52 protein-coding genes, 1 tRNA gene and 1 pseudogene (2 of these 54 running past the window's edge) are annotated in these 57671 nt (G+C 69.4%); 31 read left to right on the forward strand and 23 right to left on the reverse strand.

Annotated features, from left to right (window positions below):
• The 3 genes from NDW01_RS17330 to NDW01_RS17340 all read right to left on the reverse strand — a co-directional run.
• On the reverse strand, positions 1 to 382 hold the 5' portion of the coding sequence (locus NDW01_RS17330) for a glycosyltransferase family 87 protein (RefSeq protein ID WP_252821750.1). The gene continues 1040 nt to the left of window position 1, outside the view; only the first 382 of its 1422 coding nucleotides appear in the window; its start codon is at positions 380 to 382; its stop codon lies off the left edge, out of view.
• Positions 383 to 391: 9 nt separating this feature from the next.
• Positions 392 to 2938 carry a transglycosylase domain-containing protein gene (locus NDW01_RS17335; protein ID WP_252821752.1) on the reverse strand — a complete coding sequence of 849 codons (2547 nt, stop codon included), beginning with the start codon at positions 2936 to 2938 and terminating at the stop codon, positions 392 to 394.
• A 101-nt stretch (positions 2939 to 3039) separates the two neighbouring features.
• Entirely contained in the window at positions 3040 to 3438 is a 399-nt protein-coding gene (locus NDW01_RS17340; protein ID WP_252781275.1) for a DUF5318 family protein, read from the reverse strand.
• A 212-nt stretch (positions 3439 to 3650) separates the two neighbouring features.
• On the opposite strand from NDW01_RS17340, the gene NDW01_RS17345 reads away from it, so the two are divergent.
• The 8 genes from NDW01_RS17345 to NDW01_RS17380 all read left to right on the forward strand — a co-directional run bounded on the left by NDW01_RS17345 (position 3651) and on the right by NDW01_RS17380 (position 13407).
• Positions 3651 to 4223, forward strand: a complete 573-nt coding sequence (locus NDW01_RS17345) for a PadR family transcriptional regulator (protein ID WP_252821754.1) — start codon at positions 3651 to 3653, stop codon at positions 4221 to 4223.
• Between the two features lie 45 nt (positions 4224 to 4268).
• Positions 4269 to 5348 (forward strand): inositol-3-phosphate synthase, encoded by a 1080-nt coding sequence (locus NDW01_RS17350; RefSeq protein WP_252781277.1) that lies wholly within the window; start codon positions 4269 to 4271, stop codon positions 5346 to 5348.
• A gap of 731 nt (positions 5349 to 6079) precedes the next feature.
• Complete coding sequence (locus NDW01_RS17355) at positions 6080 to 7849, forward strand: ABC transporter substrate-binding protein (RefSeq protein WP_252821756.1); 1770 nt, start codon at positions 6080 to 6082, stop codon at positions 7847 to 7849.
• A gap of 157 nt (positions 7850 to 8006) precedes the next feature.
• On the forward strand, positions 8007 to 9044 hold the full coding sequence (locus tag NDW01_RS17360; protein ID WP_252821758.1) for an ABC transporter ATP-binding protein: 1038 nt from the start codon (positions 8007 to 8009) through the stop codon (positions 9042 to 9044).
• On the forward strand, positions 9041 to 10108 hold the full coding sequence (locus NDW01_RS17365) for an ABC transporter ATP-binding protein (protein ID WP_308206897.1): 1068 nt from the start codon (positions 9041 to 9043) through the stop codon (positions 10106 to 10108). The genes NDW01_RS17360 and NDW01_RS17365 overlap by 4 nt, the downstream gene beginning before the upstream one ends.
• A complete protein-coding gene (locus tag NDW01_RS17370) occupies positions 10105 to 11067 on the forward strand; it encodes an ABC transporter permease (protein ID WP_252781280.1) in 963 nt (320 codons plus the stop codon). The genes NDW01_RS17365 and NDW01_RS17370 overlap by 4 nt, the downstream gene beginning before the upstream one ends.
• 9 nt (positions 11068 to 11076) lie before the next feature.
• Positions 11077 to 12027, forward strand: coding sequence for an ABC transporter permease (locus tag NDW01_RS17375; RefSeq protein WP_252781281.1), 951 nt, complete (start codon positions 11077 to 11079; stop codon positions 12025 to 12027).
• A 75-nt stretch (positions 12028 to 12102) separates the two neighbouring features.
• Complete coding sequence (locus NDW01_RS17380; RefSeq protein WP_252821759.1) at positions 12103 to 13407, forward strand: MFS transporter; 1305 nt, start codon at positions 12103 to 12105, stop codon at positions 13405 to 13407.
• Positions 13408 to 13532: 125 nt separating this feature from the next.
• Here NDW01_RS17380 and NDW01_RS17385 read toward each other — a convergent pair whose 3' ends face one another.
• The gene (locus tag NDW01_RS17385; protein ID WP_252821760.1) at positions 13533 to 14291 is read right to left on the reverse strand and encodes an SDR family NAD(P)-dependent oxidoreductase; all 759 of its coding nucleotides are present in this window, start codon (positions 14289 to 14291) and stop codon (positions 13533 to 13535) included.
• A gap of 54 nt (positions 14292 to 14345) precedes the next feature.
• Between NDW01_RS17385 and NDW01_RS17390 the strand changes: the two genes are divergently transcribed.
• Positions 14346 to 14822 (forward strand): MarR family winged helix-turn-helix transcriptional regulator, encoded by a 477-nt coding sequence (locus tag NDW01_RS17390; RefSeq protein ID WP_252821762.1) that lies wholly within the window; start codon positions 14346 to 14348, stop codon positions 14820 to 14822.
• Between the two features lie 7 nt (positions 14823 to 14829).
• Here the strand turns inward: NDW01_RS17390 and NDW01_RS17395 are convergent, their stop codons facing one another.
• The 5 genes and pseudogenes from NDW01_RS17395 to NDW01_RS17415 all read right to left on the reverse strand — a co-directional run bounded on the left by NDW01_RS17395 (position 14830) and on the right by NDW01_RS17415 (position 19435).
• Complete coding sequence (locus NDW01_RS17395) at positions 14830 to 15996, reverse strand: hypothetical protein (RefSeq protein ID WP_252821764.1); 1167 nt, start codon at positions 15994 to 15996, stop codon at positions 14830 to 14832.
• Positions 15993 to 16226, reverse strand: a pseudogene (locus NDW01_RS17400) (sigma-70 family RNA polymerase sigma factor); the annotation flags it as partial. The gene NDW01_RS17395 and the pseudogene NDW01_RS17400, both read right to left, overlap by 4 nt.
• Before the next feature lie 164 nt (positions 16227 to 16390).
• Complete coding sequence (locus NDW01_RS17405; protein ID WP_252821767.1) at positions 16391 to 16588, reverse strand: hypothetical protein; 198 nt, start codon at positions 16586 to 16588, stop codon at positions 16391 to 16393.
• 77 nt (positions 16589 to 16665) lie between these two features.
• The gene (locus NDW01_RS17410; RefSeq protein ID WP_252821769.1) at positions 16666 to 17952 is read right to left on the reverse strand and encodes an adenosylmethionine--8-amino-7-oxononanoate transaminase; all 1287 of its coding nucleotides are present in this window, start codon (positions 17950 to 17952) and stop codon (positions 16666 to 16668) included.
• Positions 17953 to 18004: 52 nt separating this feature from the next.
• Positions 18005 to 19435 (reverse strand): CCA tRNA nucleotidyltransferase, encoded by a 1431-nt coding sequence (locus tag NDW01_RS17415; RefSeq protein WP_252821772.1) that lies wholly within the window; start codon positions 19433 to 19435, stop codon positions 18005 to 18007.
• 113 nt (positions 19436 to 19548) lie between these two features.
• Between NDW01_RS17415 and NDW01_RS17420 the strand changes: the two genes are divergently transcribed.
• From NDW01_RS17420 to trxB, 8 genes are all read left to right on the forward strand, one after another.
• On the forward strand, positions 19549 to 20079 hold the full coding sequence (locus tag NDW01_RS17420; protein ID WP_252821773.1) for an aminoacyl-tRNA deacylase: 531 nt from the start codon (positions 19549 to 19551) through the stop codon (positions 20077 to 20079).
• A 35-nt stretch (positions 20080 to 20114) separates the two neighbouring features.
• Positions 20115 to 20591 (forward strand): NUDIX domain-containing protein, encoded by a 477-nt coding sequence (locus NDW01_RS17425; RefSeq protein WP_252821775.1) that lies wholly within the window; start codon positions 20115 to 20117, stop codon positions 20589 to 20591.
• Positions 20588 to 22711, forward strand: coding sequence for a DUF6049 family protein (locus NDW01_RS17430; RefSeq protein ID WP_252821777.1), 2124 nt, complete (start codon positions 20588 to 20590; stop codon positions 22709 to 22711). The genes NDW01_RS17425 and NDW01_RS17430 overlap by 4 nt, the downstream gene beginning before the upstream one ends.
• The gene (gene murJ / locus NDW01_RS17435) at positions 22704 to 24437 is read left to right on the forward strand and encodes a murein biosynthesis integral membrane protein MurJ (protein WP_252821779.1); all 1734 of its coding nucleotides are present in this window, start codon (positions 22704 to 22706) and stop codon (positions 24435 to 24437) included. The genes NDW01_RS17430 and murJ overlap by 8 nt, the downstream gene beginning before the upstream one ends.
• Before the next feature lie 166 nt (positions 24438 to 24603).
• Positions 24604 to 26211, forward strand: a complete 1608-nt coding sequence (locus NDW01_RS17440) for a protein kinase family protein (RefSeq protein ID WP_252821781.1) — start codon at positions 24604 to 24606, stop codon at positions 26209 to 26211.
• A 290-nt stretch (positions 26212 to 26501) separates the two neighbouring features.
• Positions 26502 to 27131, forward strand: a complete 630-nt coding sequence (gene sigM / locus NDW01_RS17445; protein ID WP_252781295.1) for an RNA polymerase sigma factor SigM — start codon at positions 26502 to 26504, stop codon at positions 27129 to 27131.
• Positions 27128 to 27889 carry an anti-sigma factor gene (locus tag NDW01_RS17450; RefSeq protein WP_252821783.1) on the forward strand — a complete coding sequence of 254 codons (762 nt, stop codon included), beginning with the start codon at positions 27128 to 27130 and terminating at the stop codon, positions 27887 to 27889. Before sigM ends, NDW01_RS17450 begins: the two co-directional genes overlap by 4 nt.
• 381 nt (positions 27890 to 28270) lie before the next feature.
• Positions 28271 to 29254 (forward strand): thioredoxin-disulfide reductase, encoded by a 984-nt coding sequence (trxB, locus tag NDW01_RS17455; protein WP_252821785.1) that lies wholly within the window; start codon positions 28271 to 28273, stop codon positions 29252 to 29254.
• Between the two features lie 515 nt (positions 29255 to 29769).
• Here trxB and NDW01_RS17460 read toward each other — a convergent pair.
• The 5 genes from NDW01_RS17460 to rsmG all read right to left on the reverse strand — a co-directional run bounded on the left by NDW01_RS17460 (position 29770) and on the right by rsmG (position 34913).
• Positions 29770 to 30309: a DUF1062 domain-containing protein gene (locus NDW01_RS17460; protein ID WP_252821787.1), complete on the reverse strand. Its 540-nt coding sequence runs from the start codon at positions 30307 to 30309 to the stop codon at positions 29770 to 29772.
• Between the two features lie 825 nt (positions 30310 to 31134).
• Positions 31135 to 31752 (reverse strand): GNAT family N-acetyltransferase, encoded by a 618-nt coding sequence (locus tag NDW01_RS17465; protein ID WP_252821789.1) that lies wholly within the window; start codon positions 31750 to 31752, stop codon positions 31135 to 31137.
• A 142-nt stretch (positions 31753 to 31894) separates the two neighbouring features.
• Positions 31895 to 32839 carry a ParB/RepB/Spo0J family partition protein gene (locus NDW01_RS17470; RefSeq protein ID WP_252821791.1) on the reverse strand — a complete coding sequence of 315 codons (945 nt, stop codon included), beginning with the start codon at positions 32837 to 32839 and terminating at the stop codon, positions 31895 to 31897.
• Positions 32840 to 32924: 85 nt separating this feature from the next.
• Positions 32925 to 33779, reverse strand: a complete 855-nt coding sequence (locus NDW01_RS17475) for a ParA family protein (RefSeq protein WP_406567733.1) — start codon at positions 33777 to 33779, stop codon at positions 32925 to 32927.
• A gap of 435 nt (positions 33780 to 34214) precedes the next feature.
• On the reverse strand, positions 34215 to 34913 hold the full coding sequence (gene rsmG / locus NDW01_RS17480) for a 16S rRNA (guanine(527)-N(7))-methyltransferase RsmG (protein ID WP_252821793.1): 699 nt from the start codon (positions 34911 to 34913) through the stop codon (positions 34215 to 34217).
• 648 nt (positions 34914 to 35561) lie between these two features.
• On the opposite strand from rsmG, the gene NDW01_RS17485 reads away from it, so the two are divergent.
• Positions 35562 to 35891, forward strand: coding sequence for a DUF6458 family protein (locus tag NDW01_RS17485; protein ID WP_252781302.1), 330 nt, complete (start codon positions 35562 to 35564; stop codon positions 35889 to 35891).
• Positions 35892 to 36074: 183 nt separating this feature from the next.
• On the opposite strand, the gene NDW01_RS17490 is transcribed toward NDW01_RS17485, so the two are convergent.
• From NDW01_RS17490 to rpmH, 5 genes are read right to left on the reverse strand one after another with little or no spacing between them, the layout of a single operon-like run.
• Positions 36075 to 36575: a Jag family protein gene (locus tag NDW01_RS17490; RefSeq protein ID WP_252781303.1), complete on the reverse strand. Its 501-nt coding sequence runs from the start codon at positions 36573 to 36575 to the stop codon at positions 36075 to 36077.
• A gap of 43 nt (positions 36576 to 36618) precedes the next feature.
• Complete coding sequence (gene yidC, locus NDW01_RS17495; protein ID WP_252821795.1) at positions 36619 to 37665, reverse strand: membrane protein insertase YidC; 1047 nt, start codon at positions 37663 to 37665, stop codon at positions 36619 to 36621.
• A gap of 10 nt (positions 37666 to 37675) precedes the next feature.
• Positions 37676 to 37972 (reverse strand): membrane protein insertion efficiency factor YidD, encoded by a 297-nt coding sequence (gene yidD, locus NDW01_RS17500; RefSeq protein WP_252781305.1) that lies wholly within the window; start codon positions 37970 to 37972, stop codon positions 37676 to 37678.
• Positions 37969 to 38307 carry a ribonuclease P protein component gene (gene rnpA / locus NDW01_RS17505; protein ID WP_252821797.1) on the reverse strand — a complete coding sequence of 113 codons (339 nt, stop codon included), beginning with the start codon at positions 38305 to 38307 and terminating at the stop codon, positions 37969 to 37971. The genes yidD and rnpA overlap by 4 nt, the downstream gene beginning before the upstream one ends.
• A 33-nt stretch (positions 38308 to 38340) precedes the next feature.
• A complete protein-coding gene (gene rpmH / locus NDW01_RS17510) occupies positions 38341 to 38478 on the reverse strand; it encodes a 50S ribosomal protein L34 (RefSeq protein WP_252781307.1) in 138 nt (45 codons plus the stop codon).
• 304 nt (positions 38479 to 38782) lie between these two features.
• Between rpmH and dnaA the strand changes: the two genes are divergently transcribed.
• The 9 genes from dnaA to NDW01_RS17555 all read left to right on the forward strand — a co-directional run bounded on the left by dnaA (position 38783) and on the right by NDW01_RS17555 (position 51397).
• On the forward strand, positions 38783 to 40771 hold the full coding sequence (gene dnaA, locus NDW01_RS17515) for a chromosomal replication initiator protein DnaA (protein WP_252821798.1): 1989 nt from the start codon (positions 38783 to 38785) through the stop codon (positions 40769 to 40771).
• Between the two features lie 492 nt (positions 40772 to 41263).
• A complete protein-coding gene (gene dnaN, locus NDW01_RS17520; RefSeq protein ID WP_252781309.1) occupies positions 41264 to 42385 on the forward strand; it encodes a DNA polymerase III subunit beta in 1122 nt (373 codons plus the stop codon).
• 55 nt (positions 42386 to 42440) lie between these two features.
• Positions 42441 to 43361 carry a phosphogluconate dehydrogenase (NAD(+)-dependent, decarboxylating) gene (gnd, locus tag NDW01_RS17525; RefSeq protein ID WP_252821800.1) on the forward strand — a complete coding sequence of 307 codons (921 nt, stop codon included), beginning with the start codon at positions 42441 to 42443 and terminating at the stop codon, positions 43359 to 43361.
• A 391-nt stretch (positions 43362 to 43752) separates the two neighbouring features.
• Positions 43753 to 44877 (forward strand): DNA replication/repair protein RecF, encoded by a 1125-nt coding sequence (gene recF, locus NDW01_RS17530; protein WP_252821802.1) that lies wholly within the window; start codon positions 43753 to 43755, stop codon positions 44875 to 44877.
• Positions 44867 to 45379 (forward strand): DUF721 domain-containing protein, encoded by a 513-nt coding sequence (locus NDW01_RS17535; protein WP_252821804.1) that lies wholly within the window; start codon positions 44867 to 44869, stop codon positions 45377 to 45379. The genes recF and NDW01_RS17535 overlap by 11 nt, the downstream gene beginning before the upstream one ends.
• Before the next feature lie 324 nt (positions 45380 to 45703).
• Positions 45704 to 47644: a DNA topoisomerase (ATP-hydrolyzing) subunit B gene (gene gyrB, locus NDW01_RS17540; RefSeq protein ID WP_256512187.1), complete on the forward strand. Its 1941-nt coding sequence runs from the start codon at positions 45704 to 45706 to the stop codon at positions 47642 to 47644.
• Positions 47645 to 47715: 71 nt separating this feature from the next.
• The gene (gene gyrA, locus NDW01_RS17545; protein ID WP_308211722.1) at positions 47716 to 50232 is read left to right on the forward strand and encodes a DNA gyrase subunit A; all 2517 of its coding nucleotides are present in this window, start codon (positions 47716 to 47718) and stop codon (positions 50230 to 50232) included.
• 49 nt (positions 50233 to 50281) lie between these two features.
• Positions 50282 to 51214, forward strand: a complete 933-nt coding sequence (locus tag NDW01_RS17550) for a DUF3566 domain-containing protein (RefSeq protein ID WP_252821806.1) — start codon at positions 50282 to 50284, stop codon at positions 51212 to 51214.
• 109 nt (positions 51215 to 51323) lie between these two features.
• Positions 51324 to 51397, forward strand: a tRNA-Ile gene (locus NDW01_RS17555).
• Between the two features lie 65 nt (positions 51398 to 51462).
• Here NDW01_RS17555 and NDW01_RS17560 read toward each other — a convergent pair.
• The gene (locus NDW01_RS17560; RefSeq protein WP_308211723.1) at positions 51463 to 52488 is read right to left on the reverse strand and encodes a site-specific integrase; all 1026 of its coding nucleotides are present in this window, start codon (positions 52486 to 52488) and stop codon (positions 51463 to 51465) included.
• Between the two features lie 476 nt (positions 52489 to 52964).
• On the opposite strand from NDW01_RS17560, the gene NDW01_RS17565 reads away from it, so the two are divergent.
• The 3 genes from NDW01_RS17565 (at position 52965) to NDW01_RS17575 (ending at position 54919) form a co-directional block, all read left to right on the forward strand.
• The gene (locus tag NDW01_RS17565; RefSeq protein WP_252821810.1) at positions 52965 to 53372 is read left to right on the forward strand and encodes a pyridoxamine 5'-phosphate oxidase family protein; all 408 of its coding nucleotides are present in this window, start codon (positions 52965 to 52967) and stop codon (positions 53370 to 53372) included.
• Between the two features lie 51 nt (positions 53373 to 53423).
• A complete protein-coding gene (locus NDW01_RS17570; RefSeq protein WP_252821812.1) occupies positions 53424 to 53762 on the forward strand; it encodes a cyclic-phosphate processing receiver domain-containing protein in 339 nt (112 codons plus the stop codon).
• Between the two features lie 290 nt (positions 53763 to 54052).
• Entirely contained in the window at positions 54053 to 54919 is an 867-nt protein-coding gene (locus tag NDW01_RS17575; RefSeq protein ID WP_252821814.1) for an aldo/keto reductase, read from the forward strand.
• A 264-nt stretch (positions 54920 to 55183) separates the two neighbouring features.
• On the opposite strand, the gene NDW01_RS17580 is transcribed toward NDW01_RS17575, so the two are convergent.
• Positions 55184 to 55357: a hydrophobic protein gene (locus NDW01_RS17580; protein ID WP_252785267.1), complete on the reverse strand. Its 174-nt coding sequence runs from the start codon at positions 55355 to 55357 to the stop codon at positions 55184 to 55186.
• Positions 55358 to 55508: 151 nt separating this feature from the next.
• On the reverse strand, positions 55509 to 56036 hold the full coding sequence (locus tag NDW01_RS17585; RefSeq protein WP_252821816.1) for an XdhC family protein: 528 nt from the start codon (positions 56034 to 56036) through the stop codon (positions 55509 to 55511).
• A 93-nt stretch (positions 56037 to 56129) separates the two neighbouring features.
• Between NDW01_RS17585 and NDW01_RS17590 the strand changes: the two genes are divergently transcribed.
• A complete protein-coding gene (locus NDW01_RS17590) occupies positions 56130 to 57110 on the forward strand; it encodes a zinc-binding dehydrogenase (RefSeq protein WP_252821818.1) in 981 nt (326 codons plus the stop codon).
• Positions 57111 to 57129: 19 nt separating this feature from the next.
• Here NDW01_RS17590 and NDW01_RS17595 read toward each other — a convergent pair whose 3' ends face one another.
• On the reverse strand, positions 57130 to 57671 hold the 3' portion of the coding sequence (locus NDW01_RS17595; protein WP_252821820.1) for an HNH endonuclease family protein. 88 nt of this gene lie beyond the right edge of the window; only the last 542 of its 630 coding nucleotides appear in the window; the start codon falls outside the window, past its right edge; its stop codon occupies positions 57130 to 57132.

A 57671-nucleotide genomic window follows, 5' to 3' on the forward strand; every position in this document is an offset into this window, starting at 1 on the left:
TGAAGAACCACATGCCGCGCGAGATGGCGTCATTACCGCCGAACCAGCGCGCCGCCGTCGCGGCGACCTGCATGAAGCCACCGGTGAGCACGGGGTACTCGACCGGTTCGGGAATCTTGTCGAGGTACGGGACCTTGCCGTCGGCCAGGCCCCGCCCGAAGTACAGCGGATAGATGTCGGTGTAACAGGCGTTGCGCACGGTGGGGATGAAGTCGAACCCCACCTGCTTGCACGGGACCTTCTCCAGGTAGCCCAGGACCGAGACCGCCGCGGTCGTGGACACGAGCAGCGGCAGCAGCTGCCGGAGGCCCATGAGGGCACCGGCGGGGCCGGGGGAGTCCGCGACTCCCCCGGCCCCATCGATCATCTGTGACTCCGGCATGTCGGCAGGCTATTCCTTCAGCGGCCGTGCGGCCTGATCCTGCACGCCCGGGCCGGTGTTGCCGTTGCCGTGCTTACCGGGAGGACCGCCCGGGTCCGTCGACGGCGAATCGCAGTTGAAGGTGATCGGCGGCCTGCACGAGGTGGTCGGATTCGAGCTGGGCGAATGGTTGTGACAGTGCGGGAGGCCCGGCTGGCACTGCCCCGTGTTGCCCGGGTTCGGCGTCTTGCCCGGCTTGCAGTGGTCGATCGCCGGGATCTCGCCCTCCTGGCACGTCGGCGTCGGCGATGCCGACGGCGTCGTCATGGTCGGGCTCGGCGTCGCGAACTTCTGAGTGTTGCCCCCGTAGACCGGCCCTTCGAAGTGCGTGACCGGCTTGTTCGCGAGGGCCGTGCTCATGAAGTCGTGCCAGATCTCGGCCGGGAAGTCACCACCGTTGACGTGCCCCAGGCCGCCGATGTTCTGCAGCGGGAGGAACTTGTGCTGCTTGTCGCGGTACCGCCACATGGCGACCGACGTGACGTACTGCTTCGGGGTGAACCCGACGAACCAGGCCGCCATGTTCTTGCTGGTCGTACCGGTCTTGCCGGCGACCTCCCGGCCCGGCAGCGCCGCGCGGTAGCCCGTACCCGGGTACTTCACGACCGACTGCATGGCGTACTGCGTGTCCCGGGCGACGTCCTTGGAGAACGCCTCGTGCTTGGTGACGTAGTGCTCCCACTTCTCCGGCTTGTAGGGAGCGTTCTTTGAATCGAGCACCTTCTTGATGATGTGCGGCCGGATGTACTCGCCGTCGTTGGCGATCGTCGCGTAGCCGCCGGCTTGGGCCAGCGGGCTCATGTCGGCCTGGCCGAGGAAGAAACCACCCTGGCCGAGCTGTTGTTTCATGCTGTCGCCGGGGAGCCCGGCCTTCTCCGCGAGGTCGAACACCTTCTGCGAACCCGCCTTGAAACCGAGGGGCACGTACACGGTGTTGTACGACATCTGCGTCGCCTTGATGAGGTCGACGACCTCGTTGGTGTTGCCCTCGTCGTTCACGACGGTCATCGCGCCCGATGTGCCCTTGGGGACGCTCTCACCGTCGGTCGTGAAGTACTGCGGCGCCCGGGCGTCGAACATGCTCTTCAGCCCGATGCCGTTGTCGAGGGCGGTCGCGAGAACGTACGGCTTGAAGGAGGAGCCCACCTGGACGGTCGAGTAGAACGCGTCGTCCTGCTGCCGTTTCAGGTAGTCCTTGCCGCCGTACGCCGCCAGGACCTCCCCGTTGTTCGGATCGATGGTCACCAGGCCGACGCGTGTGTCACTGGGCAGGCCCTTGAGCTTGGGCTCGACGGCCGCCACGGCCTTGTCCTGTAGATCCTTGCGCCAGGTGGTGTAGATCTTCAGGCCCTTGGTGTTGAGCTCCGTGTCGGTGAAGCCCATGGAGTTCCGCAGGACGTTGGTGATCCGCTGCAGGAGGTAGCCGTTCTGACCGCGGTAGGAACTGCTCTTGGATTTCTTCACCTTGGGCAGGTGGTTCTGGTACTTGGCCAGGTCGGCGTCGGACAGGTTGCCCATCGTGTGCATGCCCTGGAGCACCCAGTTGTAGCGCTCCATGGTGTCGGTCCGCTCCTGCCCCTTGCTCGCGGGCGTGTAGTACCCGGGCTGCTTGATGTTGGAGGCGAGGATCGCGGCCTCGGGGACGGTGAGCTCTGCCGCGCTGTGGCCGAACCAGATGCGCGCCGCCGTCTCGACGCTGTACGCGCCGGTCATGTCCTTCGTCGGCGCGCCGAAGTAGATGGTGTTCAGGTAGTTCAGCAGGATCTCGTCCTTGCTGGTCTGCTTGTTGACCTTGACCGCAATGAAGATCTCTTTGAACTTCCTGGTGAACGTGCGGTTCTGCGACAGGTAGGCGTTCTTGACGTACTGCTGAGTGATCGTCGAGCCGCCCTGCGTGTCGCCGCCCTTCACGTCGTTGTAGAACGCGCGGGCGATGCCCGTCGGAGAGATCGCCGCCTCGTGGTAGAACTTGCGGTCCTCGGCGGCCAGCACGGCCGCCTGCATCGGCTTGCTCACCTTCGACAGGCTGGGCAGGATCTGACGCGATGCGCCGATCCGGCCGAGGACCTCGGGGTTCTTCGCGCTCCCACCCCAGTAGATCGTGGTGCCCTGCTCCTGAACGTCCGAGTTGATCTTCGGCACCTTGACCATCGCGTACGCGACGCCGACCCCGCAGATGGTCGCGAGCGTGCCGATGCCGAAGACGCCGACCCACAGCTTCCACGACAGGAGACGCCGCCAGCCCTTCCGCTTCGCCTTCTTGCCGGAGCCGCGCCGCGTGCCGTCACCGTCGCCGGGCCGTCGGCGACCCGGTCCGCCACCGCCACCCGAGCCTCCGGGGCCACCGGGACCTCCTGGGCCGCCCGGACGACCGGGACCACCGGGGCCACCGGGATGGGGCCGGGTGGGGAGCGCAGGGAGGTGAGACCCGTCGACCTGCGGCTGCGGCCGGGTCGGGGCAGGTCCGGCAGACCCCGATCGACCGTACTCTGGCCCGTAATCGCTGCTGTAACTCACGCGACCTCGTTCACTCGGGTACGGCTTTTCAATCCGTCCGACAGTACTGTGTAGGCAAGTGAGCGGGGACCGCCTGCCGGGTACACCGTGCTCGCGCGCGGCTACTCTCGGACGCTACGGCCCTGGTCAGGAGCTGTTTCTCCGTAGCCAAGGACGTAGGACAGCGTCAGGTAGTTCCAGGAACAACCTTGACACACTTCCACCACATAGACCCGGAATTCACCGAATTCCCGGGCCATCTCCTGGAGTTCGTCCGTCGCCTTGACCCGTCCGGCGTACCGGCCCAGCTCGTCGCCGTACACGTACGTGACATGCGTGAGCCGCTCCTTCCGGCAGACGGGGCAGGGCTGGTCGGTGGGCTCGCCATGATACTTCGCGGCTCGCAGCAGGTACGGGTGTGCGTCGCAGGCGTCCGCGACGGTCAGGCCGCCGGATGACAGCTCGGCCAACGTGGCCCGCCGGGCGAGCCCGTAGTCGACGACCAGTCGCTGGGACCACATGTCTGCAGACTACGACGACCCGCAATCCTCGATTCGTGACATTCCAGGCACCCTGCGTGCGCCCTTCCTGAACACGGCCTGAACCCGGCCGTCTTTTCACGGTCCTTTCACGCCCCGGCTTGCCATGCGGGGAGGGAGGACCGTATCTTCCTGATGTATCGAGTCGATACATTCGAGCGATACATCGAGTCGAGCGGTCGAGGGGAGGGACCATGAGGAGCAAGGCCGGCGTGCTGGAGCTCGCCGTACTCGGGCTGCTCCACGAGTCCCCCATGCACGGGTACGAGCTGCGCAAGCGGCTGAACGCCCTGCTCGGCATGTTCCGCGCGTTCTCCTACGGATCGCTCTACCCCTGCCTCAAGGACCTCCTCGAGCATGGGTTGATCACGGAGGACGACCAGGAGCCCGTCGCGGCACGCCCGGCGGGCACCCGGCGCTCGAAGATCGTCTACAAGCTCACGGCCGAGGGGAAGGAGCGCCTCCAGGAGCTCCTCTCCGAGGCCGGACCCGCGTCCTGGGAGGACGAAGGGTTCGGAGTACATTTCGCCTTCTTCGCCCACACCCGCGCCGACGTACGGCTGCGGATCCTCGAAGGCCGGCGCAGCCGGCTCGAGGAGCGGCTGGAGGGCGTGCGCGCCGCACTGGCCCGCACGCGCGAGCGTGTCGACAACTACACGCTCGAGCTCCAGCAGCACGGGTTGGAGTCGGTCGAGCGCGAGGTCCGGTGGCTCAACGAGCTCATCGGGCGCGAACGCGCGCAGCAAGCAGATGAGAACAACGGCTGAGGGCGCAAGGCGTCCCCCCGCACAACACGGCAAAGGAGCATCCGGATGGGTTCAGTGCGCGTAGCCATCGTCGGAGTCGGCAACTGCGCGAGCTCGCTCGTCCAGGGAGTCGAGTACTACAAGGACGCCTCGCCCGAAACTCGTGTCCCTGGTCTCATGCACGTTCAGTTCGGCGAATACCACGTCGGTGACCTCGAGTTCGTGGCCGCCTTCGACGTCGACGCCAAGAAGGTCGGCCGCGACCTGTCCGAGGCGATCGTCGCCAGCGAGAACAACACCATCAAGATCTGCGACGTGCCGCCGTCCGGCGTCACCGTGCAGCGCGGCCACACCTTCGACGGTCTCGGCGAGTACTACCGGGAGATCATCGAGGAGTCGGACGAGCAGCCGGTCGACGTCGTCCAGGTGCTCAAGGACACCCAGGCCGACGTCCTCGTCTCCTACCTGCCGGTGGGCTCGGAGGAGGCGGACCGCTTCTACGCCCAGTGCGCCATCGACGCCGGCGTGGCCTTCGTGAACGCCCTGCCGGTCTTCATCGCCAGCGACCCGGAGTGGGCGCAGAAGTTCACCGACGCCGGTGTCCCGATCGTCGGTGACGACATCAAGTCCCAGGTCGGCGCCACCATCACCCACCGCGTGATGGCCAAGCTGTTCGAGGACCGCGGGGTCGAGCTGCTGCGCACGTACCAGCTCAACTTCGGCGGCAACATGGACTTCATGAACATGCTGGAGCGCAAGCGCCTCCAGTCGAAGAAGATCTCCAAGACGCAGTCGGTCACCTCGCAGATCCCGCACGAGATGGCGAAGGCCGACGTCCACATCGGCCCGTCCGACCACGTGCCGTGGCTCGACGACCGCAAGTGGGCCTACGTCCGCCTGGAGGGCCGTTCCTTCGGCGACACCCCGCTGAACCTCGAGTACAAGCTCGAGGTCTGGGACTCCCCGAACTCCGCCGGCGTCATCATCGACGCGGTCCGCGCCGCCAAGATCGCCAAGGACCGCGGCATCGGCGGCCCGATCCTGTCGGCGAGCTCCTACTTCATGAAGTCCCCGCCGGTGCAGTACAGCGACGACCAGGCCCGCGAGGCCGTGGAGTCCTTCATCCGCGGTGACGTGGAGCGCTGAGCTGAGGAGTGAGCGGAGTGGCGGGTGAGGAACGAGCCCGCTGCGGAGCGAACGACGAGGCTGACGCGACCATCGAGCAGGAGCGCTGAGCTGAGGAGTGAGCGGAGTGGCGGGTGAGGAACGAGCCCGCTGCGGAGCGAACGACGAGGCTGACGCGACCATCGAGCAGGAGCGCTGAGCCAGACGCACCGTAAAGCTCACGTGATGCGGTGAGCCAACGGGTGTCAGGTGAGGGGTCCGTGCGCTGCGGCGCGCGGACCCCTCACCTTTTGGCCTGCTCAGAGCGAGGCCCCGGATTTCGTCGTGGTTACGGTAAGCACATACTGTTACGTCGGCTCGGTCATGTGCCGCGGGGACTCCCCGGTGCGAGGCTGGGTTGCAGGCGGACGAAAGGCCCCCGCCCAGGGCCGGTCGGGTCGCCTCCGGCGAGGGAAAAGGAAGAGATCACGAGTGGCGGGAAGGTGACGCCGGCTGGGCTTCCCGGGATACGTGCCGCGATGCCCGTATCACACCTAGTGAGGGTCTCATCACGAGGTTGTCTCACCTACTGCACAGTTAAGTAACTCGTCCGAATCTTTACCGATCTGAGCTGGACAGCGACCAGGACGCGAAGGTGTTCTCCCACGGGGACGTGTCGAGAACCCGACACGCCTGCGAACAAACGCATCACAACTAGCGCAACACGGCCGTGAGGCCGGATGGAGGGCGTTCATGTCAGTCGAGAAGACGGGTTGAAGGCAGCGGCCGCCATCGGCACGCTCGCCGTCGCCCTCGCCGCCTGCGGCGGTGGAGGCAAGGGCGGTAGCTCCGATGAGGGAACGCCCCAAAAGGGCGGGACCCTGAAGATCGCGGGTTCGTCGGTGCCGGACCACATCGACCCCGCGAGCGCCTACAGCACGGTCAACCAGGGCTTCTCCCGGAACTGGGCGCTCACGCTCTTCACGAACAAGGCCTCGAACAACTTCAACGAGACCATCCCGAACTACCCGGACGCCGCGGCCGAGCTCCCCACCAAGGAGAACGGCGGCATCAGCGCGGACGGCAAGACCTACACGATCAAGCTGCGTGACGGTCTGAAGTGGAACACGAACCCGGCCCGCCCGGTCACGGCGGCCGACTTCGTGCGCGGTCTGAAGCGGACGTGCAACCCGGCGAGCCCCGCCGGCGCGCCGTACTACACGGACCTCATCGTCGGCATGGCCGACTTCTGCAAGGGCTACGGCAAGGTCGATGCCAAGTCCGCCAGCGCGATGGGGAACTACCAGGAGAGCCACGACATCCCCGGCTACACGGCCAAGGATGACAAGACCCTGGTCGTCAAGCTGAAGCAGCCGGCCGGTGACTTCCTGAACATCATCGGCATGTCCTTCGCGTCCGCCGCGCCGAAGGAGTACGACAACTACATCCCGGACAGCCCGGAGTTCCGTTCGCACACGGTCTCCGACGGTCCGTACCAGATGACGTCGTACAGCGACAAGAAGTTCATCCTGGACCGCAACCCGAACTGGGACGCCGCCTCGGACAAGCTTCGCAAGGCGTACGTCGACCGCATCGAGGTCGACCTCGGTCAGGACTCCCCGGACCAGGTCGAGCAGCAGCTGGAGCAGGGCACGGCGGACCTCGCGTGGGACCAGCCGGTGCCGACCTCCGCGATCCCGCGCCTCGCGCAGTCCAAGGACAAGCGGTTCCGTCTGCAGGACAACCCGGGCGTCAACCCGTACATCGTCTTCAACACCCTGAGCCCCAACAACAAGGGCGCGCTGGGTAAGAAGGCCGTCCGGCAGGCGATCGAGTACGCGATCGACAAGGTCGCGATCGCCAAGAACTACGGCGGCGTCAACGTGGCCCAGCCGGTGCGTTCCGCGGTCGCCCCGGGCAACGTCGGCTACGACCCGAACTACAACCCGTACCCGACCAACAACGACTCGGGTGACCCGGCCAAGTGCAAGCAGATGCTCTCGGCCGCCGGCTACTCGAACGGGCTCACGCTGAAGTTCCCGTACCGGACCAACAGCAACCACCCGCGCAACGCGCAGTCGATCCAGGCGAACCTGCAGGCCTGCGGGATCACCGTCCAGATGTCGCCGGACACCAACGGCAACTTCTACGGCACCACCCTGGTCACGCCGGCGGACGCCAAGGCCGGTAAGTGGGACATCGCCGCTCCGGGCTGGGGTCCGGACTGGTACGGCAACAACGGCCGTTCCGGCCTGCAGCCGCTGTTCGACGGCCGCCAGTACGGCCCGAACTCCCCGGACTACGGCGGTTACAACAACGACCAGGTCAACAAGCTGATCGACCAGGCCAACCAGGCGCAGACCCAGGCCGACGCGCAGACCGCGTGGGCGCAGGTCAACAAGCTGGTCATGGACGACGCCGCCATCGTTCCGCTGATCACGCAGAAGTACTCGACCTACCAGTCGGCGCGGGTCCGCAACACGCTGTTCCTGCCCGCCTTCCAGACCTACGACTACAGCCTGGTCTGGCTGGCCAAGAAGTAACCCAAACCCCAATGAGACGGCCGGGTGCGCCCCGCACGAGGCGTGCCCGGCCGTCATCATGCCGGGACGATGTCCCTATCACACACTCACCCTGGGTAATCTTCGATGGAACTCGCCCTGGCGCGTAACCCCTAACTCAGTTCTCGAAGGGGAGGACATGAGCCTTCTCGAGGTCACAGACCTAAAGGTCTCCTTCAACACCTCGGACGGCGTCGTACAAGCGGTTCGCGGAATGACCTTCAGCATCGACCGCGGCAAGACGCTCGGCATCGTCGGCGAATCCGGCTCCGGCAAGAGCGTCAGCACCCAGACCCTCATGGGCCTCACTCCGGGTGCGAAGGTCAGCGGCCAGGCCCTCTTCGAAGGCCAGGACCTGCTCACGATGAACCCCGACCAGCTCCGCCGGATCCGCGGCCCGCAGATCTCCATGATCTTCCAGGACCCGCTGTCCAGCCTGCACCCCCTGTACAAGGTGGGCTGGCAGATCGTCGAGATGATCCGCGCGCACGAGCCGAACGTCTCCAAGGCCGACGCGCGCAAGCGCGCGGTCGAACTCCTCGGCATGGTCGGCATCCCGCAGCCGGACCGGCGGGTGGACGACTACCCCCACCAGTTCTCCGGCGGCATGCGCCAGCGCGCGATGATCGCCATGGCGCTCGCGCTGAACCCGAAGCTCATCATCGCCGACGAGCCGACCACCGCCCTCGACGCGACCGTGCAGGCCCAGATCCTGGACCTCATGCTGCGCCTGCAGCGCGAGTTCGACACCGCTCTCATCATGATCACGCACGACCTCGGGGTCATCGCCGACCTGGCCGACGACGTCCTCGTGATGTACGCCGGCAAGCCGGTCGAGCACACCGACCGCCGGTCGCTGTACTACGGGTCGCACCACCCGTACAGCGCCGGTCTGCTCCGCTCGATCCCGAGCGGCGCCGGTGGCCGCGGCGGCCGGCTGATCCCCATCGCCGGGCAGCCGCCGAGCCTCATCAGTCCGCCACCGGGGTGTTCGTTCCATCCTCGTTGCCCGTACGCCATGGACACGTGCCGGGTGAACGAGCCACCGTTGCGAGAGGTGGCCGCGGGCCACGGGTCCGCCTGCTGGCTTCCCAAGGAGGCGCGCGGCCTCGGCCCCGAGGCCGAGCAGCTGCGCGAGAACGCCGTGGCAGAGGGCCGTACGGAGGTGGGCGCGTGAGCGACGTCAGTGGAGACGTCCTCGTCAAGGTCGAGGACGCCTACAAGCACTTCCCCATCAAGCAGGGGATCATCTTCAAGCACGAGGTGGCGCGGGTCCACGCCGTCGACGGCGTCAACCTCGAGGTACGCCGCGGCGAGACCCTCGGCATCGTCGGGGAGAGCGGCTGCGGCAAGTCGACGCTGGCCCGCTGCATCACCGGTCTGCACCCGCTGACGAAGGGGCGCATCCTCTTCGAGGGCAAGGAGATCGGCTCGTCGCCGGACAAGGCGTTCCGGCGTGACGTGCAGATGATCTTCCAGGACCCGTACGGCTCGCTGAACCCGCGCCGCCGGGTCGGGGCGATCATCGGCGACCCGTTCGACATCCACGGCATTGCGGACGGCGCCGAGCGCAAGCGGCGCGTCCAGGAGCTGATGGAGCTCGTCGGCCTCAACCCCGAGCACTACAACCGGTTCCCGGCGGAGTTCTCCGGCGGTCAGCGGCAGCGCATCGGCGTCGCACGTGCCCTCGCGCTCAAGCCGAAGCTGATCGTCTGCGACGAGCCCGTCTCGGCGCTGGACGTGTCCATCCAGGCGCAGGTGATCAACCTGCTGAAGGACCTGCAGGACGAGCTCGGGCTCACCTACATCTTCATCGCGCACGACCTGTCGGTGGTGGAGTACGTCTCCGACCGGGTCGCGGTCATGTACCTCGGCAAGATCACCGAGAACGCCGAGTCCGAGGAGCTGTACGCCAAGCCCCGCCACCCGTACACCAACGCCCTGCTGTCGGCGGCCTCCGTCGCCGACCCGGACGAGGCGGCGAAGCGCGAACGGATCATCCTGACCGGTGACGTCCCGTCGCCGATCAAGCCGCCGTCCGCGTGCCGGTTCCACCCGCGCTGCCCGAAGGCGCAGCCGATCTGCTCCACCGAGGAGCCGGAGCTGATCGTGCGTGAGGGCGACGACGCCGACCATCTGACCGCGTGCCACTTCCCCGTGCAGCTCGGTGAGCACCTCGCCAGGGCGCGGGCCGGCATCGCCCAGGAGTCCACCGAGCCCACTCTGGGGGTGTCCGAATGAGTCTCACGGAGCTCGCCGCCGACGCCATTCCGGCCGACGAGGAGCCCAGCGGCCGGAAGATCCAGGGGCGCAGCCCGTTCCGGCTCGCCATGGCGCGGCTGATGCACGACAAGATGGCGGTCGCGTCCGTCGTCGTGCTCGTCCTGATCATCCTCTTCGCGATCGGCGCGCCGCTGTTCGCCTCGTGGACGGGCCACCCGTACGGAGCGCAGTACCCCGACCTCGCCCGCGACTCCTGGGGCCTGCCCAAGGGGCCGAGCAAGGACTTCTGGCTCGGCGCCGACCCGCTCGGCCGTGACGTGCTCGTCCGGGCGGCGTACGGCGCGCGGATCTCGCTGTTCGTCGGGATCGCGGCGTCCATCCTCGCCACCGTCATCGGGGTGACGGTCGGCGTCCTCGCCGGCTACATCGGCGGAGCCGTGGACGCCATCCTGGCGCGGTTCATGGACGTCGTGCTGTCCTTCCCGTACCTGCTGGTCGCGATCGTCATCGCCACGACGTTCCGACCGCACTCCACCTGGCTCAGCCTGCTGCTGACCATCACCGTGATCGCGATCTTCTCGTTCGCCGCGATGGCCCGCATCGTCCGCGGCCAGGTCATCTCGCTGAAGGAGAAGGAGTTCATCGAGGCGGCCCGGTCCCTGGGCGCCGGCCGAGTGCGGATCATGTTCGTGGACATCCTGCCGAACCTCGTCGCGCCGGTCACGGTGCTCGCCTCGCTGCTCGTTCCGACCTCCATCGTGTTCGAGGCGACGCTGTCCTTCCTCGGGGTCGGCATCCAGCCGCCGATGCCCAGCTGGGGGAGCATGCTCAACGACGCCGACTACCGGAGCTCGCTGTGGCTCCTGTTCGTGCCCGGTGGCCTGTTGCTCCTGACGACCCTGGCGTTCAACCTGCTCGGCGACGGCATCCGCGACGCGTTCGATCCGCGCAGCGAGCGACTCATCACCCGAAAGTAGGACCTGACGATGTTTCGATTCATCATCCGGCGGCTGCTCTTCGGGATCCTCGTCCTGTGGCTGGTGACGACGTCCGTCTTCTGCCTGCTGCACATCTCCCCGACCCCGGTCGAGAAGATGATCGCAGGACCGCGGGCGTCCGCCGCCACGGTCGCCCTGATCCGGCACAACCTCGGTCTGGACCGGCCGTTCCTCGTCCAGTACTGGAGCTTCCTGAAGGACACCTTCACCGGTGACCTGGGCTACTCCTACGTCACCCAGGCGAAGGTCTCCTCGATCATCGCGGATCGGCTGCCCGCCACCCTCTGGCTGGTCGGCGGCGCGGCGGTCCTCTGGTTCGTCGGAGGCGTCACGACCGGCGTGCTCAGCGCCACCAGGGCCCGCAGCCTGCTGGACCGCTCCTCGACGGGGTTCGTCCTGCTGGGCCTGTCCATCCCGCCGTTCCTGATGGCGCTGCTCCTGCCGTTCCTGTTCATCCACGAGATCGGCATCACCTGGTTCCAGACGGGACAGTACGTCTCGCCGTTCGACGACCCGAACCTGTTCCTGCAGCGAATGATCCTGCCGTGGCTCGGGCTCGCGTTCATGCTGGTGGCGACGTACACGCGGCTCACCCGCGGCTCGATGATGGACGTCCTCGGTGAGGACTACATCCGCACCGCGCGGGCCAAGGGCCTGTCCGAGCGGCGGGTCATCTACCGCCACGGCCTGCGGGCGGCGCTGACGCCGATCGTCACCCAGTTCGGCGTCGACATCGGCGCGCTGATCGGGTCCACGATCGTCACCGAGAAGGTGTTCGGTCTGCAGGGCATCGGGCAGCTCGTCTACAACTCGATCGTCAAGGGCGACACCCCGGTCATCCTGGGCGTGACGCTGCTGACGGCGCTGTTCGTGGTCGTCGCGAACCTGATCGTCGACATCGGCTACTCCTTCCTCGACCCGCGCGTCCGGGTCGACTGACGGAGCTCCGGCGGTCCGAACGGCCGGTCGTCCCCCGGGGGCGGCCGGCCGTTTTCGCTGTCCTACGCTTGGGCGGTGTCCTACGCCGCCGACCTCCGCCTGGTCATCCGGGGTCAGGACTTCCGGCGCCTGTTCGCGACACGGGTCGTCTCGGCCCTGTCCGACGGCGTGTTCCAGGTCGGCCTCGCGGGCTACGTCCTGTTCTCCCCCGAGCAGCAGGCCACCGCCACGGAGGCCGCCGCCACGGCCGCGGTGCTGCTGCTGCCGTACTCCGTGCTCGGCCCGTTCGCCGGCGTCTTCATCGACCGGTGGCGGCGCCGGCAGATCCTCGTCCACGCCCCGCTGATCCGGGCCGTCGCCGTCGCCGTGACCGCGCTGCTGCTGGCCCGCGGGAACGACGGCATCCCGTTCTTCCTCGCCGCGCTCGCCGTGTTCGCGGTGAACCGCTTCTTCCTGTCCGCGCTGTCGGCGGCGCTGCCCCGTGTGGTCGGGGCGGAGGAGCTCATCACCGCGAACGCCGTGTCGGTCACCTCCGGGACGATGATGACCTTCGCCGGCGCCGGCGTCGGGTACGTCCTGCGGGTCCTGTTCGGCGCGGGCCACTCCGGCACCGCCGCCGTCCTGTCCGCCTCCGCCGTCCTCTACGTCGCCACCGCGCTCATCGCCACGCGCATGGGCCGCGACCTGCTCGGCCCGGACCGCGGCGAGGTGCGGGCCGACACCCGCGAGGCGCTCGGGCAGGTGCTGCACGGCCTGCTCGACGGCGCCCGGCACATCCGGGACCGGCGGCCGGCCGCGGCGGCGCTCGGCGCGATCGGCGCCCACCGGTTCCTGTACGGCATCACCACGATCATGACGGTGCTGCTGTTCCGCAACTACTTCGCCGGCAGCGCGGAGGCCGGCCTCGGCGGCTTCGCGGTCGTCCTCGTCGTGTCCGGGATCGGGTACTTCCTGGCGGCCGTGACCACCCCGCTCGTCACCGAGCGGATCCGCAAGGAGGCGTGGATCACGATCCAGCTGGCGTTCGCCGCCGTCGCCGAGGTGGTCCTCGCAGCACCGTTCTCGCCGGTGCCGTTCATCCTGGGCGCCTTCGTGCTCGGCCTCGTCGCACAGGGCGTGAAGCTCTGCGTGGACACGATCGTCCAGACCACCGTGGCCGACGCCTTCCGTGGCAGGGTCTTCGCCCTCTACGACATGATCTTCAACGGGATGTACGTGGCCGGATTCGCCGTCGCCGCCGCCCTCCTCCCCGCCGACGGCAAGTCCTACGGCGTCCTCGCCCTCATCGGCATCGGCTACGCCCTGTCGGCCCTGTGCTATCGCCTGTCGGCGGGCACCCCTTCGAGCGTCACCGACCCCGTCAGGGGTTCCAGCGCGTGAGACGGCGGCAGTGCGGTGCCGTGGCGTGAGTCCCCCGTAGAGCTTGATCGCTGGCGGATGCCGCACCCTATCGACAGTGCTCGCCAGGGATCAACGCGCTCGGTGCGGATACCGCCGGCCGTCTCCTAGCGCGTGAGGTGGCGGCCGCCGGCGACGGAGAGCACCTCGCCGTTGATGTGGCCGTTCGCGGCCGAGCCGAGGTAGGCGACCGCTGAGGCGACATCCTCCGGTGTGCAGATGCGGCCGGTGGGCGTCTTGGCGGCCTCGGCGTCGACCACCTCCTGTCCGAAGCCGGGGTAGGTCAAGGCCCGCTCGGTCAGCGTGAACCCGGGTCGTACGACGTTCGTCAGGATGCCGTGCCGGGCCTCACGGGCGGCGAACACGGTGGCGGCCGTCTCCAGCCCGCCCTTGGCTGCGGGGTAGGTCACCGCGGCGGGCATGGGCTGGTCGACGACGTCCGAGGAGATCAGGACCAGTCGGCCCCAGCCGCCGCTCCGCATGGCGGGCAGCACGGCGTCGATCAGCGCGACGGCGCCGATGACGTTCGCGGTGAATCCGTCCGTCATCGTCTCCCAGGTGTCCGGGGTCCTCGACGGCCAGGCGACGGCGTTCGCGACCAGGACGGCGATGTCGCCGAGTTCCTGCTGGACCGCGCGCACCGCCGCGTCGATCGAGGCGGGGTCGCGCTGATCGATGCGCACCGTCATGCCCCGGCCGCCCATCTCCGCGACCGAGTCGACGAGGTCGTGTGCCCGCTTCTCGTTTCCGTGCCAGGCGGCGGCGACCAGGGCGCCCTCGGCCGCGTACGCCCGGGTGATCGCGCCGCCGATGTCGCCGGACGCTCCCGTGACCAGGACGACGCGGCCGGTGAGTCCGAGATCCATCAGTACCCCTAGTTACTTAGTCGGCTATCTATTAGCCGACTATACATTCGTAGGATGGTCCTCGTGGAATCCGGCGAGGCGATGCGCGTCAACCGCGCGCTGAACAAGCTCAGCAAGCTGTACCGCGCTGCCAAGGCCCACAAGCTCGCGGCGCTCGGCCTGCATCCCGGCCAGGACGTCCTGCTGTGGATCCTGGCGCAGGAGCGCGACGGCATCACCGTTTCCCAGCTCGCCGCCCGGCTCGGCATCGAGCCGCCCACCGTCACCCGTAGCCTCGCCCGGCTCGAGGGCGGCGGCTGGTTCAGGCGAGAGCCCGTACCCGCCGACCGCCGGCAGGTCCGCATCGTAGTGACGGACGCCGGTCACCGGCTCGTACCGGCGATCGAGCGAGCCTGGGCCGAGCTCGCCGAGGAGACACTGGGCCCGGTGGACGATGAGGAGCGTGACATCCTGCTCACCGCGCTCGAACGGGCCAGTGATCGGCTCCGCGGCCTCGTCGAGGACTCCGAGAGGGTCCTGGCCGAGGAGTGACGGTCGGTCAGCGGGGCGTGAAGACCGGGGTCCAGGAGCCGGACCGGTCCGAGTGCTGATAGCCGGTGAGGGGCGTGATCTTCTTGCCGTCGACGGTCACGAGGACCAGCCGGCTGTGGAACTCGCCCTTGCCCATGCATCCCTTCGGCTCGCAGGCCAGCGCGATCAGGTGGCCGTCGTCGGCCCAGGCGCGCAGCTGCTCGACGGGCTGGAGGCCGGCCGTACGCCCGGTCGTGACGTCCTTCACGGTGGTGAGGGGGCCGGGGCCGGAGCCGGGGTTGCCCATGGCGATGTACCGGCCGTCCGGCGACAGCCCGGCCTCCTCGTTGCTGTCCGCCTCGTGCGGCGGTGCCGTCTGCGGCCTCCCCTGCAGGTCGTAGAAGGTCCTGGTGGGCACCATGCCGGTCGGCGACCAGATCAGCGCGCCCGTCCGGCTCCAGCCGAGATCCTGCCGGGTGTTGAAGTTGTCCGCGTCCGGCGGCAGAGGGCGGAAGGGGCCCGGACGGCCGGTCTTCGCGTCGACGACGTAGAAGCCGGTCCGTGTGCTGGTCCTCGGGCCGGTGGGCAGGTCGGGGTTCTGGACGTAGGCCGTCACGAGGAGCCGCCGCCCGTCCGCTGACCAGGACAGGCCGCCGGCCCGGCGGTCGAGCGGGATCCAGCGGGTCACCTTCCGCGTACGCGTGTCCAGCAGCCCGACCCGCGCGGCCGGCAGCGGGCCTTCGAGCACGGCCGCCTGCCGCAGGCCCGGTGCGACGGCCAGGTACGCCCACGGTGTCACCCGGTACCCGCCGGACGCCGGGTCGTACAGGTACCACCTGCGTTGCGGCGCGGCCCCCAGGCCGGTCCGGTGCGTCACATAGTAGGCGGACATCGCGATCCGGCCGGCGGCGACGAGCCGTACGGGCGGGGAGTGCGCCGGGTCGGCGTGCAGGCCGGTGTCCGCCGGCGTCGGCCGGGTCGCCGGTCGCGGCGCCGACGGTGACGCGGGGTTCCGTTCGAGGTCGGCCGTCACCGCGACCGCCGCGACCAGTGCCGCCGCGCCGGTCGCGAGCGCGACCGTGCGGACGCGCCGCCGGATGCGGCGGCGCAGCGCCCGCTCGGCCAGCCCGGCCGGCACCGTGGCCTCGGCCGACCATTCGGTCAGGGACCGCCGGATCAGCGTCTCGAGTTTCACTGGTTGACCTCCGTCATGGTGTCGGCCGTGGCCAGTTCGGGGGCGAGCCGGCGCAGGCGGGCCAGGGACCGGTGCGTCGTACTGCGCACGGTGCCGACGCTGCAGTCGAGGATCCGGGCCACCTCGGACTCGGACAGGTCCTCGAAGAAGCGGAGGATGAGGACCGCGCGCTGCCGGGCGGTGAGCCGCGCCATCGCCCGCCGTACGGTGAGCCTCAGGTCGATGGCGGCGGTGTCGTCGTCCCGTGCGGTCTCGCGCCACCACGAACTCGTGGAAACGTCGCTCCGCTGCGGCGTCCATCGTCACCTCCGAAGTGCGTCGATCTCCTTAGACGCCTCTGGGGGGCGGCGGCTATGTCCCGCCGGGCGAAATCGGCATCGGAGAAGATCGGCGCTCAGAGGCCGTCGGGTTCGTCCTCCTCGTCGAGGGCGTGCCCGTCGTCGCCGGAGTGCAGGTCGGGCTCGCGGCCGAGGCCCACCGTGATCAGGTCGAGGAGACCACGAAGGATCCCGGGCCGGTCGGGCTCCGCCCCGGTGGGGTTCGATGCGTCTGGGCGCGGCCCGTCCTGGGCAGCGGGGGTCACGGCGACCATGTCCACCTCCGAAGTGCGTCGTCCTCGTAAGACGCCTCCGGGCGTTCGCGGCTATGCCACCGCGGCGCCGTTGATGATCAACGGGTGGCCGCGCGCGCTCCGGCGAGCATGGCGCGGGTGATCCGGTCGACGTCGTCGGGCGCGCAGACGTACGGCGGCATCGTGTAGATCAGGTTGCGGAACGGCCGGAGCCACACGCCCTCCGCCATGACGGCGTCCTGCACGGTGCCGATGTCGACGGGGTCGGCCAGCTCGATCACGCCGATCGCGCCGAGCACCCGGACGTCGACGACTCCGGGCAGGTCCCAGGCCGGCTGCAGACCGGCCGTGAGCAGTTTTTGAATCCCGGCCACCTCGGCCCGCCAGTCGCGCTCCCGCAGCAGTTCGATGGAGGCGATGGCGACGGCACACGCGAGCGGGTTGGCCATGTACGTCGGGCCGTGCATCAGCACGCCGGCCTCGCCGTCACTGATGCCGCGGGCCACCCGGTCGGTGCACAGAGTGGCGGCCATGGTCAGGTAGCCGCCGGTGAGCGCCTTGCCCACGCACATGATGTCCGGGCTGATCCCGGCCCGCTCGCAGGCGAACAGCGTGCCGGTGCGGCCGAACCCGGTGGCGATCTCATCGAGGATCAGCAGCACGTCGTGCCGGTCGGCGAGCTCGCGCAGCAGGCGGACGTACGCCGGGTCGTAGAACCGCATGCCGCCCGCCCCCTGGACGACCGGTTCGACGATGATGGCGGCCAGTTCGTGGGCGTGGGCGGCGACGAGGCCCTCCAGCTCCGCGGCGTACGTGGCCGTGTACGCGGTCTCGTACGGGGCCGGGGGCATGGGCGCGAAGACGTGCGCGGGCAGCAGGTCCGTGAACAGGTGGTGCATGCCGCCGACCGGGTCGCAGACGGCCATCGCGCCGAAGGTGTCGCCGTGGTACCCGCCGCGCACGGTGCACAGCCGGGTCTTGCCCGTACGGCCCCGCGACCGCTGGTACTGCAGGGCCATCTTGATCGCGACCTCGACGGACACCGAGCCGGAGTCCGCGAAGAACACCTTCGTCAGCGGGTCCGGCGTGCAGTCGACCAGCAGCTCCGCGAGGCGTACGGCCGGAGGGTGGGTGAGGCCGCCGAACATCACGTGGGCCATCGCACCGAGCTGCCGGGTGAGGGCCGCGTCGAGGACGGGGTGGGCGTACCCGTGGATCGCCGCCCACCACGACGACATCCCGTCGACCAGCTCGCGGCCGTCCGCGAGGGTCAGCCGGACGCCCTTCGCCGCGACGACCGGATGCACCGGCGTGGTCGCCGGCATCGGGGCGTACGGATGCCAGATGTGCTCCCGGTCGTACGCGAGCAGCTCCTCAGGGCCCATGCGACCCCATGATGGCAGCCGGACCGGCCCGGCGCGGGGAACCGCGGGGAACTCAGCCCTGCTCGCGGGCCCACGCGCGGAGCGCCTCGGCGGCGGCCTCCTTGCCGATCGGGCCCCGGTCGAGCCGCAGGTCGAGCAGGAACTTGTACGCCTTGCCGACGGCCGGGCCGGGTCCGATGCCGAGGATCTCCTGGATCTCGTTGCCGTCCAGCTCGGGCCGGATCTTGGAGAGCTCCTCCTCCTGCTGCAGCCGGGCGATCCGTTCTTCGAGCTGGTCGTACGTGCGGGCCAGCGCGGCGGCCTTGCGCCGGTTGCGGGTCGTGCAGTCGGCGCGGGTGAGCTTGTGCAGCCGCGGCAGCAGGTGCCCGGCGTCGCGTACGTAGCGGCGCACCGCCGAGTCGGTCCACTCGCCGGTGCCGTACCCGTGGAAGCGCAGGTGCAGCTCGACGAGGCGGGAGACGTCGGCGACGACGTCCTTGGGGTAGCGCAGCGCGGTGAGGCGGCTCTTGGCCATCGCCGCGCCCACGACCTCGTGGTGGTGGAAGGTCACGCGGCCGCCGTCGACGAAGGAGCGCGTCTTCGGCTTGCCGATGTCGTGCAGCACCGCGGCGAGCCGCAGCACGAGGTCCGGGCCGTCCTCCTCCTGGGCGATCGCCTGTTCGAGCACGATCAGGGAGTGCTCGTAGACGTCCTTGTGCCGGTGGTGCTCGTCGATCTCCAGCCGGAGCTTGGGGAGCTCGGGCAGCACCCGCTCGGCCAGCCCGGTGTCGACCAGGAGCGTGAGGCCGGCGCGCGGGTGGGCGCCGAGCAGCAGCTTGGACAGCTCGTCGCGGACGCGCTCGGCCGAGACGATCTCGATGCGGTCGGCCATCGCCTTCATCGCGGCGACGGTCTCGGGCGCGACGGTGAAGCCGAGCTGGGCGGCGAACCGCGCGGCGCGCATCATCCGCAGCGGGTCGTCGTCGAAGGAGTCCTCGGGGCGCCCGGGGGTCTGGATGACCTTCTGCCGCAGGTCGCGCAGGCCGCCGAAGAGGTCCACGAACTCGTGTCCCGGCAGCCGGGCGGCCATGGCGTTCACCGCGAAGTCGCGGCGGGCGAGGTCGCCTTCGAGGGAGGTGCCGTACGTCACCTCGGGCTTGCGCGAGTCGTGGTCGTAGGACTCGCTGCGGTAGGTGGTGATCTCGAGTTGGAGGTCGCCCTTGCGCAGGCCGATCGTGCCGTACTCGATGCCGATGGTCCAGACGGCGTCCGCCCAGCCCTCGACGATCCGCAGGACCTTGTCGGGGTGGGCGTCCGTGGCGAAGTCGAGGTCGTTGACCGGGCGCCCGAGCAGGGCGTCGCGCACGGGACCACCGACGAGGGCGAGTTGGTGGCCCGCGTCCGCGAAGCGCCGGCCGAGGGCGTCGGCGAGAGGCGTCACGCGCCGCAGCAGCTCGCTGACTGCCGCGTGCTGGTCGGAGGTCACGTCATGGTCGTTCGGCACGGCAATCGAGCCTAGGTCCTCGCAGGTGCCGGGCAAAACGCGAATCACCGCGCGGGTGATCCGCTAAGAGCCCGAAATGGGGGTAAATCACCTGAACGAGCACGGAGACCACGATGAAGGACGCACTCTCCATCCATCGGCTCCTGCTGGAGCACCAGACGGAACACGAGATCGTACGCCTGCCGAGACACATCAGCTGCGCGGACGATCTCCCCGAGGTGCTCGGACTCCCGGCGTTCCGCTGCCTGTCCACCCGGATCTACCTGCCGTACGAACCCGGCCGGCTGTACACCGAGCACCATCCCCTCATCGCGGTGATCGTCCCCGCGGGGATCCGGCCCGCGCCGTCCGCCGTCGCCGACCTCGTCGGAGTTCCGGAGATACGCCCGGCGCCCGTCGACCTGGTGAACGAGATCACCGACTACGCGGCGGACCTGGTGGCGCCGCTCCTGCTGCCCGCCGAGGTCACCATGCTCGTGGACCAGCGGACGACGTACGGCGACGAGGTCGTCTACACGCCCACGGGAGAGGCGTGGACGGCTCTGGGGATCCACACGCTCGACCTGTTCGCGCTCTGCGACGCGAAACCGACGCCGATCCCCTGCACGGGCGTCCGGGACGCCCCCCGTCCTACCGATCATTGACCGAGGACGCACGTACGGCTACTACGATTGCGGCCGTGTCCCGCCCGCGCAGACCCAGACGCCGGCCCGCCGCCCCATCGGGCCGTCACCGCGAGGAGACGTCGGCGGGTGGGCTGGTCGTCGACACGGCAGGCACCCCGCGCGCCGCGTTGATCGCCAGGTACGACCGAGACGGCAGGCTCCTGTGGTCGCTGCCGAAAGGGCATCTCGAGGCCGACGAGACGATCGAGGAGGCGGCCGTGCGCGAGGTCGAGGAGGAGACCGGCATCCGTGGCCGGATCCTCGCCCCACTCGGCAGCGTGGACTACTGGTTCTCCGCCGACCGGAGACGGGTGCACAAGACCGTGCACCATCATCTGCTGATCGCCGTGGGAGGCGTCCTCTCCGACGGCGACGCGGAGGTCGCCGAGGTCGCCTGGGTGCCGCTGGACGAGGTCCGCGACCGTCTCGCCTACGCCGACGAGCGAGCCCTCGTCGCCAAGGTGCCCGAGCTCCTCGCGGGCACCGCATGAAGCGGCTGCTCGCCCTCGTCGTCCCGCTGGTGCTGACCGGAGGCCCGGCACTCGCCGCCACCACGCCTCCCCGCCCCGGCACCACCCACACCACGCACAGCGGCCGCGCCACCACCCGCGCCACCACCCGCGCCGCGACCCCCGAGCGGGCCTCCCGCGAGACGCAGCCCGCGACCAAGTCGCCGGTCAGCGTCATCATCGACGCGGTGTCCCCGAGCTATCTGACGCAGCCCTCCCAGACCCTGAGGCTGAGAGGGCAGGTGCAGAACCAGTCCGACAACGCCTACCAGCGGCTCACCGTGCGCCTCGTCTACTCCACGCAGCCCGAGCGGACCCGTGGGGCGCTCCAGGCGTACGCCGACGGGAAGGGCAGCGATCCGTTCACGGCCGGGCCCTCCCAGCCGCTGACGGCGGCCACGCAGCCGGGCGGCAAGCAGCCGTGGGCCCTCAAGCTGCCCGTCAGCCGGATGCACCTGCCCGGGTTCGGCGTCTATCCGCTCGCCGTCGAGGTGCTGAACTCCGTCGACCAGGTCGTCGCCCGGCAGCGCACGTTCGTCACCTACTTCCCGAAGACCACGTTCGCCATGAAGACCAAGGTCTCGTGGGTCTGGCCGGTGATCGACCAGCCGCACCGCGCCGACGACTCGACGTTCACGGACGACCGTCTGGAGCGCGCGCTGGGCACCGGAGGACGGCTGAACGACCTCGTCGCGGCCGCGGCCCCGTACAAGTGGGTCAGCTGGCTCCTCGACCCCGCGCTGGCGGACGACGCCGCGAAGATGACGGACAAGGACGGCTACAGCGTCAAGGGCGCGCACAAGCCGAAGAACGCCACCGCCGCCGCCTGGCTGAACACCCTGCGCACCGCCCTCGCCGGCAAGACCGCCATCGCGACGCCGTACGCCGACCCGGACGTCATGGCGCTGTCGCGCGCCGGCCTGGGACAGGACGTCAAGACGGCCGTGGGCGCGGTGGGGACCGCCCTCGGCCGGGCCAACCTGCCCCTGGAGAACACCTCGGTGGCGGTGCCGCCGGACGGCCCCGCCGACCAGCGGACCCTCACCGACCTCGTGAAGGCCGGAGCGAGCACCATCCTGCTCAACAGCACCGTCCTGCCGAACCTCCAGGCGCAGAGTTACACCGCCGACCCCACGACGCAAAAAGAGATCAGCGGGAAGAACGTCCGGCTCATCGCGTACGACGACACGCTCAGCAAGGTCCTCGCCGCGGAGGCCGACGAGCCGGGGGGAGCGGCGCTCACCGAGCAGCGGTTCCTCGCCGAGACCGCCATGATCACCAATGAGCAGCCGGCCAACCCGCGGAGCGTGGTCATCGTGCCGCCGCGCCGCTGGAACCCGGGGCCGGCCCTCGCCAGGGACCTGCTGAAGTTCACCGCGCACGCGCCCTGGATGCGGCCGACACAGCTCGGCACCGTCGCGAAGCAGCGCAAGCCGGAGCCGCGCACCTTCCTGCCGCAGAAGGGCTCGACCGGCCTGTCGAAGCACTACCTCAAGCCGGTGAAGGACCTCAGGCGTGAGGCCTGGCGGTTCGACATGATCTTCCAGCCCCCGGCGAGCGGGTTCAGCCTCGGCGTCCTGCGGGTCGAGTCATCGGCCTGGGGCGACCAGACCCGGACCGGGCTGACGCTGAGACAGACGCTGGAGAACCGGCTCCGCGCCGACCAGGGCGAGATCAAGGTGCTCAACGACCACTTCGACCTCGCGGGCAAGTCCGGCCAGGTGCCGATCACGGTCTTCAACCACCTCGAGCACGGCACCGTCAAGGTCAAACTGCGCGCCGTCTCGCAGAACAACACGCGGCTCCACGTCGAGGGCCCCGGAGCGAAGCAGAGCGAGATCACTCTCGAGCCCGGCCACAAGGAGACGGTCAACCTCTACATGAAGGCCGTGGCCAACGGCCCCGCCTACGTCTACCTCCAACTGCTCGGCCCGGACGGGCAGCCGTTCACGACGACCAGGGTGCTGCAGGTGCGCGCGACGGCGTACGGGCGAACCGCGCTGCTCATCACGGGCATCTCACTTGCCGTACTCTTCGTCGGCGTCGGATATCGCGTGATACGGCGCCGAGGTGACGAAGCGGAGGGCACGACCGGTGACTGAGGCACAACCAGGCCCCGAGGCCGCGGTGACCCGGGTCGATCTCCCGGCGATCTCCCCCGAGGAGCCCGGCGAGGAGCCGGGGCGCCGCGGCGGCGTCAGCGGACTGCTCAAGTCCAGCGCCGTCATGGCCCTGGGCACGATCGCGTCCCGGCTCACCGGCTTCGTCCGCACGGCCGTGCTCGTCATCGCGATCGGCACCGGGCCGCTCGGCGACGTCTACAACACGGCGAACACCTTCCCCAACCAGATCTACGACCTGCTCCTCGGCGGCGTGCTCACGGCCGTGCACGTCCCCATGCTGGTGCGCGCGCTGGAGAAGGACCGCAAGTACGGCGAGGAGTACGAGTCGCGACTGCTGACGCTCGTGCTCGGCGCCCTCTTGGTGCTGACCGTCCTGGCGATGGTGTGCGCTCCGCTCCTGGTCGACATGTCGGCGAGCGCGTACCACAAGCAGCAGCACGACCTCGCCGTGCTGTTCGCGCTGTTCTTCCTGCCGCAGATCTTCTTCTACGGTGTCGGCGCGCTGGCCGGTGCATCGCTCAACGCCCGCGGCAGCTTCGGCGCGCCCATGTGGACGCCGGTGCTGAACAACATCGTCGTGATCGCGGTCGGCGGGGCCTTCGTCTTCGTGGCCGGCCGGGGTGTCGGGCCGGGGAACATCACGCACACCGACACCGTGCTCCTGGCCGGCGGCACCACGCTCGGCATCGTGATCCAGACCATCGCCATGTGGCCCTCCCTGCGCAAGGTCGGGTTCCGGTACCGGCCGCGGTTCGACTTCCGCCGTGAGGAGCTCGCGCCGGTCGGCGGCATGGCGCTGTGGACACTGCTCTACGTCGCGATCCAGCAGGTCGGCTTCGTCGTCAACACGAACATCGCCAACGGCGCCGGGGTCCGGGCCCAGCGTGAAGGCATCACGTACGGCGTCGGGCTCACGCCGTGGAGCAACGCATACCTGCTGTTCCAGCTGCCGTACGCGATCGTCGGCGTCTCGGTGGTCACGGCGCTGCTGCCGCAGATGAGCCGACACGCCTCCGAGAAGCGGTACGACCTCCTCCGGGAGAGCATGTCCTCCGCGTTGAACCTGTCGTCGGTGGTCATCGTGCCGGCCGCCGCGCTGCTGTTCGCGCTGGCGCCGGAGATGACCACGCTGTTCTTCGCCCACGGCTCCACGAAGATCTCTGACGCGCTGATGATCGCGAACGTGCTGCAGGCGTTCACGCTCGCGCTCGTGCCGTTCGCGATCTACCAGATGCTGCTGCGCGTGTTCTACGCGCTCGCCGACACGCGTACGCCCGCGATCATGGCGATCTTCAACGTCGCGATCAGCATCACGCTCGGGCTCATCGGCTACAAGACGCTGCCCACGGACAAGATCGTCATGGGCATCTCGATCGCCCTGGGCGTGTCCTGGACGTTCGGCTGTGTCGTGGCCGCCCTCATCCTGCGCCGCCGGCTGAACGGACTCGGAACCCGGCACATCGTCACGTCGCACGTGAAGATCGCGATCGCGAGCGCTCCGGCGCTGGGGTTCGCATTCGCCGTGCACCTGCTCGGTTACAAGATGTTCTACTACCACGTCATCTCGTCGCTCGGCGTTCTGGTGGTCGGCGGGGGCGGGGCCATGGTGCTGTACTTCCTGGTCGCCCGCCTTCTGCGTATTCCGGAGTTGGAATCGCTACAACGAACCGTGATGGCCAGATTGCCCGGTCGTGGGGCGAGTTAGGAGGCGCTGCCCGTAAGGTGGGAGAGCGCGACTCGCGCCGGGTAGTAATCCAGCGACGCTCCTCGAGCGTCCTACGATCGGGCGGGATTGTGATGAAGTCTTCCTCCGTCCATAAGGGAACGAGGGAGGGTCGAAGGCGTAAGGGAGCCACGGCACTGATGATGGGATGCGACCACCTACGCCGGACGCCGCGTTGAGCACGTCCGTCATCGAACCTGGAACCCGCCTGGCCGGTCGGTACCGTCTGGACGACCGCGTCAGCGAAGCGGGCGGCTCCACATTCTGGAAGGCGACGGACGAGATCCTCGCCCGCGCGGTGGCGGTGCTCACCTTCGCCCCGGGCTTTCCCCGGGTGAACGACGTGGTGACCGCGGCCCGCGCCGCGAGCCGCCTCACCGACCCGCGGCTCACCCAGGTCTTCGACGCCGACGACAGCGGCGAGCGCGCCTACGTCGTCAGCGAGTGGGTCACCGGTGAGACCCTCGAGGACCTCCTCGCCCAGGGCCCCATGGAGGCCGACCGGGCCGCCGCCTTCCTGCTCGAGGCCGCCGAGGCGCTGACCTCCGCGCACGCCGCCGGCCTCGCCCACCTCTGCCTGACGCCGCACAACCTCGTCTGGACCAGCGGCGGCACCGTCAAGATCACCGGTCTGGGCGTCGAGGCCGTCCTGTCCGGGGCGGAGTCCGACACGCCCGCGCTGGACGACGTGCAGGGCCTCGGCGCCATGCTGTACGCCGCGCTCACCGGCCACTGGCCGGGCGGAGAGGGCACCGTCCTGCCGCCCGCGCCGACCGGGGCCGACGGGCGGCCGCTCCTGCCGAGCCAGGTCCGCGCGGGCATCCCGCACAACCTCGACGCGATCGTCGGCCGGGCGCTGGGCATCGCCGTCCGGGGCGCTCCGGAGCGGTTCGACTCCCCCGGAGCCTTCGCCGACGCGCTCGCCAAGGTCCCCCGGTCACCGCTGCCGTTCGTGCCCCTCGTCGGCTCGACGCCTCCGGCGGTCGTGCAGCGGCCCGACAGCACCGACCGTACGGCGAACATGTCCGCCGCGGCGTCCCAGCCGATCCCTCCGGTGCAGACCATCCCCGACAGCGCGCGCATGCGCCCTCCGCAGCCGCCACAGCCGCCGCAGCACGCCACCGTCGGTATGCGCTCCTCGGGCGGCGGAAACGGCCGGGGCTCCTCCAACAGGCCCCTCCTGGTCGCCGTGGTCGTCGTCGTGCTCGTCGTGGTCGCCGTCGGCGGCTGGGCCCTGTCCCAGATGGGCGGCGACGACGGCACCAAGAACGCCAAGGGCGGGACCCAGTCGAGCACCAGCGCGTCCCCGACGCCGAAGGTCGGCGAGCTCAAGGTGGACCGCGCCCTCCTGGACAACGACCCCCCGCACGCGGACACGACCGCCCCGAAGGACCTCGGCAACGCCATCGACAAGAGCAAGTCGACTTACTGGACGACGCAGCACTACTACGGCGCCGACTTCGGGGGGCAGCGCAAGGGCATCGGCCTCGTCCTCGACATGGGCAGGACCGTGACGGTCGACCGGGTCGCCGTGAGCATGCCGGACGGGACGCCCGGCCGGGTCGAGCTCCGGGTCGGCGACTCCCAGAAGTCCTCCGCATCCCAGACGCAGGACACCGGTGACGCGGTCGGCAACTTCGAGCTCAAGGGGAAGCAGGCCAAGGGCCAGTACATCACCCTGTGGTTCAGCAAACTGCCGTCCATCGGAAGTTTCCAGATCAAGGTCAAAGACGTCACCGTGTACGGAACGGCCTGATTACCGCTGCTTCGATTCGGCGGCCCGACACGCTGCCGGAGCGGAGTGGCCGTCGCCGGGTATCGCCGTCTGAGCACCTCCGAATGGAACGGACGGGGATAATTCCCTCAGAGGGGACGTGACAGTACTCAGACGGCTACCATCGTGAGCGTGTTGAGGCCCCCCTGCACCGCGGGAAACCCTGTACGCCGGCCACGGTGGCAGGATCGGGAGGGGGACTCGGGGGGACACGGTGAGCGAGGGCGATACACCATCGGCGGGGTCGCCGGTTACGGAGCGGGCTGACGAAAATGGCGGTCATACGCGGGGGACATTCGATCGAGGCCGTCCCGGACAAAGAGCTGCTGTCGCGGCACGCGAATGGCGATCCGTACGCGTTCTCCGAACTCGTACAGAGGCACCGCGACCGCATGTGGGCCGTGGCGCTCCGCACGCTCGGCGACCATGAGGAGGCCGCAGACGCCCTCCAGGACGCATTCCTGTCCGCGTACCGCGCGGCCGGCCGGTTCCGCGGCGACGCCGCCGTCACCACCTGGCTGCACCGCATCGTCGTCAACGCCTGCCTCGACCGGATCCGCCGGCGCACCATCCGGCCGGTCGTGCCGATGGGCGACGACGCCACGCTCGACTCCGTCGCGCCGAAGAACCCCGACCCCACCTCCAGCCACGAGCTGTCCCTCGACGTGAACGAGGCGCTGCAACGCATACCCTTCGAACAGCGGGCGGCGCTCGTACTCGTCGACATGATGGGGTACGCCGTCGATGAGGCAGCGAGGGTCCTGGAGGTCCCACCGGGGACCATCAAGAGCCGCTGCGCGCGTGGCCGCGCCCGTCTCGCACCCCTTCTCGGGCACCTACGGAACCAGGGACGCGGCTCGGGCGTCGAATCTGCGGAGGAAGGAGGTGGCACATCCGCGTGACTGCCGCACACCTTGACTACGATGCGCTGGCCGACCTCGCCGAGGGGATTCTCGACGATGCCACGGCCACATCCGCAGAGCAACACCTGGCCGAGTGCGCCCAATGTCGTGATCGGGCCACTGAGGTCGCGGACGTGTCCCGCGTTCTCGCGGAGGCACCCACACCGCCGATGCCCGCTCACCTCGTCGAACGCCTCGACGCGGTGATCGCGGCCGAAGCGGCGTCCCACGTGCCGGGGCACCGGCACGCCCGTCGATTTCAGCTCCTCGCAGCGGCGGCGGCCGCGGTGGTGGTCGTCGGCGGCGGGGGCGTCATCGCCCGCACCGTCCTGGAGAACGGCGACTCGAACAGCGCCACCGTCTCCCAGCGACCGGTGGAGGATCCCTCTCGCCCGCGTGCGGGGGCTCCCCGAGCGCAGCCGCGGCCCGTGCGATCCGTTCCGTTCACCGCCGTACGGAGCGGGACCCGCTACACCTCGGCGGCTCTGGAGTCTCAGGTCGCCTCGGCACTGTCCTCGGCGACCGCCGCCGACCACGCGCTGAGCGCGGTGGCGCCCGGATCGCTGGCGGACTGTGTCGGCCGGGTGAGCGGCGGGAAGGCCCCGCTGCTCGTCGACTCGGCCACCTACGACGACCGTCCCGCGACGGTCATCGCGCTACCGGGTGCCGACGCCGGGCACGCCGACGTCTGGATCGTCGGAGCGAAGTGCTCCGCCGATGACCCGGACCTGATCGCCCACCGGCAGATCGCCCGCTGATCAGCGAGCGTCGTACGGCCGGACCGCCCTCTTCACCCGGGCGCTCCGGCCGTACGCGGCACCACCCCGGCCGGAGGACCCAGGCCCCTGGGCCGTACGACGCAGGTTCCCCGGTCGTCGGGCGCAGCGCCCGGCCGTTGGACGGCAGTGCCCACGGTCGTACGATGCGATGCGCTCCCGTCGTCACGTACAGGCCTCCGGCCCACGATGCGCGCTTCCCGGCCGTCGGGCGCGGGTGGTCCGGCGGGTACGTCGCGCGCGTGTGCGTGAGCGGGAATGCCCGCGCCCTAGGATCGGTTTAAGGGCACTGCGAGCGGAGGTGACCGGGCCACCCAGGACCGGGCACGTGCTCCGCGGACGCGATCAGAGAGAGGCACTGTGGTGAGCGACGTCCGGAACGTGATCATCATCGGTTCGGGGCCGGCGGGATACTCCGCAGCGATCTACGCGGCACGGGGAGACCTCCGGCCGCTGGTCTTCGAGGGCTCCGTGACCGCCGGTGGCGCTCTGATGAACACCACCGACGTGGAGAACTTCCCGGGCTTCCCCGACGGCATCATCGGTCCCGACCTGATGGACAACCTGCGCAAGCAGGCCGAGCGCTTCGGCGCCGACCTCGTCGCCGACGACGTGACCGAGGTCGACCTGAACGCCTCGCCGAAGGTCGTCAAGGTCGGCGACGACACCTACTACGCCAAGGCGGTCGTGATCGCCACCGGGTCGAAGTACCGCGAGCTCGGGCTGCCGAAGGAGAAGCAGCTCTCTGGACGCGGCGTCTCCTGGTGTGCCACCTGTGACGGATTCTTCTTCCGCGACAAGGACATCGCGGTCGTCGGCGGCGGTGACTCCGCCATGGAAGAGGCGATCTTCCTCACCCGGTTCGCTCGGTCGGTCACCATCATCCACCGGCGCGACAAGCTCCGCGCCAGCCGGATCATGCAGGACCGGGCGTTCGCCAACGAGAAGATCAAGTTCGCCTGGAACAGCGAGGTCGCCGAGATCCTCGGTGAGGAGAAGCTGACCGGCGTCCGGCTCCGCGACCTCACCACCGGCGAGGAGCGCGACCTCGAGCTGTCGGGTCTGTTCATCGCGATCGGCCACGAGCCGCGCACCGAGCTGTTCGCCGACCAGCTGGAGCTGGACGAGGAGGGGTATCTCCGCGTCTCGGCGCCGACGACCCACACCAACATCGCCGGCGTCTTCGGCGCCGGTGACGTCGTCGACCACCGCTACCGCCAGGCGATCACCGCGGCCGGCACCGGTGCCGCGGCGGCGCTCGACGCCGAGCACTGGCTGCAGGAAGAGGGGCTCGCGGAGCTGACCCCGCAGCAGTTCTCCTCCTCCGTGCCTCTCCTCGGCGCCTGATTCCCGCAAGTTTCCCGGCCTCCCGCGGCCAGGTCGGCGGTGGCCCCGTGTTCTCGCACGGGGCCACCGCCATTTCATGCCCCCTGGCCTGCGGAAACTCACCAGAGCTCCGCTGGCGGGTGAACGTGACCGTGCTGGTGTGATCGGCTCAATCCCGGGGTCGGAGCGCTTCAGTAGCCTCTCGGAGCCCAGGGGGCTCATCGGGCCCTCCGAGCTCTCTCCGAACGCCTTGACGGGCACTCCATGGGCACGATGATCCCTGAATGCGCGGCGTGTCGCCTTGCACAGCGCCTCCCTGCCGCCTCTCGCCCGCCGATGTTCGCGGGCCTCCCGGACGTGCCTCGTTCCGTGATCCTTCCGTGAGTCGCCGTCCGCGGATCATGGCGGTGCCGGCGGAATGTCGCGACACCCTGCTGCGGGATTCCGAAGGCCGAGAGGGAGTGAGCAGGCTACTGACACTCTCGTGTCGCTGGGCAGCCGGGCGGGCCGGGTGGCCCGCCGCGGCTACATCCCCGCTACTCTCCGGCCATCACGGTAAAGGTGAATCCGGTGCTCGTCGGACGGCGCAGCGGAATGTCGCACTTGATCCGGCGCAGTACCTCGTTCCTGCTGAGGCCGAGCCCTTGCGCGATGAGCCGTTCCGGGCGCACCGGGACCGGATCCTCGAAGACGACCTCCACCTGGACCGGCAGCGCCTCGTCGAGCCGTGCCGACGGGGCGTCCAGCCGCCAGGCCCCCGTCCAGTCCAGGGTGAAGCGGTTACGCCGGGCGATCAGCGGATCCAACAGCCTGGCCGCCACCAGTTCCGGATCGTTGACGCGGTAGCCGTGGAGCTCGGCCGGATCGAAGGAGCTGACCGGCGCTCGCTCGTGCCCGGTGAGTTTGCTCGTCCGATCGCAGGATACGCAGCGGACCAGCAGCCACACGCCCAGCCATTTGGCGTTGGCGTTGACGCGGAACCTGCCCTCGCCGGTGGTGGCCGACTCCGACCGGCAGTCCACGCACCGCAACGACAGCAGAGGCAGCCTGGTCCGGCGAACGACCCAGGGCAGCACGGTATGAGGTTGTGAAGACAATGAGCCCTCTAGATCTGACACGAGGCCGATTGCGCGCGGTCTCGAACGCTGTATGACCGGGCGCACCAGAGCAGCCCGGCAGGACCGACAGGAGCGTCGGCTACAGGCGAGTGGAAGAAGGTGTCAGGTCTGAAGAGCAGGCGGGGTCACGCGGTCTTGTCCTCTGTTCTCACTGCGACGGGGCCGCAGGCAACCTACGGGAACGCGGGAGGAAGGCTCAAACGGTTTTCCGACGATGCGTTCCGTCCTCGCGTCATGGCAGCGGGAGTACGCACCTGACGGGCACCGTCACCCCCGCGCAGTAGGGCCGGCGTCGTCGTCCGGCGCGCGGTCGCCCCGCGCGCCGTAGGGCCGCGCAGCGGGTGCCGAACTCCGAGCGGTCGACGCCTATGCGCGGGTGGTGCGTAAGGGGACCGGCCGGCGCCGGGCGGTCGGCCCGGAGGGATCGGCAACGGCCGTCGACCCCGCGGGCCGATGGCGGGTCGGCAGCGCGTGGACCGACGGCGGGGAGGTCGACGACGGCCGGTCAGCGGTGGGTGGTGCGTCGTGAGTGGGCCGACGGCAGTTAGGTCGACGGCAGGTGGTCAGGCCGGAGGGGCCGACGGCGCCGCCACCCTGGATGAATCGACGGCGGGTGAGCCGACGGCGGGTGAGCAGTGGGGTGGTGTGTGGCGGGCGGGCGGGTGCCGGGCGGGCGGCCCGGAGGAACCAGTGGCGGGCCGCCGGCTCGGGTGGGCCCACAGCGGATAGGCCGGCAGTGGGTCGATCGGCGGAGGTGAGGGCGGCAGCGGGCGTGAGAGGCCGTCAGACGGGCCGGAGGGCGCCTTCCGGGGACATGGAGCCGAGAAGTCGTTCCAGCGCGACCTCGACGTCCTCACGCCAGGAAATGGCGGACTTCAGCTCGAGCCGCAGGCGCGGGTACCGGTGGTGCGGCCGTACGGTCTTGAAACCGACCGCCAGCATGTACTCGGCCGGCAGGACGCAGCCGGGCTTCTCCCACTTGAGATCGCCGAAGGCCTCGATCGCCCGGATCCCTCGGCGGGTCAGATCCTTGGCGACTCCCTGCACGAGCATCCGCCCGAGTCCGCCGCCCTGGAACTCCGGCACGATGTGCGCGGTCATCAGGAGAGCGGCGTCGGCACTCGCTGGGCTCGTCGGAAAGGCCACGGAGCGCGGAACGTACAGCGGTGGTGCGAACAGGACGTACCCCGCGGGCACGCCGTCGACGTACACGATCTTGCCGCAGCTCCCCCATTCGAGGAGCGTGGCGGAGATCCACGCCTCCTTCTCCAGCTCCGTGTTACCGCAGTCCTCGGCCCGCTGCATGCTCACCGGATCGAGCTCCCAGAACACGCAGCTGCGACACCGCGATGGCAGATCGTCAAGATTGTCGAGCGTGATGTTCACCAGACGACGCGACACCGGCCAGGCCCCCTTCGTGGGCGGAGCGCCTTCATTCCCCGAGACCTATTCCCGCTCAGCGGGAGCTTAGAGCTTTAGTTCAACCCACCACTTCGTGAACGGATGGTCGATGTTTCACGTGAAACCAGCCGTCCGGACGGAGCTAGGCGCGCGGACGACTGTCCGGCGTCATCGCGTCGACGATCCGCTCGAGGTCCTCGAGCGTGGCGAACTCGACCACGATCTTGCCCTTGCGCTGGCCCAGGTCGACCCGCACCTTGGTCTCGTAGAGCTCCGACAGCTCGGAGGCCAGCTCCCGGATGCGAGGATTCTCCGGCCGGTTCGGCGCCTTCTGCCGGGCCGCCTTCTTCGTCTCGCCGACCTCGCCGAGAGTGATCAGCTCTTCGACGGCCCGGACCGAGAGCCCTTCCTCGACGATCCGCTTCGCCAGGTACTCCTGCTGTTCGGCGCTCTCCAGGCTGAGGAGCGCCCGCGCGTGCCCGGCGCTGAGGACCCCGGCGGCGACGCGCCGCTGGACGACGGGGGGCAGGTTCAGCAGCCGCAGCGTGTTGGTGATGTGCGGCCGGGAGCGCCCGATCCGGACGGCCAGCTCTTCGTGCGTCGCACCGAAGTCGTCGAGCAGCTGCCGGTACGCGGCGGCCTCCTCCAGCGCGTTGAGCTGCTGCCGGTGGAGGTTCTCCATGAGGGCGTCGCGCAGCATGTCGTCGTCGCCGGTGTCCCGGACGATCGCCGGGATCTTCTCCAGCTCCGCCATCTTGGAAGCGCGCAGCCGCCGCTCGCCCATGATGAGCTCGTAGCGGTTTGGACCGAGCTCGCGGACGACGACCGGCTGGAGGAGGCCGACGATTCTGATCGAGGCGGCGAGCTCCTCGAGCGCGGCCTCGTCGAAGGTCTCCCGTGGCTGCCGTCGGTTCGGGGTGATCTCCGAGATCGGCACCTCGGCGAAGTGCGCGCCCGCCACCGGTTGCGGCTGCGGCGCACCATCGAACCGGCCTGAGTCGGCGGCCGGCGGCGACGCCGGCTGTGCGGGCGCCGTCGGGATCAACGAGCCCAGTCCCTTACCCAGACCCCGGCGTGGCTGGCTCACTTCGTACCTTCCCTAGCACTACGTCGCTGTGAAGCGTCAACCGTCGCGACCGAAGCCCTGACGCGCCCCGGCGTCCTGCTGCTCATCATGCACCGGTCTCCGCGCCCCGGTAGGCCATCTCGCGGGCCGCCTCCGTGTAGGCGAGCGCACCGCTGGAACTCGGATCATAGGTCAGCACCGACTCGCCGTAGCTGGGCGCTTCGGAGACCCGGACGCTCCGGGGGATGACCGTGCTGAGCACGAGGTCGCCGAAGTGGCTCCGCACCTCGTCCGCGACCTGCGCCGCCAGGCGGGTCCGCGCGTCGTACATCGTCAGGAGGATCGTCGACACGGCGAGGCTCGGGTTCAGGTGCTGCCTGACGAGATCCACCGTGTGCAGCAGCTGCGTGAGACCCTCGAGCGCGTAGTACTCCGTCTGGATGGGGATGAGCAGCTCGTCGGCGCCCGTCAGGGCATTGACGGTGAGCAGACCCAGCGACGGCGGGCAGTCGATGAGCACGTAGTCGAACTTGCCGGTGTCGTACGCCTCCAGCGCGCGACGCAACCGGCCTTCTCGCGCCACCATCGGCACGAGGTCGACCTCCGCACCCGCCAGGTGCAGCGTGGCCGGCGCGCAGTAGAGATTGGGCAGCCCCTCGGCCGGAACAACGATGTCCTCGAACGGTCCGCCCTCGAGGATGACGTGATACACGGACGGGATGTCGGCGTGGTGCTCGACGCCCAAGGCGGTCGACGCGTTCCCCTGCGGGTCGAGGTCGATCACGAGCACTCGTGAGCCGTGCATGGCCAGAGCGGCCGCCAGGTTCACCGTGCTCGTCGTCTTCCCGACGCCGCCCTTCTGGTTGGCGATCGTGATGATGCGGCACTTAGGCGGCCTCGGCCATTCCTTCTCATCCCGCTTCGCGACCGCCTTGAACGCGGCCGCCGTCGCCCGCACTATCGGCTGCGCTGTTTCACGTGAAACATCGGCCGACTTGAGTGCCTCACTTACCAACTTCGACTCCCCATGGACCGGGACACGTTGCGACGTCTCATTGACAGGATCGACAGCGGGCGGGGTCGTCGCGGTGGCGGTCTCGACCGCCTGCTCCTCAACTACGGAGGCGGCGATCTGCTCCGACGGCGAGACGGGTGCTCCCGTGGGCTCGGCGGCCGGGGATGCCACCGACTCCGGAGGCGTCACCGGCTCTGGGGGTGCCACCGCCTCTGGAGACACCGTCGCGGGCGGGACCGCCGACCGCGCCACGCCTGCCGCCGCCCTCGCGGACGGAGGTGCGGCCGCCGACGCACCCGGCCAGCCGAGTCCGGAGGATTGCCGTGAAGACGCTCCCGCGCGGTCCGGCCAGCCCAAACCCTCTGCTGTCGTCAAGGCTCGTCACCTCTTTCGTTCGCCGCGCCGGCGCCCGCCGCGACGAGAACTCGTCCGTTTCCCCGAAGGTCGCGGAGCCTTGCCGGCGACGACACGGACGATCGTCGCCGGAGGCTCGACTTTACCGTGACCCACCTGGAGGACCTCCGCGTCGCGAACGCCGAATTCACTCAGAATCGCGCCCGCCTGCTCGAGTTCGTCCACCGCGCGCTCGCCCTTCAGCGCCAGGAGCTCGCCGCCCGGCCGCAGCAGGGGGAGTGCCCACCCCACCAGCCGCTCCAGCGGCGCCACCGCCCGGGCCGTGACGACGTCGACGGCGAACTCCTCGGCGACCTCTTCCGCCCGGGCCCGGCGGACCTCCACGTTGGGCAGCCCGAGGAGGTCGACGCACTCCTGCAGGAACACGGTCCGGCGAAGGAGGGGTTCGAGAAGCGTCATCGACAGATCCGTACGGGCGATGGCCAGCACGAGTCCCGGGAGTCCCGCGCCCGAGCCGATGTCGACGACGGTCGCGTCGGCCGGGATCACCTCCGCCATCACGGCGCAGTTGAGCAGGTGCCGCTCCCACAGGCGATCGACCTCCCGCGGCCCGATGAGTCCGCGTTCGACTCCGGGACCGGCGAGGAACTCGGCGTATCTCTCGGCGGAAGGCAGCGCGTCGGCGAAGATCTCGCGGGCGATCGACGGCGCAGGAAGTAGTGCCATGGCTCAGCGGCTCAGAAACGTCGTATGGGTCCCCACAGTGATGGAATGCTTCCACATCGCATGGCCTCCCGGAAACGCCGACCCGCGCGGCCGGCGACACCTCGGCCACGATCGCCGCATCGAGAGGTGCGCAGAACCCGAGGAGCGCGGCGCGGCGAAGCACGGATTCAACCGGTTGCAGCCCTGACACGTCCCCGGATCGCGGAATGTCCCGCTAATCAAGCAGAAAGGACACGGACGACCGCGAAGCCGGTACGGGGCAGGTACCCCGTACCGGATTTGCGTCAGGCGCCCACGCCCGCTCGCACGGGTTCCCGGCCGATGTCCTCCGCCTGTCTGCACCGAACTCCCGGACCAGGTCCCCGGCCGCGCCTACCGGATTCCCGGCGGACGCCCCCGGCCGGTGGTGCCGAGTCCCGGCGGTCGTCCCCTGCCGCTCGTGTCGATTCCCGGCCGGCGCGGACTCGGGCCGTACCGTTCGAATGAATGCTCGGAGCCTGGTCCGCCCGGCTCGATCCGCTCAGAAGAATCGAGGTCGTCGCAGGTCGGCTCGCCTTCCTCATAAGGAAACTGCGGCCCTGTGCATATCTCGCGTGGACCGGGTACGTCTCCCGCTGGCCGATCCATCCCCGGAAGGAGCCGTCTCAGATGGGCATCGGAACGGGCCTGGCGTTCATCGCGATCGGAGCGATCCTCGCCTTCGCCTTCAATTTCCACGTCAGCGGGATCGACATCCAGATGATCGGATGGATCCTGATGTTCGTCGGCGCCGCGTGGCTGGCCATCACCTTCGCCTACACGCGTCCGCGCCGCCGCCGCCAGGTCGCGCAGATCGTCGAGGACGACCCGGTGTTCGTCACCCAGGAGGAGAGCCCCACGGTCGTCGTCCGAGAGCCCGCCCAGCGCGCGGAGTCCCCTGTCCGCCCACGGCCCATTTCGGGAGGCCGCCGCGACGTCACGAGGTATGAGCCGGAATAAGCCGACACGACCCGCCGTGGGCTGACCGGCCGCATCCCAGTCAGAACAGACAGAGGCCCCGCCACTCCGTCAGTGGCGGGGCCTCTCGGCTTGCGGCCGGCTGCGCGGGCCGGTCTGTTCGTCCAGCCGGGTGCGGCGTTCGCTCGGCCCGGTGTGTCGCCGGGCTCGGCGGCGGCCAACGGGTTATTCGGCGTAGACCACGACGTACCGGTTGGGCTCCTCGCCCTCCGACTCGCTGCGCAGGCCCATGGCGGCGATCGCGTCGTGGACGACCTTGCGCTCGAACGGCGTCATCGGCGACAGGGCCTTGGGCTCCCCGGTGCGCTTGACCTCTTCACCGACCTCGGTGCCGAGCTTGGACAGCTCCGACCGGCGGCGCTCGCGGAAGCCGCCGACGTCGAGCATGAGCCGGCTCCGCTCCCCCGTCTGGCGGTGCACCGCGAGACGGGTCAGCTCCTGGAGCGCCTCCAGCACCTCGCCCTTGCGGCCGACGAGCTCGTCCAGCGTGGCGCCGACGACGGACACCAGCGCCCGCTCGCCCTCGACGTCCATGTCGATGTCGCCGTCGAGGTCGGCGATGTCCAGCAGGCCCTCGATGTAATCCGCCGCGATCTCGCCTTCCTGCTCGAGCGCCTTGATGTCGACCTTCGCGGTCTCCTCGGTCTCGGCTTCGGCTTGGCTCACTCCGGGCTCCTCTTGCGTGCTGCGGCTGGACTGGGAAGTCACGCTATCGCTTCCTCTTGCTCCGCGACTGGCGTGACGGCTGGTGCCGTACCGCCTTCGGCGTGTCGTCCACCGGCTCCACCGGCTCCTCCGCCTCGGGCTCCTTCTTCTTCGCCTTACCCACGAGCGCGTTGCCCGTCGCGGGCTTCGCGGCGCCGTTCTTGACCGCGGTCCGGGTGGTCTTCGCGGTGCCCGCCTTGGCGGTGGTGGTTTTGGCGGTCCCGGTCTTGGTCCCGGCGGCCGGCTTGGCGGCCGCGGCGCCGTTGCCCTCAGCACCGGGCTTCGGCATCGGGTACTTCTTGTACACGTAGTGCGACTGGGCCAGGGTCCAGGAGTTGGTGGTGACCCAGTAGATCAGGACGCCCAGCGGCAGCGTGAGGCCGAAGAGGCCGAACAGCGGCGAGAGGTACACCAGGTACTTCTGCGACTGCATCATCGGGTTGTCGGCCGTCATGCTCTGCATCGACCGGCCGACGCTCGACTTCATCGTGAAGAACGTGGTCGTCGAGCTGATCACGACGGCGGCACCGGTGACGATCATCGCGCCGACGTGGCCGCTGGAGAAGGCGTCCTTGAACGTCGAGGGGATGTGGGCGCCGAAGATGTGGGCGTGCTGGGCGCTGTAGATCAGCTTGGCCGAGACGCCGTACTTCGACTCACCGGGCTTCGCCGTGGAGATCGCGCGCAGCACGTTGTACAGCGAGATGAAGATGGGGAACTGCACCACGAGCGGAAGGCACCCGGACAGCGGGTTGGCGCCCGCCTCCTGGTAGAGCTTCATCATCTCCTGGTTGAGGCGCTGCTTGTCCTTCTTGTACTTCTTGCGCAGCGCCTGCACCTGCGGCTGCAGTTCCTGCATCTTGCGGGACGCGTGGATCTGCTTGACGAACAGCGGGAAGATGATGATCCGCATGAGGACGGTCAGCAGGAAGATCGACAGGCCCCACGCCCATCCGCTGTCCGCCGGGAAGATCAGGCTCAGGCCGGCGTGGATCTGTACGATCACCCACGCTACGGCCTCGAACAGCGGACTGAGGAAGCTGAGACTCACCGGCTGGCTCCTATGTGCTCTCCGAAACAGTGCCGCTCTCGCGCGGCGTGAGGTCTTGTGGTGCTCGGCCCTTCCGCGGCGGGACGGGGTCGTATCCGCCGGCGTGGAAGGGGTGGCAGCGGGCGATGCGACGCACCGCCAGCCAGCATCCGCGGAGGGCGCCGTGGGTGCGAAGCGCCTCCAGTGCGTAGGCGCTGCAGGTCGGCTGGTAGCGGCAGACCGGGCCGAGGAGCGGGCTGATGAACCGACGATAGAAGACGATGGGCACCATCAGGGCCCGAGCCGCGAGCGTCGGCTTGTCCGTCATGTCCGCCTCTTGACCTGTCGCCGCAGGAGCCGGTCGAGTGCCGCGTCGAGATCCGCGGCGAGTTCCTCGTGGCGTGCGGTCGCCGCCTTCGCGTTGGCCCGCACGACAAGCAGGCTACCCGGTGCGAGGCGATGCAGGTGTTCGCGCACGATATGCCGGAGCCTGCGACGAACCCGGTTGCGGACGACGGCCACGCCGACCTGGCGGCCGACGGTGAAACCGACACGGGCGGGCTCGTCGACGTCATCCCGGAACTGCAGGTGAAGAACGAGAGTAGGCCGTCCGGCACGATCGCCGCGCCGAACGGCCGAGGTGAACTCTTCTCGCCGCCGCATCCGGTGTCCGGACGGCAGCACAGCCGCCGCTACTCAGACCGCGACTTGAGCGCGGCCCTTGCGGCGGCGCGACGACAGGATCGCCCGCCCCGCACGGGTGCGCATACGAAGCCGGAAGCCGTGCTTCTTGTGCCGGCGGCGGTTGTTCGGCTGGTACGTACGCTTGCTCACTCGAGACTCCAGTGGGGTGCTGCGGTCAACGTGCGGATGTCGCATCGGGCGCCGTGACCCGGCAAAGGGACCGGACGACCTGCGGGCGCGCAGCACCGCCGTCGATGCGACTCGACCGTCGTACGTTACGGTCTGCGCCGCCCTCCGGTCAAACCGAACACACATATCCCCAATAACGCCGGGGCTTGTGCACAAGTTGTGGACAACCCTGTGGATGACGCGTGAGAGAGTGTTCGTCTGACGTTTCGCGGGAGGACAACGCCCGCTGCCGGGCGCCGGCCGCTTCGAGGGAGGGAACCAGGATATGGACGGGCTGGATCTTGCGCTCGTGTGGACGAGAGCCCTGGAGGCCCTGCCCACCGACCTGCCCCCGCAGCACCGCGCCTGGCTCTCCATGACCCGGCCGCTGGCCCTGGTCGAGGACACCGCGCTGCTCGCGACGCCGAACGAGTTCGCCAAGGAGGTCCTGGAGAACCGCCTGCACCCGTTCATCACCGAGGTGCTGTCCGCCCAGCTCGGCCGGGACATCCGCGTGGTGGTCACCGTGCAGCCGGACCCGTCGCCGTCCGCCGAGCGCCAGGTTCCCGCGGAGCCGGAGACCGATCACGAGCAGCCGTCCCACGGCCCCGGCGGGTACCGCCTCGACGGCCCGCGGTTCACGACGCGCGGGCCGGCCGGCGACCCGGGCGGATACGGCGACCCGGGCCCGGCCTCGTACGGCGACCCGGGCCCCACGCCGTACGGCGACCCCGGCGTCGCTCCGTACGGTGACCCGGGCGGCGCCGCGTACGGTGACGCGCAGCCCCCCGGCGGCCCGAGCCCCGCAGGCCCGAACCCCGGCGGCCCGAACCCCGGCGGATACGGCGACCCGGGCAGCGCCGGCGGGCCGGGTGCCGGCGGGTACGGGGAGCGGGGGACCGCCCCGTACGGCAATGACCAGTACGGCGGTGAGCGGTACGGCGGTGAGCGGTACCGCGCGGACCAGCAGTACGGCGGCGGCCCCTACCGCGGCGACGCCTACCGCGACCAGTACGGCGCACCGGCCGGTCCCGGCGGCCCTGGAGGGCCGGGCGGCCCCGGGGGTCCGGGCGGACCGTACGCACAGGACCCGCAGCGCCGCCCCGACCAGCCGGGCCTGCCGAACGTCCCGGGCGGCCGCCGCGACCCGTTCGTGCCGACGCCCGGCGCCGTGCCCGGAGGCGGATGGCAGTCCCGCCCGTCGTCGGACCCGGCCGAGAAGGCGAGCGAGCCCGCGCGGCTGAACCCGAAGTACACCTTCGACACGTTCGTGATCGGCTCGTCCAACCGGTTCGCGCACGCGGCGGCCGTGGCGGTGGCGGAGGCGCCGGCCAAGGCGTACAACCCGCTGTTCATCTACGGCGACTCCGGCCTCGGCAAGACGCACATGCTGCACGCCATCGGCCACTACGCCCAGAGCCTCTTCAACGGGGCGCGGGTGCGGTACGTGAGCTCGGAGGAGTTCACCAACGACTTCATCAACGCGATCCGGGACGGCAAGGCCGACAACTTCCGCCGCCGCTACCGGGACGTCGACATCCTCCTCGTCGACGACATCCAGTTCCTGGAGAACAAGGAGCAGACGCAGGAGGAGTTCTTCCACACCTTCAACACCCTCCACAACGCGAACAAGCAGATCGTGATCTCCAGCGACCGCGCGCCGAAGCAGTTGGTGACGCTGGAGGACCGGCTTCGCAACCGGTTCGAGTGGGGCTTGATCACCGACGTGCAGCCGCCCGAGCTGGAGACCCGCATCGCGATCCTGCGCAAGAAGGCGGTGCAGGAGGGCCTGGTCGCGCCGCCGGAGGTGCTGGAGTACATCGCCTCGAAGATCTCGACGAACATCCGGGAGCTGGAGGGCGCGCTGATCCGTGTGACGGCGTTCGCCAGCCTGAACCGTCAGTCGGTGGACCTGCAGCTCGCCGAGATCGTGCTGAAGGACCTCATCCCCAACGACAGCGGCCCCGAGATCACCGCGGCGACGATCATGGCGCAGACGGCGACGTACTTCGGGATCGACATGGAGCAGCTGTGCGGGCCGTCGCGCTCGCGGGTGCTGGTGACGGCCCGGCAGATCGCGATGTACCTGTGCCGGGAGCTGACGGACCTGTCGCTGCCGAAGATCGGGCAGCAGTTCGGCGGCCGCGACCACACGACGGTCATGCACGCGGAGAAGAAGATCCGCAAGCTGATGGCGGAGAAGCGGCCGATCTACAACCAGGTCACCGAGCTGACGAACCGCATCAAGCAGCAGGCGCGCAACGGCGGTGCCTGAGTTGTCCCCAGCGATCCATGGCGGGTTGGGGGATATGTCGCGGGGATCCACGGCTCTCCGGCCGGGTTGTCCCCAGCCGTCCACAGACGTCCACAGGCGATGCACAGCGGTTATCCCGAGATCGTGGATTACACAGGGTGGGGAAAAACCTGTGGATGGATCACGGTGGACAACCCTGTGGAACAGAGGGGAGAAACGGTGGATGACGTGGGGACAGGCGGTGGACGAGGTGGGGATGGATTCTCGTCATCCCCAGGCGTCCACTGGATCCACAGGGGTCATGCACACCGGCAGTGGATACGAAAACGCGGTCTGACCTGCGGATACTAGGCTTCTCCACAGTATCCACGGCCCCTATGACGATGACTCTCCTTGTATCTACAAAGAAAGAAAGTCAAAACGTAGAGGGGCATGCGGGCCCACGGGCTCGCCCCGTACGGTTTCTTCAGTTCCACCTCACAAGGTGATCAAAACCTCAGGAGACGGTCCAAAGTGAAGTTCCGCATCGAGAGAGACGTTCTCGCCGACGCCGTTGCCTGGACCGCGCGCTCGCTGCCGGTCCGGCCTCCCGTGCCGGTCCTGGCCGGGATGCTCATCGAGGCCGGCGACCAGTTGAAGCTGTCCTCGTTCGACTACGAGGTCTCGGCCCAGATGACGATGGACATCGACGCCGACGAGCCCGGCACCGCGCTCGTCTCCGGCCGCCTGCTCGCCGAGATCTGCCGCAGCCTGCCCGCCGCACCCGTCGAGATCACCACCGACGGGGCCAAGGTCACGCTGAAGTGCGGGTCGGCGAAGTTCACACTCCTCACCATGCCTGTGGAGGACTACCCGAGCCTTCCGGAGATGCCGCCGGCGGCGGGCACGGTCGGCAGCGACGCGTTCGCCGCCGCCGTCTCCCAGGTCGCGATCGCCGCGGGCCGCGACGACACCCTCCCCATGCTCACCGGCGTGCGTGTGGAGATCGAGGGCGAGTCCGTGACCCTGGCCTCCACCGACCGCTACCGTCTCGCGGTCCGTACGCTCCGCTGGAAGCCGGAGCGCCCCGACATCTCGGCGGTCGCTCTCGTGCCCGCCAAGACGCTCTCCGACACCGCCAAGTCCCTCACCTCGGGTGCGGAGGTCTCGATCGCCCTGGCGGCCGGAGGCAGCGGCGAGGGCATGATCGGCTTCGAGGGCGGCGGCCGCCGTACGACGACCCGCCTGCTGGACGCGGAGTTCGTGAAATACCAGTCGCTGTGGCCCAAGGAGACCTCGGCCGTGGCGGAGATCCAGACGGGTCCGTTCGCCGAGGCCGTGAAGCGCGTGGGCCTGGTCGCGGAGAAGAACACCCCGGTCCGCCTGTCGTTCCGGCAGGACGAGGTCGTGCTCGAGGCGGGCAGTGGCGACGATGCACAGGCTGTGGAAGTTCTCGGCGCCTCGCTGGACGGTCAGGACATCGACATCGCGTTCAACCCGAACTTCCTGCTCGACGGGCTCAGCGCGATCGGGTCGGACGTCGCACGGCTCGCCATGACGACGTCGACGAAGCCCGCGGTCATCACCGGCAAGCCCGCCGACGAGGGCGACCCGGACTACCGCTACCTGATCATGCCCATCCGGCTGTCAAGCTGAATCCGCGGGGTAACTAGGCTCAGACGGACACAGAGCGCCATCTGAGGAGATGTTCATGGAACTCGGGATGATCGGGCTCGGCCGCATGGGCGGCAACATGGCCAAGCGGATCAAGCAGGCCGGGCACACGGTCGTCGGCTATGACCGTGACCCGGCGGTCAGCGATGTCGGCTCCCTGGAGGAGCTGGTCCAGCGGCTGAACGCCCCGCGCGCGGTATGGGTCATGGTGCCCGCCGGCGATCCGACCCGGGAGACGATCGACCGGCTGAGGGAGCTCCTCGACGCGGGTGACGTCGTCGTCGACGGCGGCAACTCCCACTACCAGGACGACCAGAAGCACGCGGAGCTGCTGGCCGAGCGCGGCATCGGCTTCGTCGACGTCGGCGTCAGCGGCGGCGTCTGGGGCCTGCAGAACGGCTACGCGCTGATGGTCGGCGGCGACGACGAGCACGTCAAGCAGCTCATGCCGATCTTCGAGGCGCTCAAGCCGGAGGGCGAGTACGGCTTCGTGCACGCCGGCGCGGTCGGGGCCGGGCACTTCGCCAAGATGGTCCACAACGGCATCGAGTACGGCATGATGCAGGCCTTCGCGGAGGGCTGGGAGCTGCTGGAGGCCAGCGGCGTCGTCAACAACGTCCCGGAGACCTTCCGCAGCTGGCGCGAGGGCACGGTCATCCGGTCCTGGCTGCTCGACCTGGCCGACCGCGCGCTGAAGGAGGACCCGGAGCTGGCCCACCTGAAGGGTTATGCACAGGACTCCGGCGAGGGCCGGTGGACGGTGCAGGCGGCCGTGGACCTCGCGGTGCCGCTGCCGGTCATCACCGCGTCGCTGTTCGCGCGGTTCGCCTCGCGGCAGGACGATTCCCCGGCGATGAAGATGGTCGCCGCGCTGCGCAACCAGTTCGGCGGCCACGCGGTGGAGTCGCTGAAGGGCGCCGACTCCCCCGGCGCGGACGTCACCCCGCCGCAGTCCTGAGCCGCCACGGCGCCGAGTGCCGCCGCGCTCCTGAGGCGTTGCGGTTCCGGGCCGTGGCGGTCCTGAGCCGCCGGGCTCGTGAGCGACGGCGCGGCGCCGAGCCCTGGCGCGGTCCGGGTCCGGGCGCTCCGGGACGCGCACGGACCCGGTCATCCACAGGGCTGTGGAAAATCCCGGCCGTTCTGGGGACGACCGGGGCGGGCTCCTGGTAGCGGCCGAGGATCCTCCCCCGCCGCGGGACGACCGCCGGGGCCCGCCGTGATCCGCGCCGCGGACCCGCAGGGGTCGATCGAGGCGAGCCGGCCGCGTCGTCCACGACCGCACCCGTGCCCGGTGAGGCCGGTGTGCGGCCGGGCAGCGGGAGCCGTCCACAGGGCCTACCCTCGTCTGGGTGTACGTCGCCCATCTCGCGCTGCAGGACTTCCGGTCGTACGAGTCCGCGGAGATCGCCCTCGACCCGGGGATCAGCGCCTTCCTCGGCCCGAACGGCCAGGGCAAGACGAACCTCGTCGAGGCCGTCGGGTACGTCGCGCTGCACGGCAGCCACCGCGTGTCCACAGACGCACCGCTGGTCAGGCACGGCGCGCAGCGGGCGATCATACGAGCCGGGATCGTCCGCGACGAGCGCAAGGCGCTGATCGAGCTGGAGATCAACCCGGGCCGGGCCAACCGCGCCCGGCTGAACCGGTCGCCCGTCCAGCGTCCCCGCGAGGTGCTCGGGATGCTGCGGACCGTGCTCTTCGCGCCCGAGGACCTCGTCCTGGTCAAGGGCGACCCCGGGGAGCGGCGGCGGTTCCTCGACGAGCTGCTGACCGTGCGCGCGCCGCGGTTCGCGGGCGTGCGCTCGGACTACGACCGTGTCCTCAAGCAGCGCAACGCCCTGTTGAAATCCGCCGCCCAGCACCGCCGGGCGCCCGGCCCGGAGGTGCTGAGCACCCTCGACGTGTGGGACACCCACCTGGCCCGTACCGGTGCCGAGCTCCTCGGCGCCCGTCTGGAGCTGGTCGCCGCGCTCGGCCCGCTGGTGGCCAAGGCGTACGCCGCGCTCGCCCCCGGCGGCGCCGCCGATCTGGAGTACCGGGCGTCGATCGCCCTCCCCGAGTTGTCCACAGACCGTGCACAGCTCGCCGAGGCCCTGTTGACGGGCATGGCCGTGGCGCGCAAGAACGAGCTGGAGCGAGGGGTGAGCCTGGTCGGCCCGCACCGCGACGAGCTGCTGCTGAAGCTCGGCGACCTGCCGGCGCGCGGCTACGCCAGCCACGGCGAGTCCTGGTCGTTCGCGCTCGCGCTGCGCCTCGCGTCGTACGAGCTGCTGCGCGCGGACGGTGACGACCCGGTGCTGATCCTGGACGACGTGTTCGCCGAGCTCGACACCGGCCGCCGCAACCGCCTCGCCGAGCTGGTGGCCCCGGCCGAGCAGGTGCTGATCACCGCGGCCGTGCCCGAGGACGTGCCCGAACGGCTCAGCGGCGCGACGTACGAGGTCTCGAGTGGGGAGGTCGCCCGTGTCCGATGAGCAGCGGGATCCACAGCCTGTGGAAAAGCCGAAGTCGGGGATCGAGCTGGCGCGGGAGGCCCTCGCGCAGGCGAAGGCCGACGCGAAGGCGCGCGGCGCCCAGCCCGGGAAGACCCGCAAGAAGCGCTCCCGTAACACCGGTGCGTCCCGGCGCGGCGGCGACCCGACGGCGTTCGGCCCGGCCATCCGCGAGCTCCTCGCCGCCCGCGGCTGGCAGGAGCGTGTCGCCGTGGGCGGCGTGTTCGGGCGCTGGCCGGAGATCGTGGGGCCGGAGCTGGCCGAGCACACCGAGCCGCAGACGTTCGAGGACGGGATCCTGGTCGTGGCGGCGGACTCCACCACCTGGGCGGCGCAGCTGCGCCTGCTGTCCGGCCCGCTGGTGAAGCGGCTGAACGAGGAGCTCGGGCACGGCACCGTGCAGCGGGTGAAGGTCGTCGGCCCCTCTTCGGCGCCGCGCGGCACCGGCCGGCTGCGGGTGACCGGCGGCCGCCGCCGTACCTGACCGCCCGTGCCCGGCCGCCGTCCTGAAAAGGGGCGTCTGTCCACAGGCTGTGGAACAGGGCTTGCGGAGCCGGGGGTCGATTCGTTTTCGTCGTCCGTACGCCTCGCGACCCCCCAGGACCGGTAGGGGGACTTCCGGGAGGCTCTGTTCGTCGCTTGTGCGCCCTGAGAACGCCCTACATGGCCCAAGAACGGGTCCAGGACGGATAGAATGGAGGCCGGATACAGGACACGATCGCCGTTGCGGGCCGCCCGTGGATCGGGCGCCCTGCTTGTGTATACGGGGAGCTGCACGGCGCGTGTCCTCCGGCAGGAGGATCTCCACTTGGCGTACGACGCTAGCTCGATCACTGTCCTAGAAGGCCTTGAGGCGGTTCGCAAGCGCCCGGGCATGTACATCGGTTCCACCGGAGAGCGCGGCCTCCACCATCTCGTGTACGAGATCGTGGACAACTCCGTGGACGAGGCGTTGGCCGGCTACGCCGACACGATCGACGTGACGCTGATGCCCGACGGCGGCGTCCGGGTCAAGGACAACGGCCGCGGCATCCCCGTCGGCGAGCACCCGGTGGAGAAGCGACCGGCCATCGAGCTGGTCCTCACCACGCTGCACGCGGGCGGCAAGTTCGACAGCAAGTCGTACGCCGTCTCCGGTGGTCTGCACGGCGTCGGATCGGCCGTGGTGAACGCCCTGTCCACCCGGCTGGAGGCCGAGGTGCGCACCGACGGCCACGTGTGGCGGCAGTCCTACAGCTGGCGCGGCGCCGAGAGCCCGCTGCAGAAGGGCGAGCCGACCGACGAGACCGGCACGACGATCACCTTCTGGCCGGACGGGTCGATCTTCGAGACGCTCGAGTGGAACTTCGAGACGCTCAGTCGGCGCATGCAGGAGATGGCGTTCCTCAACCGGGGCCTGTCCATCACCCTCCGCGACGAGCGGCCGGAGCACATCAACGGCGAGCCGCGCGTGGTCACGTACCGCTACGAGGGCGGCATCGAGGACTTCGTCCGCTACATCAACGCGAAGAAGGAGACCGTCCACGAGTCGGTCATCGCGTTCAACGAGGAGACCGACGGCATGTCGGTCGAGGTCGCGATGCAGTGGAGCGGGTCCTACTCCGAGTCCGTGCACACCTTCGCCAACACGATCAACACGGCGGAGGGCGGCACCCACGAGGAGGGCTTCCGCGCCGCGCTGACGACCGTCGTCAACAAGTACGCGCGCGAGCAGAAGCTCCTACGCGAGGGCAAGGACGACAACCTCGCCGGTGAGGACGTCCGCGAGGGCCTCACCGCCATCATCTCGATCAAGCTGGCCGACCCGCAGTTCGAGGGCCAGACCAAGACCAAGCTCGGCAACACCGAGGCGCGGTCGTTCGTCCAGCGCGCGATGTACGAGAACCTGCGCGACTGGCTGGACCGCAACCCCGGTGAGGCCAAGGAGGTCATCAACAAGGCCACGCAGGCGGCCCGCGCCCGGATCGCGGCCCGGCAGGCGCGCGACCTGACGCGCCGCAAGAGCCTGCTGGAGTCGACCTCGCTGCCCGGCAAGCTGTCGGACTGCCAGTCGACCGACCCGGCCAAGTGCGAGATCTACGTCGTGGAGGGCGACTCGGCGGGCGGCTCGGCCAAGGGCGGCCGCGACGCCATGCACCAGGCGATCCTCCCGATCCGCGGCAAGATCCTCAACGTGGAGAAGGCCCGCATCGACCGGGTCCTGAAGAACAACGAGGTCCAGGCGATGATCACCGCCCTGGGCACCGGCATCCACGACGAGTTCGACATCGAGAAGCTGCGGTACCACAAGATCATTTTGATGGCCGACGCCGACGTCGACGGCCAGCACATCCGCACGCTGCTGCTGACCCTGCTGTTCCGCTTCATGAAGCCCCTGGTCGAGGCCGGCCACGTCTACCTCGCCCAGCCGCCGCTTTACAAGATCAAGTGGGACGCACGCGGCAACGACTCCGACTACGCCTACTCCGACCGCGAACGCGACGCGGTCATCGAGGCGGGCATCGCCTCCGGAAAGCGGGACCCCCGCCCGCGCGACGGCGTCCAGCGGTTCAAGGGCCTCGGCGAGATGAACGCCAGCGAGCTGTGGGACACCACCATGGACCCGGCCAACCGCGTCCTGCTCCAGGTCACGCTCGACGACGCCGCCCAGGCCGACGAGCTGTTCACCGTGCTCATGGGCGAGGACGTCGAGGCGCGGCGCTCGTTCATCCAGCGCAACGCCAAGGACGTGCGCTTCCTCGACATCTGACCGGCGCTCCGGCGCCGGACCGACCCCCGGCGCCACCCGGCCACTGACTCAACAGCGGAAGAGGTTCTCAGGTGACGGACGTTACCTTGCCGCCGGAAGGCCCGGCCGACCGGATCGAACCGGTCGACATCCAGGTCGAGATGCAGCGCAGCTATCTCGACTACGCGATGTCGGTCATCGTCTCGCGGGCGCTGCCCGAGGTGCGCGACGGCCTCAAGCCCGTGCACCGGCGCGTGCTCTACGCGATGTACGACGGCGGGTACCGGCCCGACCGTGGCTACTTCAAGTGCGCCCGCGTCGTCGGCGACGTCATGGGCAACTACCACCCCCACGGTGACAGCTCGATCTACGACACCGTCGTACGCCTCGCGCAGCCGTGGGCGATGCGCTACCCCCTCGTCGACGGCAACGGCAACTTCGGCTCGCCCGGCAACGACCCGGCCGCGGCCATGCGGTACACCGAGTGCCGGATGGCGCCGCTGGCCATGGAGATGCTGCGGGACATCGAGAAGGAGACCGTCGACTTCTCGCCGAACTACGACGGCCGCTCCCAGGAGCCCGACGTCCTGCCCAGCCGGTTCCCCAACCTGCTGGTCAACGGCTCGGCCGGCATCGCGGTCGGCATGGCCACCAACATCCCGCCGCACAACCTGCGCGAGGTCGCGGCCGGCGTCGAGTGGTACCTCGACAACTTCGACGCGACCGACGAGGCGCTCCTCGACGCGCTGGTCGAGCGGATCAAGGGCCCGGACTTCCCCACCCACGGCCTCATCGTCGGCCGCCGCGGCATCGAGGACGCCTACCGTACGGGCCGCGGCCTGATCACCATGCGCGCGGTCGTCGAGGTCGAGGAGATCCAGGGCCGTACCTGCCTCGTCGTCACCGAGCTGCCGTACCAGGTCAACCCGGACAACCTCGCGCTGAAGATCGCCGAGCAGGTCAAGGAAGGCAAGATCAGCGGCGTCGCCGACGTACGCGACGAGACCTCCGGCCGCACCGGTCAGCGCCTCGTCATCGTCCTCAAGCGGGACGCGGTCGCCAAGGTCGTCCTCAACAACCTGTACAAGCACACGCAGCTGCAGGAGACGTTCGGCGCGAACATGCTCGCGCTCGTCGACGGCGTCCCCCGCACGCTCCGCCTCGACCAGTTCGTCCGCTACTGGGTCGAGCACCAGATCGACGTCGTCGTCCGGCGCACCCGCTTCCTGCTGCGCAAGGCCGAGGAACGCGCCCACATCCTGCGCGGCCTGCTCAAGGCCCTCGACCGCATCGAAGAGGTCATCGCGCTGATCCGGCGCTCGCCGTCGGCCGCCGAGGCGCAGAACGGCCTGATGCAGCTCCTGGAGATCGACGAGATCCAGGCGCAGGCCATCCTCGACATGCAGCTGCGCAAGCTGGCCGCCCTGGAGCGCCAGCAGATCACCGATGAGTACGACAAGCTCATGGCGGAGATCGCCGACTACAACGACATCCTCGCCTCGCCCGACCGGCAGCGCGAGATCGTCCGCGACGAGCTGCGGGCCATCGTCGAGAAGTTCGGCGACGAGCGCCGTACGCAGATCATCCCCTTCGAGGGCGATGTGTCGATGGAAGACCTCATCGCCGAAGAGGACGTCGTTGTCACCATCACCCGCGGCGGCTACGCCAAGCGCACCAAGACCGACATGTACCGCGCCCAGAAGCGCGGCGGCAAGGGCGTACGCGGCGCGCAGCTCAAACAGGACGACATCGTCGACCACTTCTTCGTGACGACGACCCACCACTGGATCCTGTTCTTCACGAACAAGGGCCGCGTCTACCGCGCCAAGGCGTACGAACTCCCCGAGGCCGGGCGGGACGGCAGAGGCCAGCACGTCGCCAACCTGCTCGCCTTCCAGCCCGACGAGCGCATCGCCGAGGTCCTCGACCTGCGCGACTACGACGTCGCCCCGTACCTCGTCCTCGCCACCAAACAGGGCCGCGTCAAGAAGACCGCCCTGGGGGCGTACGACTCCCCGCGCTCCGCCGGTCTCATCGCCGTCAACCTCGAGGAGGGCGACGAGGTCATCGCCGCCCGCCTGGTCTTCCCCGAGGACGACCTGCTCATGGTGAGCAGCGGCGCGCAGGCCATCCGCTTCCCCGCCCGCGACGACGTCCTGCGCCCGATGGGCCGCGCCACCGCCGGCGTCATCGGCATGCGATTCGACGACGGCCAGGAAGTTCTCGACATGCACGTCGTCCGCGAGGGTGAAGACGTGCTGGTGGCGACCGAGGGCGGATACGCCAAGCGGACCCCCGCCGACCAATACCCGATTCACGGTCGTGGGGGGAAGGGCGTACTGACCGCTAAGATCGTGGAGAATCGCGGCAGACTGGTCGGTGCCCTCATGGTCAGGCCTGAGGATGAGGTGTACGCCATGACTGCCAGCGGTGGCGTCATCCGTACGCGAGCGGCCGAGATCAAGCAGTCTGGCCGCTCCACCATGGGGGTACGCCTAATGAATCTCGCCGATGGGGACAGTGTGGTAGCCATCGCGAGGAACGTTGAGTCCATCGAGGACACCGACGCTGAGCCGGACACAGAGTCCGGGGAGGGGAGCGACGCGTGAGACGCCTCGTGGCGCGTCATGACGTGCGTCGCCTCCCCGGGGAGGTTATATGACGGCCAACGCCGGAAAGGGCGCCGACGGGGACTCCGGGCGTACCACCGGGAAGGGCGGCAAGGGCGGCGCCGGCAAGAGGACCAGCGCCGCGAACAAGCCGCCGACCGACGAGGTGACGGTGAAGAAGACCGACGACAAGGCCAACGGGGCAGAACCGGCAGACCGGGCGGAGGACACCGTCATCGACCTGGCCGCCAAGAAGGACGGCAGCGAGGACACCGTCCAGGACCTCAGGCTGCCGCCCAAGAAGCCGGACCCCACCGGAGACGCCGCCGGCAGCAAGGACCGGCTCGTCTCCCGGGGGTCCAAGAGCTCCCTGGACGAGGGATCCACCACGGGATCCTCCACGGCAAGGGAATCCGGCACCCCTGCGGGTAGGACGACGTCCATGGACATTCCAAAGACGAGTCCAGGATTCGGCTCCGCCGGTTCCACGGCCGGGAGCACCGGGTCCTCCTCCTACGGGTCCGCCTCCTCCACCGCCCTGGAGCCCGCGCCGCGCCCCGCGGACGCCACCCCACCCGGTAAGTCCTCCGGCAAGGCCGCCGGCCGCAAGGCACCCCGCAAGGCCCACCTCCAGGTCGCCCGGTTCGAGCCGTGGTCGGTGATGAAGTTCAGCTTCATCATGTCGCTGGTGTGCTTCCTCGTCCTGTTCGTCGCGGTCACCGTGCTCTACCTGATCCTGTCGGCGCTCGGCGTCTTCGACGCCCTCACCAACACGATCAAGGACCTGCAGGGCAAGACCAGCGGCGGCCTGAACCCCGCCAGCTGGTTCTCCGCCGCCCGGATCCTCGGCTACACCGCACTGATCGGCACCCTCAACGTCCTCCTCATCACCGCTCTCGCCACCGTCTGGTCGGTCATCTACAACATGGCCGCCGACCTCGTGGGCGGCGTTGAGGTCACGCTGAAGGAGGCCGACCAGTAAAACCGCGGCCTCCCGGCCCGGAGGACGGGATTCGATTTCCTGTTGGGGCCGACGATCGGGTATGTTTCTCGACGTCGCCCCGGTTCCTTCGACACGGGGGCGGCTGCACGGGCCTATAGCTCAGTCGGTTAGAGCGCATCCCTGATAAGGATGAGGCCGGTGGTTCAAGTCCACCTAGGCCCACCCACGTCAAAGCCCCCATCGGTGATCCGGTGGGGGCTTTTGACAGCAACGGTGACAGCAACGGCCTAGCGCTCCGAGTCTCCGAACAGCTCTCCCGCCACTCTCCCCAGCCCCTCACGGTGACTCGCGTTGTCTCCGTGGGTGTAGATCTCCAGGGTCACCGAGATGCGCGCGTGCCCAAGGATCTCCTTGGCATCGCTCGGAGGCACGCCGAGTCGCTTGAGCAGAGACGCTGTCGTGTGCCGCAGGTCGTGCAGCCGGATACGGCGCAGGCCCGCCTTGGCGGTGACGCGCTCGAAGGCGCGGGCGAGGTTGCGCGGTTCGATCGGCCGTCCCGTCTTCGTGGTGAAGACCAGCCCCGTTTCCTGCCAGTCGGCACCGGCCCGCCGACGGGCGAACATCTGCCGTTCGGCCAGCTCCACGAAGGCGTCTCGGATGATCGGGAGCATGGGAAGGTCACGTTTGCCCGCTTCGGTCTTGACCTCGGTTCTGATCAGCGCACCGTCCACCCGCTGGAGCTGCCAGCGCACGCCGATGACGTCCTGGTCCAGGTCGACGTCATCCCAGCCGAGGCCCAGCACCTCACCACGGCGGAGCCCGTAGACGAGGAGGAGCACGAAGGCCGGGTAGAGCGGTTCGTTACGAGCGGCGGCGAGGAACGCCCGCGCCTCATCGGCCGTCCAGGGCTTGACCTTCTTTGCAGGAGGAGCGGGCAGGGTGGTCAGCCGAGCGACGTTCACGGTGATCAGTTCTTCCCGCATCGCCCGCGTCAGCGCGGCCCCCAGGACCATCCGCATGATGTGAACCTTGGCCACCGAGTGGCCGGCCGAAATCTGCGCATTGAGGAAAGACTGAACCTTGGCGACCCGCAGCCGCTCCAACCGCTGACTGCCGAGACCCGGCTTGAGGTAGAGCCGCACGGTCTGCTCGTACTTCTTGTAGGTGTTCCAGCGCTTCGCCGGACGCACGACGTGCTCAAGCCAGTAGTCAAGGCGGCGGCGCAAGCGCCGCCGCAGGCCGCCCGCTCCGGCACGCCCTACGGGCGTGCGGCGTGGGCGCCGGTCCCTCCGGCCGTGCCGATCGGGCGGCACGTAGGCTCAGCAGACCCGCACCGGAACTACTGTGACGGACGGCTGAGCTGATGACCGATCGCGCAACATGGCTGAGAACACTGGCCAAGGTCCGGACCGGGCCTGACGACACCGTGACGGGCTCATGCCCCAACTGCGCCTGTGACCGCCTTCACGCGCGATACATCGCCGATAGGGAAAGCCGCATCGGCTACGCGCTTCTGTGGTGCGACGCCTGCCTCCAGGGGGTTTCGGTCTCCCGCGTGAAGGCTCCCGAAGACATGCCGATCTGGCCGCTTGAGGACCCGGCATCGGCAGTCGGCATCCCGGAGTTCCAGCGCAGGGAGTGAGCCTCGGTCGATGGATGCCTCGGCCTACGCCACCCCAAGACCCGAGAGCCGGGGCACTCGGCCGGCCGGCCCCCTGACGAAGAGCTCATCGCTGCGGCTCGGGTCGGCGTCCGTCGTTCTGCCGGAGCTTTCGTCTATCTTCCGGGCATGGCGCTTTCGATGAGTGATCGGCAGGCTTTCCTGGCCGAGCCGCATGTCGCGTCGCTGTCAGTGGTCGCGGGCCCGGATCGGGGGCCGCTGACGGTTCCGATCTGGTACTACTTCGTGCCTGGTGACGTGCCGTGGGTGCTCACCCCACCGGACTCGCGCAAGGCGGGATTGATCGCCGCTGCCGGGCGCTTCACCCTGCTGGTGCACCGAACCTCACCGACGGTCCGCTATGTCAGCGTTGAGGGCAGGGTGATCGACACCGGGCCTGCGACGGAGGACCAGATCCGGTTGATGGCCGGCCGCTACCTGCCGGCCGATCGGGTGGATGCGTATGTCGAGTTCGCGCGTCAGGAGCACATCATCCGGATGCAGCCCGAACACTGGCTCTCGTCCGACCTCGGCTGAATCGCGAAGGCGTGCTGCTCAGGCCGAACGCCGGGCTGCGACGATGGCCGGGTGAACGAGAGCCCGGATGCAGGGACGCCGATCATCCTTGGCGTCGACGACCTGCGCGCTCTGCCAGGGGCCACGCAGATCGCCCGCACCAGCCGCGAGGGCATCCGGCTTCTTGAGGAGCATCGAGACCACCGGATCGACGAACTCTGGCTCGATCACGACCTGGGCGGCGACGACAGCATCATGCCGATCGTGGCGGTGCTGGAGGAGGCGGCGTTCGGCGGGCGGCCCTTCGACATCGGCATGGTCTTCGTGCACAGCGCCAATCCCAGCGGCGCGGAGACGATGGTCCGAGTTCTGAGGCGTTGGGGTTATCGGGTCCGGCGGGCGCCTGCCTAGAGTGGTGGCGCTGCGATCGGTACTGATAGGCTCTCGGTGAGCATTTGGCCTTCCTGGGCCCGGATTCGTCCGCCAGGGAGGCTTTTTTTCGTGTCTGGGGCCCTCGTCCTCGGGCGCAGGTTGATTCCCCGGCCGAGTCTGAGCACTGCTCCGTGACCGTGAGCACTGCTCCGTGACCGGCCTCACCATCGTCTTCAGGAGGTTCCGTGGATGTCGTGCGCCGTGCCGGAGAGGATGCGTCGGGGACCAGGTCTGCACGCGTCGGTGACGCGTCGGCCGCGGGTACCTGGATGCTCGGTGATCTGGAGGTCAATCGCATCGGGCTCGGCGCGATGCGGCTCACGGGGGATGCGGCCTTCGACCTGGGCAGACCGAGCGACCGTGAGCGTTCGATCCGCGTGCTCCGGCGCGCGGTCGAACTGGGCGTCGATCACATCGATACGGCCGCGTTCTACTTCTCGTCGCTGCGGTCGGCGAACGAGCTGATCAACACGGCGCTGAGCCCGTACCCGGATGATCTGGTCATCGCGACCAAGGTCTGGCCGGGTCGGGACTCCTCCGGTGAGTGGTGGTGGGCCACACCCGCCCAGTTGCGCGGTCAGGTCGAGGAGAATCTGCGGCAGCTCGGCCGTGACCATCTCGACCTCGTCAACCTGCGCATCCCGCGACGGCGGGTCGACTCGATCGGCGAGCACTTCGCGGTGCTGGCCGACCTTCGCGACGCCGGTCTCATCCGGCATCTCGGCATCTCGAACGCCACCGCCGACCACCTTGCCGAAGCTCAGGCCATCGCCCCGGTGGTGTGCGTCCAGAACGAGTACGGGATCGGTGCACCGTCCGAGGCACAGGCCCTCCTGCGCACCTGCGGGGAGCAGGGCGTGGCGTTCGTGCCGTTCTTCACCATCGCCGGGCGAGGGCGCGAGGCAGGTGCGGCCGTGACCGGCGAAGACACACGGGTCCGTGCCGTCGCCCGCGCACACGGCGCGACGACCGCCCAGGTCCGACTGGCCTGGGCGCTGCATCAAGGGCAGCACGTGCTGGTCATTCCGGGAACCGGCGACCCCGACCATCTGGTCGAGAACATCGCCGCGGGATCTCTGCGGCTCTCCGATGAGGAGGTGGCACACCTCTCGTCCCCCACGCCAGGAGACCGCTAGGGAGTCCCCGTACGGCTCAGGGGAAAGGCCACCTCGACAAGAGCCTCGCGTGACGGAAGGGCCCCGTGCGGGTGACGGCTTTTACCCGCGGGCTCCCCGGCAAAGCCGTCTGTTCACTTTTCTTTCATGTTCACCCGCGGCACCAAGAACTCGTGTGCTGATTCGGGTTTATCGACAAGACGAGCCCCTGGGCGCACCGCGTCCTGGCGGCCGCCCCCTCGTACGGAGGGACGGCCGCCAGGATCCACGGGTGCGATGGCACGGTCACCATCGGTACCAGCGGCGACGCGGGCCGCCGGCGGTCGCCGAGCCGCGGAACACGAAGCCCAGCAGCCACAGGACGAGAACGGCGAGCGCGATCCACCAGAGAACGTGAACGGCGAAGCCGGCGCCGCCGAGGATAAGCGCAAGGATGAGAACCGCGATCAAGATACCCATTTTCTTCTCCTTCCGGGGATGGCGCCTTCTTCATCACCGACAGGAAAGCGCTTAAACATCCACGATGACGGCTCGCATGGCAAGCCGTTGAAATTCACGAATTGTGGATACGTGAACTCGGCGCGTGAACACCGCCCGTACGAGCCCGGCGTCAGAAGGAGAAGCCGCCCGGGCGCCCGTTGCGATCGGCGATGAGCCCGGCCAGCGTCGCGATGGCGATCTCCGGCGGCGTACGTGAGCCGATGTTCAGGCCGACCGGGCGATGCACCCGGGCGATCTCCTCGGCCGGTACGCCCAGCTCCGTCAGGAGGCGTACGTGCGGGCCGGGATGGCGTGGGTTGCCCAGGACGCCGATCCACCGGACCGGCCGGGTGAGCAGGTCGCGCAGGACGAGGCCGAGGTCGGAGCGGTGGTGGTCGGTGACGACGACGTCCGCCGTACCGTCCAGGCCGGCCGGCGGAGCGGTCACCACCGGGGCGGAGTCGTGGGACACGGTCGCCGCGCGCTCGGGGTCCGGCTCCAGCAGGACACAGCGGTATCCGACCTCCCTGCCGAAGCGCAGGAGGGAGTCGGCCACCGGCGAGGCGAACACGGCGATGAGCGCACGGTCACCCATGTCGCCGGGCGCCGTGCCGTGCGCGACGTCGCACGCCGGGTCGTGCTCGTGTCCGTCGGCCATGCCGCCAGTCTCCCACGGAGCCGGCGAGATTGACCTGAACCGAACTTCAGGTTGCAGAGTCGACCCTCGTACGCCATCGAGCGAGGAGGAACCGTGCACGCGATCCGACAGTACGAGTTCGGCCCACCGGGCACTCTCCGGTACGAGGAGACGCCGGATCCGCGGCCCGGTGAGGGACAGGTGGGCATCGCCGTACGGGCGTGCGGGGTCCACCTGGTCGACACGATGCTCCGCAGGGGATCGTACGAGGGGCCGTTCGCCCGGCCGGAGCTGCCGATGACGCCGGGGCGCGAGGTGGCCGGCGTGGTCGACGAGCTCGGGGCCGGTGTGGAGGAGGACTGGCTCGGCAGGCGCGTCGTGGTCCATCTCGGCATGGCCAGTGGCGGCTACGCCGAACGCGCCGTCGCCGGCGTGGCGGACCTGCACGCGCTCCCCGACGAGCTGGATCACGACGCCGCCGTGGCGATGGTGGGAACCGGGCGCATGACCGTCGGCATCCTCGACATCGCACGACCGGCGCCCGAGGACGTGGTGCTCGTGACCGCGGCCGCGGGCGGGATCGGCACGATGCTCGTCCAGGCGGCCCGCGGCCTCGGAGCTACGGTCGTCGGGCTCGCCGGTGGAGCCGCCAAGGTCGCGCGGGTACGAGGGGCGGGGGCCGAGATCGCGGCCGACTACACGACGCCGGACTGGGCCGACCGGGTACGGGACGCGCTGGGCGGCCGGGGGATCACCCTCGTGCTGGACGGCGTCGGCGGACAGGCGGGACAGGCCGCCTTCGACCTGCTGGCCCCCGGCGGCCGGCTGGTCGTCTTCGGCTGGTCCGGAGGCGAACCGATCCGGTTCACCTCGGCCGATCTCCTCGGGCGCAGCCTGTCGGCCTCCGTCGCCCTCGGCCCGGGGCTCCTCCGCCGCCCCGGCGGCCTGCGCGCCCTCCAGGAGAGGGCGCTGGCCGAGGCGGCGGCGGGCCGCCTGACACCGGCCGTGCAGACCTTCGCGCTCAGGGACGCGGCGGCGGCGCATGCCGCGCTGGAGACACGCGCCACCGCCGGGAAGGTCGTCCTGGTGCCGTGAGGTCCTCAGGCCGGAGCGGTCAGCACTTCTTGAGCACCGCGGCGATCGCCTTCTTCTCGGCGGAGTCCACGGACAGTCCCCAGACGTACTTCACTCTGACGTAGGCGCGGATGTAGGTGCAGCGGAACGCGTGACGGGGCGGCAGCCAACGCGCCGGGTCCTTGCCGCCCTTCTGCCGGTTGATGGGATCGTCGGCGGTCCACAGTTCCGGATGCTTCAGGTCGTTCGCGAACGCGCGGCGCTTGGCGGTGCTCCAGGACTTGGCGCCGGAACGCCAGGCCTCCGCCAGCGCCACGAGGTGCTCGATGTCGACCTTGTGCGGGTTCGTGAGGTACTTCCCGTCGTACGGGCTGTACCAGCGTCCCGCGACCGGGTAGCAGTCGGATCCGACGCGGACGTGCGCGCCGTCGCGCTTCAGTACGACCTCACGGGTGTTGCAGTTGTGACCCTGGTCGATCCACTGGGGGAACTTCGCGCGGCTGTACCCGGAGAGGGTGCCTTCCCGGCGCACTTTCAGCCGGGTCAGTTCCTTCTTCGCGGTCGCCGTGCTCGGCGGCGACG

The sequence above is a fragment of the Actinoallomurus soli genome (genome assembly GCF_024055715.1).
In the GTDB taxonomy this organism is placed as follows: Bacteria; Actinomycetota; Actinomycetes; order Streptosporangiales; family Streptosporangiaceae; genus Actinoallomurus; species Actinoallomurus soli.

What these genes read in the sequence shown, in the direction of transcription:
- NDW01_RS17550 (WP_252821806.1), top strand. Translation starts at nt 50,282, where the DNA reads ATGACGGCCAACGCCGGAAAGGGCGCCGACGGGGACTCCGGGCGTACC.
- NDW01_RS17420 (WP_252821773.1), top strand. Translation starts at nt 19,549, where the DNA reads ATGAAGGACGCACTCTCCATCCATCGGCTCCTGCTGGAGCACCAGACG.
- NDW01_RS17375 (WP_252781281.1), top strand. Translation starts at nt 11,077, where the DNA reads ATGTTTCGATTCATCATCCGGCGGCTGCTCTTCGGGATCCTCGTCCTG.
- rsmG (WP_252821793.1), bottom strand. Translation starts at nt 34,913, where the DNA reads ATGGCACTACTTCCTGCGCCGTCGATCGCCCGCGAGATCTTCGCCGAC.
- gnd (WP_252821800.1), top strand. Translation starts at nt 42,441, where the DNA reads ATGGAACTCGGGATGATCGGGCTCGGCCGCATGGGCGGCAACATGGCC.
- NDW01_RS17370 (WP_252781280.1), top strand. Translation starts at nt 10,105, where the DNA reads ATGAGTCTCACGGAGCTCGCCGCCGACGCCATTCCGGCCGACGAGGAG.
- rnpA (WP_252821797.1), bottom strand. Translation starts at nt 38,307, where the DNA reads ATGCGGCGGCGAGAAGAGTTCACCTCGGCCGTTCGGCGCGGCGATCGT.
- NDW01_RS17485 (WP_252781302.1), top strand. Translation starts at nt 35,562, where the DNA reads ATGGGCATCGGAACGGGCCTGGCGTTCATCGCGATCGGAGCGATCCTC.
- NDW01_RS17440 (WP_252821781.1), top strand. Translation starts at nt 24,604, where the DNA reads ATGCGACCACCTACGCCGGACGCCGCGTTGAGCACGTCCGTCATCGAA.
- dnaA (WP_252821798.1), top strand. Translation starts at nt 38,783, where the DNA reads ATGGACGGGCTGGATCTTGCGCTCGTGTGGACGAGAGCCCTGGAGGCC.
- NDW01_RS17385 (WP_252821760.1), bottom strand. Translation starts at nt 14,291, where the DNA reads ATGGATCTCGGACTCACCGGCCGCGTCGTCCTGGTCACGGGAGCGTCC.
- NDW01_RS17340 (WP_252781275.1), bottom strand. Translation starts at nt 3,438, where the DNA reads ATGTGGTCCCAGCGACTGGTCGTCGACTACGGGCTCGCCCGGCGGGCC.
- yidD (WP_252781305.1), bottom strand. Translation starts at nt 37,972, where the DNA reads ATGACGGACAAGCCGACGCTCGCGGCTCGGGCCCTGATGGTGCCCATC.
- NDW01_RS17585 (WP_252821816.1), bottom strand. Translation starts at nt 56,036, where the DNA reads ATGGCCGACGGACACGAGCACGACCCGGCGTGCGACGTCGCGCACGGC.
- sigM (WP_252781295.1), top strand. Translation starts at nt 26,502, where the DNA reads ATGGCGGTCATACGCGGGGGACATTCGATCGAGGCCGTCCCGGACAAA.
- NDW01_RS17580 (WP_252785267.1), bottom strand. Translation starts at nt 55,357, where the DNA reads ATGGGTATCTTGATCGCGGTTCTCATCCTTGCGCTTATCCTCGGCGGC.
- NDW01_RS17350 (WP_252781277.1), top strand. Translation starts at nt 4,269, where the DNA reads ATGGGTTCAGTGCGCGTAGCCATCGTCGGAGTCGGCAACTGCGCGAGC.
- NDW01_RS17345 (WP_252821754.1), top strand. Translation starts at nt 3,651, where the DNA reads ATGAGGAGCAAGGCCGGCGTGCTGGAGCTCGCCGTACTCGGGCTGCTC.
- NDW01_RS17405 (WP_252821767.1), bottom strand. Translation starts at nt 16,588, where the DNA reads ATGGTCGCCGTGACCCCCGCTGCCCAGGACGGGCCGCGCCCAGACGCA.
- NDW01_RS17360 (WP_252821758.1), top strand. Translation starts at nt 8,007, where the DNA reads ATGAGCCTTCTCGAGGTCACAGACCTAAAGGTCTCCTTCAACACCTCG.
- NDW01_RS17575 (WP_252821814.1), top strand. Translation starts at nt 54,053, where the DNA reads ATGCTCGGTGATCTGGAGGTCAATCGCATCGGGCTCGGCGCGATGCGG.
- NDW01_RS17565 (WP_252821810.1), top strand. Translation starts at nt 52,965, where the DNA reads ATGGCGCTTTCGATGAGTGATCGGCAGGCTTTCCTGGCCGAGCCGCAT.
- NDW01_RS17390 (WP_252821762.1), top strand. Translation starts at nt 14,346, where the DNA reads ATGGTCCTCGTGGAATCCGGCGAGGCGATGCGCGTCAACCGCGCGCTG.
- NDW01_RS17430 (WP_252821777.1), top strand. Translation starts at nt 20,588, where the DNA reads ATGAAGCGGCTGCTCGCCCTCGTCGTCCCGCTGGTGCTGACCGGAGGC.
- NDW01_RS17410 (WP_252821769.1), bottom strand. Translation starts at nt 17,952, where the DNA reads ATGGGCCCTGAGGAGCTGCTCGCGTACGACCGGGAGCACATCTGGCAT.